This window comes from Streptomyces cucumeris, from assembly GCF_024295805.1.
GTDB lineage: Bacteria > Actinomycetota > Actinomycetes > Streptomycetales > Streptomycetaceae > Streptomyces > Streptomyces cucumeris.
This window is the reverse complement of record NZ_JANCLX010000017.1, coordinates 1-55,558: the sequence shown is the minus strand read 5'-3', so window position 1 is coordinate 55,558 and position 55,558 is coordinate 1. Positions and strand designations below refer to the sequence as shown.

At 68.9% G+C, this 55,558-nt stretch carries 62 protein-coding genes, 3 tRNA genes and 1 pseudogene (1 of these 66 cut by a window edge); 59 read left to right on the top strand and 7 right to left on the bottom strand.

The window, feature by feature from the left end:
• Positions 1–793, top strand: the 3' portion of a protein-coding gene (locus NMK44_RS42445; protein ID WP_254746326.1) for an RICIN domain-containing protein. Its footprint begins 899 nt before the window's first position; only the last 793 of its 1,692 coding nucleotides appear in the window; its start codon lies beyond the left edge, outside the window; its stop codon occupies positions 791–793.
• A gap of 95 nt (positions 794–888) precedes the next feature.
• Here NMK44_RS42445 and NMK44_RS23915 read toward each other — a convergent pair whose 3' ends face one another.
• Positions 889–1,266 carry a hypothetical protein gene (locus tag NMK44_RS23915; protein ID WP_254746324.1) on the bottom strand — a complete coding sequence of 126 codons (378 nt, stop codon included), beginning with the start codon at positions 1,264–1,266 and terminating at the stop codon, positions 889–891.
• A 188-nt stretch (positions 1,267–1,454) separates the two neighbouring features.
• Between NMK44_RS23915 and NMK44_RS23910 the strand changes: the two genes are divergently transcribed.
• A complete protein-coding gene (locus NMK44_RS23910) occupies positions 1,455–1,679 on the top strand; it encodes a hypothetical protein (protein ID WP_254746322.1) in 225 nt (74 codons plus the stop codon).
• A gap of 351 nt (positions 1,680–2,030) precedes the next feature.
• The gene (locus NMK44_RS23905; RefSeq protein ID WP_254746320.1) at positions 2,031–3,455 is read left to right on the top strand and encodes a GNAT family N-acetyltransferase; all 1,425 of its coding nucleotides are present in this window, start codon (positions 2,031–2,033) and stop codon (positions 3,453–3,455) included.
• Between the two features lie 55 nt (positions 3,456–3,510).
• On the opposite strand, the gene NMK44_RS23900 is transcribed toward NMK44_RS23905, so the two are convergent.
• Positions 3,511–4,788: an amidohydrolase family protein gene (locus NMK44_RS23900; protein ID WP_254746318.1), complete on the bottom strand. Its 1,278-nt coding sequence runs from the start codon at positions 4,786–4,788 to the stop codon at positions 3,511–3,513.
• A gap of 220 nt (positions 4,789–5,008) precedes the next feature.
• Here NMK44_RS23900 and NMK44_RS23895 point away from each other — a divergent pair, with 220 nt between their 5' ends.
• Together NMK44_RS23895 and NMK44_RS23890 are read left to right on the top strand one after the other, a co-directional pair.
• The gene (locus NMK44_RS23895) at positions 5,009–5,863 is read left to right on the top strand and encodes a DUF1206 domain-containing protein (protein ID WP_374215331.1); all 855 of its coding nucleotides are present in this window, start codon (positions 5,009–5,011) and stop codon (positions 5,861–5,863) included.
• Positions 5,864–6,271: 408 nt separating this feature from the next.
• Positions 6,272–6,736, top strand: coding sequence for a DUF3574 domain-containing protein (locus NMK44_RS23890; RefSeq protein ID WP_374215330.1), 465 nt, complete (start codon positions 6,272–6,274; stop codon positions 6,734–6,736).
• A gap of 17 nt (positions 6,737–6,753) precedes the next feature.
• Here the strand turns inward: NMK44_RS23890 and NMK44_RS23885 are convergent, their stop codons facing one another.
• Positions 6,754–7,419: an NAD(P)H-binding protein gene (locus NMK44_RS23885; RefSeq protein WP_254746314.1), complete on the bottom strand. Its 666-nt coding sequence runs from the start codon at positions 7,417–7,419 to the stop codon at positions 6,754–6,756.
• Between the two features lie 149 nt (positions 7,420–7,568).
• The gene (locus NMK44_RS23880) at positions 7,569–8,876 is read right to left on the bottom strand and encodes an amidohydrolase family protein (RefSeq protein ID WP_254746312.1); all 1,308 of its coding nucleotides are present in this window, start codon (positions 8,874–8,876) and stop codon (positions 7,569–7,571) included.
• Positions 8,877–9,091: 215 nt separating this feature from the next.
• Between NMK44_RS23880 and NMK44_RS23875 the strand changes: the two genes are divergently transcribed.
• The 6 genes from NMK44_RS23875 to NMK44_RS23850 all read left to right on the top strand — a co-directional run bounded on the left by NMK44_RS23875 (position 9,092) and on the right by NMK44_RS23850 (position 11,691).
• Positions 9,092–9,164: transfer RNA gene (locus NMK44_RS23875), tRNA-Thr, on the top strand.
• 56 nt (positions 9,165–9,220) lie between these two features.
• Positions 9,221–9,293: transfer RNA gene (locus NMK44_RS23870), tRNA-Met, on the top strand.
• An 84-nt stretch (positions 9,294–9,377) separates the two neighbouring features.
• Positions 9,378–9,542, top strand: a complete 165-nt coding sequence (gene rpmG / locus NMK44_RS23865) for a 50S ribosomal protein L33 (RefSeq protein ID WP_009715907.1) — start codon at positions 9,378–9,380, stop codon at positions 9,540–9,542.
• Positions 9,543–9,627: 85 nt separating this feature from the next.
• Positions 9,628–10,092 (top strand): MaoC family dehydratase N-terminal domain-containing protein, encoded by a 465-nt coding sequence (locus NMK44_RS23860; RefSeq protein ID WP_254746310.1) that lies wholly within the window; start codon positions 9,628–9,630, stop codon positions 10,090–10,092.
• Positions 10,089–10,523: a MaoC family dehydratase gene (locus tag NMK44_RS23855; protein WP_254746308.1), complete on the top strand. Its 435-nt coding sequence runs from the start codon at positions 10,089–10,091 to the stop codon at positions 10,521–10,523. Before NMK44_RS23860 ends, NMK44_RS23855 begins: the two co-directional genes overlap by 4 nt.
• A 112-nt stretch (positions 10,524–10,635) precedes the next feature.
• Positions 10,636–11,691: a UDP-N-acetylmuramate dehydrogenase gene (locus tag NMK44_RS23850; RefSeq protein WP_254746306.1), complete on the top strand. Its 1,056-nt coding sequence runs from the start codon at positions 10,636–10,638 to the stop codon at positions 11,689–11,691.
• A 221-nt stretch (positions 11,692–11,912) separates the two neighbouring features.
• Here the strand turns inward: NMK44_RS23850 and NMK44_RS23845 are convergent, their stop codons facing one another.
• Together NMK44_RS23845 and NMK44_RS23840 are read right to left on the bottom strand one after the other, a co-directional pair.
• A complete protein-coding gene (locus NMK44_RS23845; RefSeq protein ID WP_254746304.1) occupies positions 11,913–12,926 on the bottom strand; it encodes an adenosine deaminase in 1,014 nt (337 codons plus the stop codon).
• A gap of 202 nt (positions 12,927–13,128) precedes the next feature.
• Positions 13,129–14,367, bottom strand: coding sequence for a pyridoxal phosphate-dependent aminotransferase (locus NMK44_RS23840; protein ID WP_254746302.1), 1,239 nt, complete (start codon positions 14,365–14,367; stop codon positions 13,129–13,131).
• 262 nt (positions 14,368–14,629) lie between these two features.
• Here NMK44_RS23840 and NMK44_RS23835 point away from each other — a divergent pair.
• From NMK44_RS23835 to NMK44_RS23760, 16 genes are all read left to right on the top strand, one after another.
• A tRNA-Trp gene (locus NMK44_RS23835) sits at positions 14,630–14,702 on the top strand.
• Positions 14,703–14,812: 110 nt separating this feature from the next.
• Positions 14,813–15,103 (top strand): preprotein translocase subunit SecE, encoded by a 291-nt coding sequence (gene secE, locus NMK44_RS23830; RefSeq protein ID WP_254746300.1) that lies wholly within the window; start codon positions 14,813–14,815, stop codon positions 15,101–15,103.
• A 79-nt stretch (positions 15,104–15,182) separates the two neighbouring features.
• The gene (nusG, locus tag NMK44_RS23825; RefSeq protein ID WP_254746298.1) at positions 15,183–16,046 is read left to right on the top strand and encodes a transcription termination/antitermination protein NusG; all 864 of its coding nucleotides are present in this window, start codon (positions 15,183–15,185) and stop codon (positions 16,044–16,046) included.
• 177 nt (positions 16,047–16,223) lie between these two features.
• Positions 16,224–16,658: a 50S ribosomal protein L11 gene (gene rplK, locus NMK44_RS23820; RefSeq protein WP_009715899.1), complete on the top strand. Its 435-nt coding sequence runs from the start codon at positions 16,224–16,226 to the stop codon at positions 16,656–16,658.
• A gap of 78 nt (positions 16,659–16,736) precedes the next feature.
• On the top strand, positions 16,737–17,459 hold the full coding sequence (gene rplA / locus NMK44_RS23815) for a 50S ribosomal protein L1 (RefSeq protein ID WP_254746296.1): 723 nt from the start codon (positions 16,737–16,739) through the stop codon (positions 17,457–17,459).
• A gap of 133 nt (positions 17,460–17,592) precedes the next feature.
• Positions 17,593–18,483 carry an SCO4651 family lipoprotein gene (locus tag NMK44_RS23810; protein WP_489660297.1) on the top strand — a complete coding sequence of 297 codons (891 nt, stop codon included), beginning with the start codon at positions 17,593–17,595 and terminating at the stop codon, positions 18,481–18,483.
• 287 nt (positions 18,484–18,770) lie between these two features.
• A complete protein-coding gene (gene rplJ / locus NMK44_RS23805; protein WP_254746292.1) occupies positions 18,771–19,334 on the top strand; it encodes a 50S ribosomal protein L10 in 564 nt (187 codons plus the stop codon).
• 78 nt (positions 19,335–19,412) lie between these two features.
• On the top strand, positions 19,413–19,805 hold the full coding sequence (gene rplL / locus NMK44_RS23800) for a 50S ribosomal protein L7/L12 (protein ID WP_254746567.1): 393 nt from the start codon (positions 19,413–19,415) through the stop codon (positions 19,803–19,805).
• 582 nt (positions 19,806–20,387) lie between these two features.
• Positions 20,388–23,870: a DNA-directed RNA polymerase subunit beta gene (rpoB, locus tag NMK44_RS23795; protein WP_254746290.1), complete on the top strand. Its 3,483-nt coding sequence runs from the start codon at positions 20,388–20,390 to the stop codon at positions 23,868–23,870.
• A 98-nt stretch (positions 23,871–23,968) separates the two neighbouring features.
• Complete coding sequence (locus tag NMK44_RS23790; RefSeq protein WP_254746288.1) at positions 23,969–27,868, top strand: DNA-directed RNA polymerase subunit beta'; 3,900 nt, start codon at positions 23,969–23,971, stop codon at positions 27,866–27,868.
• 331 nt (positions 27,869–28,199) lie between these two features.
• On the top strand, positions 28,200–28,571 hold the full coding sequence (gene rpsL, locus NMK44_RS23785) for a 30S ribosomal protein S12 (RefSeq protein WP_014054153.1): 372 nt from the start codon (positions 28,200–28,202) through the stop codon (positions 28,569–28,571).
• Positions 28,572–28,573: 2 nt separating this feature from the next.
• On the top strand, positions 28,574–29,044 hold the full coding sequence (gene rpsG / locus NMK44_RS23780; RefSeq protein ID WP_014178748.1) for a 30S ribosomal protein S7: 471 nt from the start codon (positions 28,574–28,576) through the stop codon (positions 29,042–29,044).
• A 38-nt stretch (positions 29,045–29,082) separates the two neighbouring features.
• A complete protein-coding gene (fusA, locus tag NMK44_RS23775) occupies positions 29,083–31,203 on the top strand; it encodes an elongation factor G (protein ID WP_254746286.1) in 2,121 nt (706 codons plus the stop codon).
• A 229-nt stretch (positions 31,204–31,432) separates the two neighbouring features.
• Positions 31,433–32,626: an elongation factor Tu gene (gene tuf / locus NMK44_RS23770; RefSeq protein WP_201882607.1), complete on the top strand. Its 1,194-nt coding sequence runs from the start codon at positions 31,433–31,435 to the stop codon at positions 32,624–32,626.
• 136 nt (positions 32,627–32,762) lie between these two features.
• Positions 32,763–33,368 (top strand): hypothetical protein, encoded by a 606-nt coding sequence (locus NMK44_RS42105; protein WP_302888550.1) that lies wholly within the window; start codon positions 32,763–32,765, stop codon positions 33,366–33,368.
• On the top strand, positions 33,361–34,443 hold the full coding sequence (locus tag NMK44_RS23760) for an SRPBCC family protein (protein ID WP_254746284.1): 1,083 nt from the start codon (positions 33,361–33,363) through the stop codon (positions 34,441–34,443). The genes NMK44_RS42105 and NMK44_RS23760 overlap by 8 nt, the downstream gene beginning before the upstream one ends.
• A 76-nt stretch (positions 34,444–34,519) precedes the next feature.
• On the opposite strand, the gene NMK44_RS23755 is transcribed toward NMK44_RS23760, so the two are convergent.
• Positions 34,520–36,655: a PIG-L family deacetylase gene (locus NMK44_RS23755; RefSeq protein ID WP_254746282.1), complete on the bottom strand. Its 2,136-nt coding sequence runs from the start codon at positions 36,653–36,655 to the stop codon at positions 34,520–34,522.
• A 237-nt stretch (positions 36,656–36,892) separates the two neighbouring features.
• On the opposite strand from NMK44_RS23755, the gene NMK44_RS23750 reads away from it, so the two are divergent.
• The 32 genes and pseudogenes from NMK44_RS23750 to NMK44_RS23595 all read left to right on the top strand — a co-directional run.
• Entirely contained in the window at positions 36,893–37,312 is a 420-nt protein-coding gene (locus NMK44_RS23750) for a type VII secretion target (RefSeq protein WP_254746280.1), read from the top strand.
• Positions 37,309–39,600, top strand: coding sequence for a hypothetical protein (locus NMK44_RS23745; RefSeq protein WP_254746278.1), 2,292 nt, complete (start codon positions 37,309–37,311; stop codon positions 39,598–39,600). The genes NMK44_RS23750 and NMK44_RS23745 overlap by 4 nt, the downstream gene beginning before the upstream one ends.
• Before the next feature lie 49 nt (positions 39,601–39,649).
• Entirely contained in the window at positions 39,650–40,339 is a 690-nt protein-coding gene (locus NMK44_RS23740; protein WP_254746276.1) for a hypothetical protein, read from the top strand.
• Between the two features lie 409 nt (positions 40,340–40,748).
• Complete coding sequence (rpsJ, locus tag NMK44_RS23735; RefSeq protein ID WP_003948644.1) at positions 40,749–41,057, top strand: 30S ribosomal protein S10; 309 nt, start codon at positions 40,749–40,751, stop codon at positions 41,055–41,057.
• Between the two features lie 13 nt (positions 41,058–41,070).
• Positions 41,071–41,715 (top strand): 50S ribosomal protein L3, encoded by a 645-nt coding sequence (rplC, locus tag NMK44_RS23730; protein WP_254746274.1) that lies wholly within the window; start codon positions 41,071–41,073, stop codon positions 41,713–41,715.
• Positions 41,716–41,723: 8 nt separating this feature from the next.
• Positions 41,724–42,377: a 50S ribosomal protein L4 gene (rplD, locus tag NMK44_RS23725; RefSeq protein WP_254746273.1), complete on the top strand. Its 654-nt coding sequence runs from the start codon at positions 41,724–41,726 to the stop codon at positions 42,375–42,377.
• Positions 42,377–42,703 carry a 50S ribosomal protein L23 gene (gene rplW / locus NMK44_RS23720; protein ID WP_254746271.1) on the top strand — a complete coding sequence of 109 codons (327 nt, stop codon included), beginning with the start codon at positions 42,377–42,379 and terminating at the stop codon, positions 42,701–42,703. Before rplD ends, rplW begins: the two co-directional genes overlap by 1 nt.
• Before the next feature lie 47 nt (positions 42,704–42,750).
• Positions 42,751–43,587, top strand: coding sequence for a 50S ribosomal protein L2 (gene rplB / locus NMK44_RS23715; RefSeq protein ID WP_254746269.1), 837 nt, complete (start codon positions 42,751–42,753; stop codon positions 43,585–43,587).
• 12 nt (positions 43,588–43,599) lie between these two features.
• Positions 43,600–43,881 carry a 30S ribosomal protein S19 gene (gene rpsS, locus NMK44_RS23710; protein ID WP_009715878.1) on the top strand — a complete coding sequence of 94 codons (282 nt, stop codon included), beginning with the start codon at positions 43,600–43,602 and terminating at the stop codon, positions 43,879–43,881.
• A 43-nt stretch (positions 43,882–43,924) separates the two neighbouring features.
• On the top strand, positions 43,925–44,272 hold the full coding sequence (gene rplV / locus NMK44_RS23705; RefSeq protein ID WP_039938067.1) for a 50S ribosomal protein L22: 348 nt from the start codon (positions 43,925–43,927) through the stop codon (positions 44,270–44,272).
• Entirely contained in the window at positions 44,272–45,102 is an 831-nt protein-coding gene (gene rpsC / locus NMK44_RS23700) for a 30S ribosomal protein S3 (RefSeq protein ID WP_254746267.1), read from the top strand. Before rplV ends, rpsC begins: the two co-directional genes overlap by 1 nt.
• A gap of 5 nt (positions 45,103–45,107) precedes the next feature.
• Positions 45,108–45,527: a 50S ribosomal protein L16 gene (rplP, locus tag NMK44_RS23695; RefSeq protein ID WP_014178774.1), complete on the top strand. Its 420-nt coding sequence runs from the start codon at positions 45,108–45,110 to the stop codon at positions 45,525–45,527.
• Complete coding sequence (gene rpmC, locus NMK44_RS23690; RefSeq protein WP_009715874.1) at positions 45,527–45,751, top strand: 50S ribosomal protein L29; 225 nt, start codon at positions 45,527–45,529, stop codon at positions 45,749–45,751. The genes rplP and rpmC overlap by 1 nt, the downstream gene beginning before the upstream one ends.
• A complete protein-coding gene (rpsQ, locus tag NMK44_RS23685) occupies positions 45,751–46,038 on the top strand; it encodes a 30S ribosomal protein S17 (protein ID WP_254746265.1) in 288 nt (95 codons plus the stop codon). Before rpmC ends, rpsQ begins: the two co-directional genes overlap by 1 nt.
• A 100-nt stretch (positions 46,039–46,138) precedes the next feature.
• Complete coding sequence (gene rplN, locus NMK44_RS23680) at positions 46,139–46,507, top strand: 50S ribosomal protein L14 (RefSeq protein ID WP_003998823.1); 369 nt, start codon at positions 46,139–46,141, stop codon at positions 46,505–46,507.
• Between the two features lie 3 nt (positions 46,508–46,510).
• The gene (rplX, locus tag NMK44_RS23675) at positions 46,511–46,834 is read left to right on the top strand and encodes a 50S ribosomal protein L24 (protein ID WP_014054173.1); all 324 of its coding nucleotides are present in this window, start codon (positions 46,511–46,513) and stop codon (positions 46,832–46,834) included.
• Positions 46,834–47,394: a 50S ribosomal protein L5 gene (gene rplE / locus NMK44_RS23670; protein ID WP_254746263.1), complete on the top strand. Its 561-nt coding sequence runs from the start codon at positions 46,834–46,836 to the stop codon at positions 47,392–47,394. The genes rplX and rplE overlap by 1 nt, the downstream gene beginning before the upstream one ends.
• 3 nt (positions 47,395–47,397) lie before the next feature.
• Positions 47,398–47,583 carry a type Z 30S ribosomal protein S14 gene (locus NMK44_RS23665; RefSeq protein WP_003948630.1) on the top strand — a complete coding sequence of 62 codons (186 nt, stop codon included), beginning with the start codon at positions 47,398–47,400 and terminating at the stop codon, positions 47,581–47,583.
• Between the two features lie 210 nt (positions 47,584–47,793).
• The gene (gene rpsH / locus NMK44_RS23660; protein ID WP_254746261.1) at positions 47,794–48,192 is read left to right on the top strand and encodes a 30S ribosomal protein S8; all 399 of its coding nucleotides are present in this window, start codon (positions 47,794–47,796) and stop codon (positions 48,190–48,192) included.
• Positions 48,193–48,214: 22 nt separating this feature from the next.
• A complete protein-coding gene (gene rplF, locus NMK44_RS23655; RefSeq protein WP_254746259.1) occupies positions 48,215–48,754 on the top strand; it encodes a 50S ribosomal protein L6 in 540 nt (179 codons plus the stop codon).
• Positions 48,755–48,758: 4 nt separating this feature from the next.
• A complete protein-coding gene (gene rplR / locus NMK44_RS23650; protein WP_254746257.1) occupies positions 48,759–49,142 on the top strand; it encodes a 50S ribosomal protein L18 in 384 nt (127 codons plus the stop codon).
• 46 nt (positions 49,143–49,188) lie between these two features.
• A complete protein-coding gene (gene rpsE / locus NMK44_RS23645) occupies positions 49,189–49,794 on the top strand; it encodes a 30S ribosomal protein S5 (RefSeq protein ID WP_254746255.1) in 606 nt (201 codons plus the stop codon).
• A 2-nt stretch (positions 49,795–49,796) separates the two neighbouring features.
• Positions 49,797–49,979: a 50S ribosomal protein L30 gene (gene rpmD / locus NMK44_RS23640; protein ID WP_009715866.1), complete on the top strand. Its 183-nt coding sequence runs from the start codon at positions 49,797–49,799 to the stop codon at positions 49,977–49,979.
• A 1-nt stretch (position 49,980) separates the two neighbouring features.
• Positions 49,981–50,436 carry a 50S ribosomal protein L15 gene (gene rplO, locus NMK44_RS23635; protein ID WP_254746253.1) on the top strand — a complete coding sequence of 152 codons (456 nt, stop codon included), beginning with the start codon at positions 49,981–49,983 and terminating at the stop codon, positions 50,434–50,436.
• A 204-nt stretch (positions 50,437–50,640) separates the two neighbouring features.
• Positions 50,641–51,954 (top strand): preprotein translocase subunit SecY, encoded by a 1,314-nt coding sequence (gene secY, locus NMK44_RS23630; RefSeq protein WP_254746251.1) that lies wholly within the window; start codon positions 50,641–50,643, stop codon positions 51,952–51,954.
• Positions 51,954–52,610 (top strand): adenylate kinase, encoded by a 657-nt coding sequence (locus tag NMK44_RS23625; protein WP_254746249.1) that lies wholly within the window; start codon positions 51,954–51,956, stop codon positions 52,608–52,610. The genes secY and NMK44_RS23625 overlap by 1 nt, the downstream gene beginning before the upstream one ends.
• A gap of 87 nt (positions 52,611–52,697) precedes the next feature.
• Entirely contained in the window at positions 52,698–53,534 is an 837-nt protein-coding gene (map, locus tag NMK44_RS23620) for a type I methionyl aminopeptidase (RefSeq protein WP_254746247.1), read from the top strand.
• Positions 53,535–53,717: 183 nt separating this feature from the next.
• Entirely contained in the window at positions 53,718–53,939 is a 222-nt protein-coding gene (infA, locus tag NMK44_RS23615) for a translation initiation factor IF-1 (protein WP_003956442.1), read from the top strand.
• Positions 53,940–53,968: 29 nt separating this feature from the next.
• Positions 53,969–54,082, top strand: a complete 114-nt coding sequence (gene rpmJ / locus NMK44_RS23610) for a 50S ribosomal protein L36 (RefSeq protein ID WP_003956441.1) — start codon at positions 53,969–53,971, stop codon at positions 54,080–54,082.
• 185 nt (positions 54,083–54,267) lie between these two features.
• Positions 54,268–54,648, top strand: a complete 381-nt coding sequence (gene rpsM, locus NMK44_RS23605; protein ID WP_254746245.1) for a 30S ribosomal protein S13 — start codon at positions 54,268–54,270, stop codon at positions 54,646–54,648.
• Between the two features lie 66 nt (positions 54,649–54,714).
• Entirely contained in the window at positions 54,715–55,119 is a 405-nt protein-coding gene (rpsK, locus tag NMK44_RS23600; RefSeq protein ID WP_009715860.1) for a 30S ribosomal protein S11, read from the top strand.
• 127 nt (positions 55,120–55,246) lie between these two features.
• Positions 55,247–55,558, top strand: a pseudogene (locus tag NMK44_RS23595) (DNA-directed RNA polymerase subunit alpha); the annotation flags it as partial.

Below are 55,558 nucleotides of genomic sequence, written 5' to 3'. Positions count from 1 at the left end.
CGCCCGGGTGGTGCGATGGCCGCTGAACCCGTCGACCGCCCTTCCCCGCGCGGACAACGGCGACACCATCGGTTCGTCCACCGCGACCGGGGCCTTCCATGCACCCGTCCGCCAATTGCAGGGCGTCGCCACGGACGGCACGTACTACTACCTGTCCGCCCAGTGCCCCGATGGCTACATGGGCGACGCCGATCCCACGGACAGGCACTCCTACTCCTGTATCTACCAGGCGAAGCCCGGTGAGGTGCCGACCGTGCTGACCCGCTCGCCCAGCCTGACGCAGAACCTCTCGTACGCGCCGTCCTCCGGCCGGCTGTGGGGCATCAACGAGGACATCGGGAACAACGTCGTCTTCTCGCTCAAGCCAAGGGCCGCCGATCACAGCGTCTATCTGCGCAACTCCTACAGCGCCCTGTGCGCGGGCGGCGGCAACAAAACGGGGAACGGCGCTCCCGTCATCCAGTGGGGCTGCACCAACGCGCGTGATGAGCGCTGGGTGTTCGAGAAGACCGAGGACTCCGACGGAAAGACCGCGTACTTCCTGCGGAACGAATACTCGGGCAAATGCATGGGGGTCGGGTCCACGCTCGACAACAGCGCCAAGGTGATCCAGTACACCTGCAACGGCGCGGTCGACGAGAAGTGGTGGTACGACACCGGCGGTAAAACCCTGCGCAACGTCTACTCCGGGAAATGCCTCGCCCTCGGCGCCACCGCCACGAAGGGCACGCAATTGATCCAGTACACCTGCAACGGCGCATCCGATGAGAGCTGGCAGCAAGTGCCCCGCTGAAGCGCTCAGGGGCGGAGTTCCCCGGGTGGGGGAATTCCGCCCCCGACGGAGCCTTGCCTGCCCGTGAAGTCTTCCGCCACCTGATACGAAATGTCTCACTTGACGCACCTCTGCCGAGGGAGACCCATGGGCTGGAGACTCACACGCAGGACGGCGGTGTCGGCGGTGATCGCCGGGGCGATCGCCGTCGTCACCGCGGGGCTGCCGCCGGTCGGCGCCGGAACGCGGGCGGAGGCGGCCCCGTCCCTCGGGACCGTGGCCGCGCCCGCACCCCCGCCCGTGCCCGTGGCCGCGGCCACCGAGGGGCGGCACGGGACGGGCACCCCGCCACCGCCCCGGCTGCCGCGGAACTTCCGCGGAACCGGCAAGTGGATCGTCCGGGACCTGGGTATCACCGTGCCGTTCACCTGGGAGGGGAGGGACGGCGAGAGCCAGATGACCGCGGGAGGGCCGCAGTACCCGATCTGGTTCACCAACCTGATCTACCGCGACACCCTCTACACCCTCACCTACAAGTGGCCGGGCGTGACCGAGCATCCGTGCTCGCAGTTCCCCGGGTTCAACCTGGAGCGGCTGAACGAGGGGCTCGCGGGCGCGCGGTTCGTCGGCCGGGAGGTCCTCCAGGGGAACCCGGACCGGCGGGTGAACCACTGGCGGGTCGGTGTCGTCCGGCCGCAGCTCCCTCCGGGGGCGTACCCGCGGCTGCCGCTCGCCCTCGGGCGACATCTACGTCGACCAGCGCGACCGGGGGACGTTCTGGCAGGTGCTCCAGTTCGGCATCCAGAACCTCTACGACCCCGAGCTCGACGAGTGGGCCGTGATGGACACGTTCGAGCGCACGCCCGGTACGGTCACGCTTCCCCCGCGGTGTGCGACACCGGCGTGACCCCCTCGCCCGGTCCCCGGCCCCTCCACTCCGGGGCCGGAGACCGGGCGTGTTACTCTCCGGGAGGAGCAGTGACACCAGGTCGACTGCCGGAGCGGACATGGGAGGTGAGTTGATGACTGCCGTAGAGGCCACTGCCGTGTGCAGTGCCCGGACCATCCTCACGTCCCGGGCCCCGGTCTGACCTGACGTTCCCCCTGCCGCGAGCGCGGCTGGTCTTCGGCGCTTGGCGCATATCGGGGCCCCTTCCCAAGGGTCTCTACGTTGTCTCAACCTTTTTCGAACACACCTTCCTCCGGCCTGCCGCCACATGGCGCTGACGGCCTGAACGGTGCGAACGGTCCGGATCCGGTGACCACGGCGCTCTTCGCGCTGCACCAGGGCCTGCCCCGGCAGGGCCCCGGATCGGACGCCACCACCGCACGGCTGCTGCGTCTGGCCGGTCCGCTGCCCCCGCGGCCGCGGATCCTGGACCTGGGCTGCGGCCCCGGCCGCTCCGCGCTGGTGCTGGCCGCCGCGACCGGGGGCCATGTCACCGGCGTCGACCTCCACCAGCCCTTCCTCGACGAGCTGTTGGGCGCGGCCGCGCAGGAGGGACTGAGCCCCCGGATCGCGGCGCTCAACCACTCCATGGACGAACCGCCCTTCACCGACGGGAGCTTCGACCTCATCTGGGCCGAGGGCTCGGTCTACAACATCGGCTTCCGGACGGCGCTGCGCGCGTGGCGCCGCCTGCTCGCGCCCCGCGGCGTGCTGGTCGTCACCGAGGCCGAATGGGCCACGTCCCGTCCCGCCCCGCGGGTGCGCGCGTTCTGGGACGCCGCCTATCCGCTGCGGTCCCGGTCCGACAACGTTCGTACGGCGGAGGAGGCCGGGTACCGGGTCGGGGCCCACCATCCGCTGCCCGACGGCGACTGGTGGACCGAGTACTACACACCGCTGACCCGGCGTCTCGCCACCGCCGACCCGGACCGGCCAGGAATGGCGCAGGCCGTCGCCGCGGTGCGGGAGGAGATCGACCTGCGCCGGAACCACGGTGCGGACTACCGCTACGCGGGCTACGTCCTGCACCCGGTCACCCCCGACGCCGACCCCGACGCCGACCCCGACGCCGACCCGGCGCACCCGCCCGCTGCCCCGGGCCGTCTGACGGCCGATCCCTCGTCCACGGCCGCCGACCCCGGGAGTGGGGCCGACGACCCCGCGCGCCCCCGTACCGCACCGCTTCCCCCGGGCACCACCGAGCCCCCGTACGAACGGAACGCCATGACCGTCTGGACCACCCGCCCCGAGACGCCGGGCGACGCCGAAGCCATCCGCGCCGTCAACGTCGCGGCCTTCCCCACCGCCGGGGAGGCGGACCTCATCGAGGCCCTGCGCGCCGACTCCGGCGCGTGGATCGACGGACTGTCCGTCGTGGCCGAGCACGAGGACGGAACGCCGGCCGGGTACGCGCTGCTCACCCGCTGCCACGTCGGCGGCCGGCCCGCGCTCGCCCTGGCCCCGTGCGCGGTGCTCCCCGCCCACCAGGGCCGGGGTGCCGGATCCGCCGCCATCCGCGCCGCGCTGGAAGCCGCCCGGTCCATGGGGGAGAACCTCGTCGTCGTCCTCGGACACGCCGACTACTACCCCAGGTTCGGCTTCGCCCCGGCGTCCCGCCTCGGTATCCGGGCCTCCTTCGAGGTGCCGGACGAGGCGCTGATGGCCCTCGCGCTGGACCCGTCGCGCCCGGTGCCGTCGGGCGTGATCGAGTACCCGGCCGCCTTCGGCGTCTGACCCATCGGTGGGGTGTCCGCACCCGCGGGCACCCCACCCTCGCCGTCCGTGCCGGCTACCGGGTGCGCTCCCGGTCGAAGTCCAGCTCCAGCATCCGGATCGCGTTGCCCCGCAGGATCTTGTACGTCGTCTCCGCCGACAGCCCCGCCACATGTTCGGCCGCGATCCGCCGGGTGTGCGGCCAGGTCGAGTCGACGTGCGGATAGTCGGTCTCGAAGGTCGCGTTGTCCTCGCCGACCGTCTCCAGCGAGGCGACCCCGTGCTTGTCGCGGAAGAAGCAGCAGTAGATCTGCCGGTAGTAGTACGTGGACGGCGGCTCGGGGATCAGATCGCGTACGCCGCCCCAGGCCCGGTGCTCCTCCCAGACGTCGTCCGCGCGCTCCAGGGCGTAGGGGATCCATCCCATCTGGCCCTCGGCATAGGCGAGTTTGAGTCGGGGGAACTTCACCAGCACCCCGCTGAAGAGGAAGTCCATCATCGACGCCATGGCGTTGTTGAAGCTCAGCGACGCCTGGACGGCGGGCGGCGCGTCCGGGGAGGCCGCGGGCATCTGCGAGGACGAGCCGATGTGCATGCACACCACCGTTCCGGTGGCCTCGCACTCGGCGAAGAACGGGTCCCAGTAGCCGCTGTGGATGCTCGGCAGGCCCAGGTGGGTGGGGATCTCGCTGAAGGTCACCGCCCGCACCCCGCGCGCCGCGTTCCGCCGGATCTCCTGGACGGCCAGCTCCACGTCCCACAGCGGGATCAGACAGAGCGGGATCAGCCGTCCGCCGCTGTCGCCGCACCATTCCTCGACCATCCAGTCGTTGTAGGCGCGCACACAGGCGAGGCCGACCTCCTTGTCGTCGGCCTCGGCGAAGGTCTGGCCGCAGAAGCGGGGGAAGGTCGGGAAGCACAGGGACGCCTCGACGTGGTTCATGTCCATGTCGGCTAGCCGGGCCTTGGGGTCCCAGCAGCCGCGGCGCATCTGGTCGCGGGTGATGCCCTCAAGGGTCATCTCGTCCCGGGAGAAGCCGACGGCCGCGATGATGCGCTTGTACGGGAACAGGTCCCCCTCGTACTGCCACCAGTCGGTGGGCGGACCGTCCGGGTCGGTGGTGATCCGGTACTTGCCGCCGATGTACGCCAGCTCCCCGATACCGGCGGTGAGCGGCTTGGGGCCACGGTCCCGGTGCTGGGCCGGAAGCCAGCGCTCGAAGAGGTGCGCGGGCTCGATCACATGGTCGTCCACGCTGATGACCTTGGGCAGCCCGGCCCCGTCGTCCGTCCCGCCCGTACCGCCCGCCCCGTCTGCCGCACCCGTCGATCCACTCACCGCTGTGCCCGTCATCCCGCCAACTCCCCTTCTCCCGGGGGTCACATCGACCTCCGGGGGTCCGAACCCGACGCGCAGATCTGACGGCCCGTCAGTTATGCGCAGAGTAGGCGGCACCGCTCCAAGCAACAAGGGACGCGCTCCCCGGTGACCGGAGCCGCTCTCCGGATGCCTTGTTTTCGGCCGCGAACGCAGGGCACACGCAGTGCACACGTCAATCGGCCGGGAGGTAACGGTGAACGCATCGTCGATCGCACGGGGACTCGGCTCGGCAGCACGCGCAAAGCCCGACAGCCCGGGCGAGGCGGGCGACCGGGCCATCGAGGCGGCCGCCCGCTGCGGGCTGATCGCCCGCGGGGTCATCTACCTGCTGGTCGGGGTGCTCGCGGTGCGGATCGCCTTCGGCGACAGCGGCGGTGAACAGGCCGACCGGGGCGGAGCCCTGGAGGTACTGGCCGAGCAGCCCTTCGGCTCGTTCCTGGTCTGGGCGGTCGGCGTGGGGCTCGCCGGGATGGCGCTGTGGCGGCTGTCCGAGGCGGTCTTCGGTGCGGCGGGCGCGGACGGGCGCAAGGCGAAGAAGCGGCTGGCCTCCGCGGCCCGCGCGGTCTTCTACGGCGTCGTCGCCTACTCGGTGCTCTCCTTCGCGGCGGGGGAGAAGGGCAGCGGCTCCAGCGACAAGCAGTCCCAGGACGTCACCGCCCGCGCCCTCGACCTGCCGTACGGCCGGTGGCTGGTCGGACTGGCCGGGCTCGGGGTGGCCGTGGCCGGCGTCTGGATAGCCGTACGCGCCATCCGGCGCAGCTTCCGCAAGCATCTCCAGATGGCCGGTACGCCGAAGAGGGTGAAGCAGACGGTGTACGCGCTGGGCGTGTGCGGCGGGGCGTCGCGCGGTGTGGTCTTCGCGGTGGCGGGCGGCTTCGCGGTGACCGCCGCCCGGCGCTACGACCCGGACGAGGCCAAGGGGCTCGACGACACCCTGCGCACCTTCGCCGATACGGCGGCGGGCCCCTGGCTGCTCGTCGCGGTCGCGGTGGGCCTGGCCCTGTTCGGTGTCTTCTCCCTCGCGATGGCCCGCTGGCGCCGCGTCTGAACGATGCCGGTACCGGTGCCGGTACCCCGGCGGGCGTCGACGGCGGCGCGCGGACCCCACGCGGTGGGACCCGCGCGCCGCGCCGTGTCCGGCGGTGCGGCGTCGGTTGGGCGGGGCGGTGGCCTGGCCGGTCCGGTGCCGCGCCGCCCGGACGGCCGTGGCGAATGCCGGGGCATCCGCGCGGCGGAGTGCAGGGTGTTCCCGGCTGCCGGGGGCATTGTCAGCGGACGACGCGGCCGCCCTGGCGGTCGCGGACCGGTCCGCCGGGCCCGTGCCGCCGTTCGGCGCTCGTGATGCGGGGCCACCGGGCCGCCCCGGCCCTCCGGCTGAGCGGTGCATGAGCCGCGCTCGGCGCTCGGTCGACTCCGCCCGAGGCGGTCTTCCACCTGGCGGTCGGCGGCCGCGAGCATGCCGCGCATGAACCCGCGCACCAGGACCGCCGCCCTCGCCGCGGCGGTCGCGTTCGCCGCCGCCACACCCGTCGTCGCCCACGCCGCCCTCGACACCGGGCCGGGAACGGCCGTCTCCGCCCCGGCCAGGGGCGCGGCCTATGTCGAGACCCGGCTCTTCTTCGGGACCGGACGGCCCGACGGCGGGCCGCCCGTCACGGACAAGCAGTTCCTCGCCTTCGTGGACCGGTCCGTCACCCCGCGCTTCCCGGCCGGACTGACGATCCGGGACGGGCGCGGGCAGTGGCGGGACCGGCACGGGGTGATCGAGCGCGAGCGCTCCTACGAGGTGGTCCTGCTCTACCCGGTGTCCGAGGCACGCGCCCACGACCCGCAGATCGAACGCATCCGCACGGCCTACGAACGGACGTACGCCCAGGAGTCGGTGGCCCGCGCCGACACCCCGGCCCGCGTGGACTTCTGAACCGCCGGCGGGCCGGACTACGCCTGTCCGGCCACCGCCCGCACCGCCTCCGCCACCGGCTCCGAGCCGTTGATCAGATGCAGGGTGCGGCCCACCGTGCGCGGCTCGTCGAGGAGGGCGACCAGGACCGCGGCCACATCGTCACGGGTGATCGGTCCGCGCTCGGTGTGCTCGGCCAGTTCGACCTGGCCGGTGCCCGGGTCGTTCGTCAGCATGCCGGGGCGCAGCACGGTCCAGTCGAGGCCGTCGCGGGCCCGGACGTCGGCGTCCGCCGCGCCCTTCGCCCGCAGGTAGGTGGCGAAGACCGGGTCCGTGCCCTCCGGGATCTCACCCTCCGCGCCCATGGAGGAGACGACGAGGAACCGACGGACCCCCGCCGCCTCGGACGCATCCGCGAAGAGCACCGCCGCGGCGTGGTCGACGGTCTCCTTGCGGGCCGCGCCGCTGCCGGGACCCGCACCGGCCGCGAACACCGCCGCGTCCGCGCCTTCCAGATACTTCGCCACATCCTCCACGGAGGCCGACTCCAGGTCGCAGACGACCGGTTCGGCACCCGCCGCCAGCAGGTCACCGGCCTGTTCCGGCCGGTGGATGATGCCCGCCACCTCGTCGCCGCGCGCGGAGAGCAGCCGCTCCATCCGCAGCGCGATCTGTCCATGTCCACCAGCGATGACAATGCGCATGATCCCGACCGTACGCCCCGTGTCCCCGCCCCGCGCGCCCGGAACCCCCGCCGGGCCCCAAGCCGACGCCCGCACACCCCCCTTGGGCCCGCGGCCCGTGCCCCACGCCGTGCGCGGCGCGGGCGGTGGCGCCCGCCCCCGCGCCTTCCCTACGCCTGGTCGCCGTCCGGCTTCTGCGCCCGCGTCTGCCGCGGCAGGTCCAGCGCCACCGCGGCGGCGGAATCGCAGTACTCGCGCACCGCGCTGGTGCGCGCCACCACCCGGCCCTGGTGGACCACCACCCGGCTGTACGCGAGGGAGAGCACACTCGCCAGCCCCTCCCCGCGCACCGCGAGCAGTTCGGCCGGGAACCCCGCCTCCACCCGGACCTCGGGCAGGCCGAGCGCCGCCCTGGCCCGTCCGCACACCGCCTCGTACGCCTCCGGCGGGGTCAGCCCCTCGCGGGAGGCCAGCAGGAAGGCGGCCTCCAGGGGGTCACCGCGGCCCACCGGGTTGGCGGCGTCCCGGAGCGCGCCGCTGCCCGCCGCGACCCGTACGCCCGCCGCCCGCAGCAGCCGTACCGGTGCACAGCCGGGGGCCGCCGGGGTCGCGGGACCGGGTGGTCCTGAGGCACCCCGCGCACCCCGGTCCTCCAGTCCGCCGCAGTCGCCCTGCGGCAGGCAGACCACCGTGACACCGGCCGCGGCCAGCCGGTCCGCGAGCCGCGCGGCGACCTCGCCCGGCAGTCGGGCGAGCCCCGCGCACGGGCCGATGGTCACCCCCGGCCGCAGCCCTCCGGCCATGGCCGCGAACCGCGCGAGCCGCGCCGGGTCGTCACCGTCGGTGTGCAGATCGACCGCGCAGCCGTGGCGCGCGGCGAGGTCGAGCACGGCCTCCGCATGACCGGTGGGGTCGGGGTCGAGATCCGGACAACCGCCGATCACGCCCGCACCCATCTTCACCGCGTCCCGCAGCACCGCGAGCCCGTCCGCCCCGGCCGCTCCGGTCAGCACCCTCGGCACCGCCACCACACCGAGGTCGGTGAGGCCGCGCAGGGTGTGGCCCGCCTGGAGGACGGCCTCCAGCGCGCGCAACCCGTGCACCCCGCCGACCCGTACATGGGTGCGCAGCGCCGTCGCCCCGTGGCCGAGGTGCAGCAGGGCGGCCTCGGTGGTGCGCCGCCGGACGTCCTCGGGGGCGTACGGCACCGGGCCCGCGAGTTCGGCGGTCAGCGCGGTGTCGCAGTGGGCGTGCGGTTCGGCGGGGGCGGGCAGCAGCAGATAGCCGCCGAGGTCCAGCCGCGGACCGGGGGCGAGACTGCCCGCCGTGCCGACCGCCTCGATGCGCCCGCCGCTGAGCCGGACGTCCACCGTGCGGCCGTCGGCCAGCCGGGCACCGCCGAGCACCAGCGCGCCGCCGGACCCGGCCGCCGCGTCGTTGGGGGGCTGCTGGGGCTGCTGCGGCTGGCTGTCGGGCATCGCACTCCGCGGGGCGTGTGAGGGCGCAAAGAGGGCGCGTGACGGGCGCATGAGCAGCCAAGATCACTCGGCCTGGATCCGAGCCTAGGACGCGGTGGTGACGGCTTCGCGGAGGAGCCGAATAGTCGTACCGGTGTGGTGCCCGAGGACCCTGTGACCGTGCGCCGATACGGATTTCACCTTCGGCGGCCGAGCGTGTAATGTCTTCATCGCTCGCCCCAATAGCTCAGTCGGCAGAGCGTCTCCATGGTAAGGAGAAGGTCTACGGTTCGATTCCGTATTGGGGCTCTGATGCTTCAGGTTTCCCGTTCGACTTCGGTCGGACGGGGTATCTATCGCATCGAAGCGGTGTAGCTCAGTCGGTAGAGCAAGCGGCTCATAATCGCTGTGTCACCGGTTCAAGTCCGGTCACCGCTACTGACAGTAGCCGATTGTGAGGTCGGTCCTCCGATCGGCTACTCTTTTCTGCGTTAATCCATCCGTCCGTCAAGGAGCACTCACGTGGCTGCCACCGACGTCCGCCCGAAGATCACGCTGGCCTGCGTGGAGTGCAAGGAGCGGAACTACATCACCAAGAAGAACCGGCGCAACGACCCGGATCGTCTTGAGATCAAGAAGCACTGCCCGCGCTGCAACGCGCACACGGCGCACCGCGAGACGCGCTGAGCAATAGTCTTTACCGGCGAGGCCGCCCCCACATGCGGGGGGTGGCCTCGTTTCGTTGGTAACCAACCGCAGGAGGTGCGAGCCGATGGCGCTCGACCAGTCCTTCGTCGGACGGAGCTATCCGCCCACCGCCCCGTACGAGGTCGGCCGGGAGAAGATCCGGGAATTCGCCGAGGCCATCGGTGACACCAATCCGGTCTACACCGACCCCGAGGCCGCCCGGGCGCTCGGCCACCCCGATGTGATCGCGCCGCCCACCTTTGTGTTCGCGATCACCTTCAAGGCCGCGGGCGCCCAGGTCGTCGAGGACCCGGCGCTGGGGCTGGACTACAGCCGCGTCGTCCACGGCGACCAGCAGTTCGCGTACACCCGCCCGGTCCGGGCCGGTGACCGGCTGCGGGTCACCTCGACCATCGACTCGATCAAGTCACTCGCGGGCAACGATGTGCTGTCCGTGCGAGGTGAGGTCCATGACGAGGCGGGCGAGCACGTCGTGACCTCGTTCACGACGCTGGTGGCCCGTGCCGCCGAGGCGGAGGAGAGCCGATGACGGCCACGGTGCGTTACCAGGACGTGGAGGTCGGCACCGAGGTGCCGGTGCGTGAGTTCCGTGTGGACCGCGCCGGGCTGGTCCGCTACGCGGGAGCCTCCGGCGACTTCAACCCCATCCACTGGAACGAGAAGTTCGCCAAGGACGTCGGCCTGCCCGATGTCATCGCCCACGGCATGTTCACCATGGCCGAGGCGGCGCGCGTGGTGACCGACTGGACCGGCGACCCCGGCGCCCTCGTCGAGTACGGCGTGCGCTTCACCAAGCCCGTCGTGGTCCCCAACGACGACAAGGGCGCGGTCATCGAGATCGGCGCCAAGGTCGCCGCCAAGCTGGACGACGAGGCCCGTACGGTCCGCCTGGACATCACCGCGACCAGCGGTGGAAAGAAGGTGCTGGGCCGGGCCCGCGCCGTGGTCCGCCTCGCCTGAGCCGCCGCGCGCCCGCCCCGGCGGGCCACCGGGCCCTGGGCCTGCCCCCGGTCTCCGCACCGGGGGCGGCCGCCCCCGGGAGCCCGGCGGGCGCCCCCGTACTCTTGAGCGCGTGCAGGAACTCCATGACGCCCCCCTCGCCCCGCTGACCACGTTCCGCCTGGGCGGACCGGCGACCCGGCTGATCACGGCCACCACCGATGACGAGGTGATCGCCGCGGTCCGCGAGGCCGACGCGACCGGTACCCCGCTGCTGCTGATCGGCGGCGGCAGCAACCTGGTCATCTCCGACAAGGGCTTCGACGGCACCGCCCTGCGCATCGCCACCGGCGGCTTCTCGCTCGACGGCACCCGCCTGGAGCTGGCCGCGGGGGAGAACTGGTCGGACGCGGTCGCCCGCACCGTCGAGGCGGGACTGGCCGGAATCGAATGCCTCGCTGGGATCCCCGGCTCCGCCGGTGCCACCCCGATCCAGAACGTCGGGGCGTACGGCCAGGAGGTCTCCGCCACCATCACCGAGGTGGTCGCCTACGACCGGCGCGCCGACGAGGTGGTGACCCTCCCCAACGCCGAGTGCGCCTTCTCCTACCGCCACAGCCGCTTCAAGGCCGACCCCGACCGCCACGTCGTGCTGCGGGTCCGCTTCGAGCTGGAGGACGCGGACGGGCTGTCCGCGCCGGTCCGCTACGCGGAGACCGCGCGGGTGCTGGGCGTCGAGGTCGGGGACCGGGTCCCCGCCGCCATCGCCCGCGAGACCGTGCTCGGTCTGCGCGCGGGCAAGGGCATGGTGCTGGACACCGAGGACCACGACACCTGGTCGGCCGGGTCCTTCTTCACCAACCCGGTGCTGGACGAGGCCGCGTACGCCGCGTTCCTCGCCCGCGTCGCCGAGCGCCTCGGCCCGGACACCGCGCCCCCCGCCTTCCCGGCGGGCGACGGCCACGTCAAGACCTCGGCCGCCTGGCTGATCGACCGCGCGGGCTTCACCAAGGGCTACGGCTCCGGCCCGGCCCGTATCTCGACCAAGCACACGCTCGCCCTCACCAACCGCGGCGAGGCCACCACCGAGGACCTGCTGGCCCTCGCCCGCGAAGTGGTCACCGGCGTCGAATCGGCGTTCGGTATCCGCCTGATCAACGAGCCGGTCACGGTGGGCGTCACCCTCTGACCACACCCGGGCGCGGCCCGGGACACCGTCGTCCGCGACCGGACGGCCGGGCACGGACGGTGTGCGCCGTCCCCGCCGGCGCACGCGCGGCACACGCGTCCGAGGCCCCTGACCGGCGGCTGCCCCGCCCGCCGAGGATTGCCCGCGCCGCGGATGGCGGCGGGAGCCGCCGGTAGGCCGGTCCCGGCGTTGTGGCCCCCGTTCCACCGCCCCGCGGTGGATCAGTCGTCCAGCCAGGCGTCGATGCCCTTCAGCAGGCGGGCGCGCTCCGCTTCGGGGGCGGCGGAGCCGCGGATGGACTGGCGGGCCAGTTCGGCGAGTTCGGCGTCGGTGAAGCCGTGGCGCTCCCGGACCAGTTCGTACTGCGCGGCCAGGCGGGAGCCGAAGAGGAGCGGGTCGTCGGCGCCCAGCGCCATCGGCACGCCCGCGTCGAAGAGCGTCCGCAGCGGTACGTCCTCCGGCTTCTCGTAGACGCCCAGCGCCACGTTGGACGCCGGGCACACCTCGCAGGTCACCCCGCGCTCCGCCAGCCGGGCCAGCAGCCGCGGATCCTCCGCGGCGCGCACCCCGTGGCCCACCCGGCCCGCGCCGAGGTCGTCCAGACAGTCGCGGACGCTGCCCGGGCCCGAGAGCTCACCGCCGTGCGGGGCGGCGAGCAGCCCGCCCTCGCGGGCGATGGCGAAGGCACGGTCGAAGTCCCGGGCGAAACCGCGCCGCTCGTCGTTGGAGAGGCCGAAACCGACGACGCCGCGGTCGGCGTAGCGCACCGCGAGCCGGGCCAGTGTGCGGGCCTCCAGCGGGTGCTTGGTGCGGTTGGCGGCGACCAGCACCCGGATCCCGAGCCCGGTGTCCCGGGAGGCGCTCTCCACCGCGTCCAGGATGATCTCCAGCGCCGGGATCAGCCCGCCGAGCCGCGGGGCGTACGACGTGGGGTCGACCTGGATCTCCAGCCAGCCGGCCCCGTCCCGCACATCCTCCTCGGCCGCCTCGCGCACCAGCCGCTGGATGTCCTCCGGGGTCCGCAGACAGGACCGCGCGATGTCGTACAGCCGCTGGAAGCGGAACCAGCCGCGCTCATCGGTGGCGCGCAGCCTCGGCGGCTCGCCGCCGCTCAGCGCCTCGGGCAGGTGGACGCCGTACTTGTCGGCGAGTTCCAGCAGGGTGGAGGGGCGCATGGAGCCGGTGAAGTGGAGATGCAGATGCGCCTTGGGGAGCAGATGTACATCGCGTGCCATCTGGTGATCCTGCCGTACGGCGATGGCCATCGGTACCGCTTTCACCGAACGGGGGCTGTCCGAACTGAGGTGTTCCGGCCCCCTCCCGTCCCTGATGGGCCCGGCCGCGGCCGCTCCGTGCCCCCGCCCATGACGACGGCCCCCGTCCCGCCGCCGGGGGTGGCGGGACAGGGGCCGTCGGGGCCGGGCGCGGGGCCGGGAATCAGGCTCGCGCCTCGCCCAGCAGCTTCTGGATGCGCGAGATGCCCTCGACGAGGTCCTCATCGCCCAGGGCGTAGGAAAGCCGCAGGTAGCCCGGGGTGCCGAAGGCCTCACCCGGTACCACCGCGACCTCGACCTCCTCCAGGATCAGCGCGGCCAGCTCCACGGTGTTCTGCGGGCGCTTGCCGCGGATCTCCTTGCCGACCAGCCCCTTCACCGACGGGTAGGCGTAGAACGCGCCCTCCGGCTCCGGGCACTCCACGCCGTCGATCTCGTTCAGCATCCGCACGATGGTGCGGCGGCGCCGGTCGAACGCCTCGCGCATCGCGGCGACCGCGTCGAGGTCGGCCGAGACGGCGGTCAGCGCGGCGACCTGAGCGACATTGCTCACATTGGAGGTGGCGTGCGACTGGAGGTTGGTCGCGGCCTTCACCACGTCCTTGGGGCCGATGATCCACCCCACCCGCCAGCCGGTCATCGCGTATGTCTTGGCGACGCCGTTGACCACGATGCACTTGTCGCGCAGCTCGGGCACGACCACCGGCAGCGAGTGGAACTCCGCGTCGCCGTAGACCAGGTGCTCGTAGATCTCGTCGGTGAGCACCCACAGCCCGTGCTCGGCGGCCCAGCGGCCGATCTCCTCGATCTGCTCGCGGCTGTAGACCGCGCCGGTCGGGTTGGAGGGCGAGACGAAGAGCAGCACCTTGGTGTGCTCGGTCCGGGCGGCCTCCAGCTGCTCGACGGAGACGCGGTAGCCGGTCGTCTCGTCCGCGACGACCTCCACCGGGACACCGCCGGCCAGCCGGATCGACTCCGGGTAGGTGGTCCAGTACGGCGCGGGCACGATGACCTCGTCGCCCGGATCGAGGATCGCGGCGAACGCCTCGTAGATCGCCTGCTTGCCGCCGTTGGTCACCAGGACCTGCGCCGCCTCGACCTCGTAGCCGCTGTCGCGCAGCGTCTTCGCGGCGATCGCGGCCTTGAGCTCGGGCAGGCCGCCGGCCGGGGTGTAGCGGTGGTACTTGGGGTCGCGGCACGCCGCGGCGGCCGCCTCGACGATGTAGTCGGGCGTCGGGAAGTCCGGCTCGCCCGCGCCGAAGCCGATCACCGGGCGCCCGGCGGCCTTGAGGGCCTTCGCCTTGGCGTCCACGGCGAGCGTGGCGGACTCGGAGATGGAGCCGACGCGGGCTGACACCCGCCGGTCGGTCGGGGACTGTACTGGGGGAGTAGCAGCGGTCATACCTGCATCGTCGCAGACCCGCGTCCCGGGCGACACGGGGGTTGACGGGCCGTTCCGCACGGGGCCCGGTTCACGGCTTCCGGGGGTGCGTGGCGGTCCGCGGACGGGGCGCGCCACGCGACCCGGACACCCCCTGGACGGCTTCTCGTTCGACGACCGGGCGTCAAGCACGTACACTCAACCGTCGTTGGCCGCTCAACGGCCGTTCCGCCCCGCACACTCCGTGCATCCGGGCGGATGCGGTAGGTTGGGAGTGCCGCAAAGGGTCGTAGCTCAATTGGTAGAGCACTGGTCTCCAAAACCAGCGGTTGGGGGTTCAAGTCCCTCCGGCCCTGCTACACGCACTTTCCATCTAGGGTGCGTGCATGCGTACGCAAGGACAATGCACCGCTGTGCGGCCGGGCCGGACGCGGCACGGCCACGACCCGGATTCAGGTGAGGACGAGTGACGGAAGCCCTTGGCTCCACCGCGACGCCTGAGAGCGGTCGTCCCGAGGACGAGGTGGCGGCCAAGAAGGGCCGCCGTGGTGGCAAGCGCGGGAAGAAGGGGCCTTTCGGCCGCCTCGCGCTGTTCTACCGCCAGATCGTCGCCGAGCTGCGCAAGGTCGTTTGGCCCACCCGCGGTCAGCTGTCGACGTACACCACTGTGGTGATCGTCTTCGTTGTCATCATGATCGGCATCGTGACCGTGATTGACTATGGGTTCAACCACGCCATCAAGTACGTCTTCGGCTGATGACCCGCGGAAGGTGCCGCCGTTCCGGCGTCGCCTCTTCGCACGTTCCACCCCTTGAAGCCAGGAAGAAGCAGCCACCGTGTCTGACCCGAACCTGAACGACGCCGCCGAGCCCGTCGAGTCCCGTGAGGACGAGCTCGACATCGTCGAGGCGGCGGATTCCGACCAGGCTGAGGCAGCCGACGCAGCAGTCGGCGAGCCGGCCGAGCAGGCAGCGCTCCACGTCGAGGACGAGGCCGACGCCGAGGCCGCCGAGGCGGACGACGACGAGACCGGTGAGGACGAGACCGCCGAGGCCGCCGAGGGCGAGACCGAGGAAGAGGCGGTCGACCCGGTCGAGGCGCTGCGCGAGGAACTGCGCACCCTCCCCGGTGAGTGGTACGTGATCCACACCTACGCGGGCTACGAGAACCGCGTGAAGACCAACCTCGAGCAGCGTGCCGTCTCGCTGAACGTGGAGGACTACATCTTCCAGGCCGAGGTGCCGCAGGAAGAGGTCGTCCAGATCAAGAACGGCGACCGCCGCACCGTCCGCCAGAACAAGCTGCCCGGCTATGTGCTGGTGCGCATGGACCTGACGAACGAGTCGTGGGGCGTCGTCCGTAACACTCCCGGCGTCACCGGCTTCGTGGGCAACGCCTACGACCCGTACCCGCTGACCCTGGACGAGATCGTCAAGATGCTCGCCCCGGAGGCCGAGGAGAAGGCCGCCAAGGCCGCCGCCGAGGAAGGCGGTCTGCCGGCGCCCAGCCGCAAGGTCGAGGTCCAGGTGCTGGACTTCGAGGTGGGCGACTCGGTCACGGTCACCGACGGCCCGTTCGCGACCCTCCAGGCCACGATCAACGAGATCAACGCCGACTCGAAGAAGGTCAAGGGCCTGGTGGAGATCTTCGGCCGGGAGACCCCGGTCGAGCTGAGCTTCGACCAGATCCAGAAGAACTGACACCGGTTTCCCACCGGCGTCCACCCGCTTCCGAACAGGTCAGACCAGCCCTCGCGGCCGGTCTGACCTGCTCGGTTTTAAGGCGCGCAGCTATACCCGTTATCGTTGTGCGGTATGCCTCCATCCGGATGATCCGGTTCGGGGGCGAACTACCTCTCACTAAGACCCGGAGAGAGCATGCCTCCCAAGAAGAAGAAGGTCACGGGGCTGATCAAGCTCCAGATCCAGGCCGGTGCCGCGAACCCGGCTCCGCCGGTCGGCCCCGCGCTGGGTCAGCACGGCGTCAACATCATGGAGTTCTGCAAGGCCTACAACGCCGCGACCGAGTCGCAGCGCGGCATGGTCGTGCCGGTGGAGATCACGGTCTACGAGGACCGTTCCTTCACCTTCATCACCAAGACTCCGCCGGCCGCCAAGCTGATCCTGAAGGCTGCGGGTGTGGAGAAGGGCTCCGGCGAGCCGCACAAGACCAAGGTCGCCAAGATCACCCGCGACCAGGTCCGCGACATCGCCACCACCAAGATGCCCGACCTGAACGCCAACGACCTGGACGCCGCCGAGAAGATCATCGCCGGCACCGCCCGTTCCATGGGCATCACGGTCGAGGGCTGACACACCCCGTAGCACCACCGTGGCAGGACCAAGCGCTGGTCCGGACCACGACTCCGAACGCAGACATCAGGAGCAGCAGTGAGCAAGCGCAGCAAGACCCTCCGCGCTTCGGACGCCAAGATCGACCGGGAGCGCGTCTACGCCCCGCTCGAGGCCGTCCGTCTCGCCAAGGACACCTCCGGCAACACCAAGTTCGACGCGACCGTCGAGGTCGCCATGCGCCTGGGCGTCGACCCGCGCAAGGCCGACCAGATGGTCCGCGGCACCGTGAACCTGCCGCACGGCACCGGTAAGACCGCCCGGGTCCTGGTCTTCGCGACCGGTGACCGTGCCGCAGCCGCGGAGGCCGCCGGCGCCGACATCGTCGGCTCCGACGAGCTCATCGACGAGGTGTCCAAGGGGCGTCTGGACTTCGACGCCGTCGTCGCCACCCCGGACCTCATGGGCAAGGTCGGCCGCCTCGGCCGGGTGCTCGGTCCGCGTGGTCTGATGCCGAACCCGAAGACCGGCACCGTCACCCCGGACGTGGCCAAGGCCGTCACGGACATCAAGGGCGGCAAGATCGAGTTCCGCGTCGACAAGCACTCCAACCTGCACTTCATCATCGGCAAGGTGTCGTTCGATGAGACGAAGCTGGTGGAGAACTACGCCGCGGCGCTCGAGGAGATCAACCGTCTCAAGCCGTCCGCCGCGAAGGGCCGCTACATCAAGAAGGCGACCCTGACCACCACCATGGGCCCCGGCATCCCGCTGGACGCCAACCGCACCCGCAACCTGCTGGTCGAGGACGAGACCGTCTGATCCAGCGCGTCCCGTGCAACCGACGGGCCCCCGCACCACGTCACAGTGGTGCGGGGGCCCGTCGGCGTTCGGTGTCGGCCCCCTGAGTTAAAGTCTCTGCCAGTCATAAGAGTTGGTTAAAGAGGGGGACCCTGTGCGCGGTACTCATTTTGCTACGCGAGCCGTGATAGCGGCCGGGAGCGTCGTCCTGATGGTCGGGCTCACCGCGTGCGGGAGCGATAAGTCCGATAAGGGCGACAACGGCGGCAAGAAGTCCGGCGACACGGCGCAGGAGCAGGTCAACAGCCCGCTGGCGGCGCTGAAGAAGGCCTCGCAGCGCACCGACCAGCAGCACTCGGCCAAGGTCGAGGGCACCACCTCGATGGGCGGCGGCAACTCGTCCATGAAGGGTGAGATGGACTGGGCCGACGGTATGCGGGCCGATATGACCATCACGCAGAACGGCGGCGCCGCGGCCTCCTCGCCGCTGGCCGGAAAGCCGATGCCGGCCCGCTACACGCCCGACGCGATGTTCATGAACCTGGGCGACGAGTTCGCCGCCCAGGCGGGCGGCGGCAAGCACTGGGTCAAGTACGACTACGACGTGCTGGCCGAGAAGGCGGGCGCGTCCGGCGCCTTCCTGAAGGACCAGATGCAGAACACCGACCCGGCGCGCTCGGTGCAGCTCCTGATCGCCACCGGCAAGGTCAAGAGCGTCGGCACCGAGACCGTGAAGGGCACCAAGGCCACCCACTACTCGGGCACGGTCAAGGTCTCCGAGCTGGCCAAGATGCAGTCCAAGGACCTCAGCGAGTCCGACCTCGAGGCGCTCCAGAAGCAGCTCGAGCAGTCCGGTATGGAGACCGAGACCATCGATCTGTGGATCGACGGTGACGACCTGCTGGTGAAGAAGCGTGAGCAGGCCAAGAGCAACAACGGCCCCTACGACTCCACCGTCTACTACTCGGACTACGGCACCGAGGTCACGGTCGAGGAGCCGGCCTCCTCGGACACGGTGAACTTCGAGGACCTCAGCGGCCAGTAAGCCGCCGCCGAGCGGATTTGCCTGGCCGCGGCCCGTTCGCGTAATCTGCTGCAGAAGCCAAAGACCGCTGGTTGTCGCTGTGCCTCCGCAAGGGGACACGGTGGCTGAAGGATCCGCTAGCTGCGGACGACCTGCGCAGGTGACTGTGGTTGAGCTCCCGGACGGGCCCATCGGGTCCGCAAGGTCGAGTCACGCCCCGAGCGCCTGCGCCGGGGCGTTTTCGTGTTGTTCAGTCTCCTTCCTTCAGACCTTAGCGGTCCTCATCACCCGGAAGGAGGCCGAAGCTCATGGCGAGTCCTGACAAGGTCGATGCCGTCGACGAGATGCGGGAGAAGTTCCGCAGCTCCAACGGTGCCGTCGTGACCGCGTACACCGGTCTCACCGTTGCTCAGCTCAAGGAGCTGCGCCGTTCACTCGGTGAGAACGCTCAGTACCGTGTGGTGAAGAACACGCTGACCAAGATCGCGGCCAACGAGGTCGGGATCAACCAGCTCGACGACCTGTTCGTGGGTTCGTCGGCCGTCGCCTTTGTGACCGGGGACCCGGTCGAGGCGGCGAAGGGTCTCCGTGACTTCGCCAAGGAAAACCCCGCTCTCGTCATCAAGGGCGGCGTGCTCGACGGCAAGGCACTGTCTGCCGACGAGATCAAGAAGCTCGCGGACCTCGAGTCCCGCGAGGTGCTGCTCGCCAAGCTGGCGGGTGCGATGAAGGCCAAGCAGTCCCAGGCTGCGGCGCTCTTCCAGGCCCCGCTGTCGAAGTTCGTCCGCACCGCGGAGGCGCTCCGGCAGAAGCAGGCCGAACAGGGCGGTGCCGACACCCCGGCTCCCGCCGAGGCCGAGGCCGCCGAGTAATCAGGCCCCGGTCGCAGCGGGCCCGAAAGCCCGCCGACATGTACATCCGGCACCTGCCGACTTAGTGGAAGGACCGCCATCATGGCGAAGCTCAGCCAGGAAGAGCTGCTCGCGCAGTTCGAGACCCTGACCCTCATCGAGCTCTCCGAGTTCGTGAAGGCGTTCGAGGAGAAGTTCGACGTCACCGCCGCCGCCCCGGCCGCCGTCGTCGCCGCCGCCCCGGGTGCCCCGGGTGCGGGCGCCGAGGCCGCCGAGGAGAAGGACGAGTTCGACGTCATCCTCACCGGCGCCGGCGACAAGAAGATCCAGGTCATCAAGGTCGTGCGTGAGCTGACCTCGCTGGGTCTGAAGGAGGCCAAGGACCTCGTCGACGGCACCCCGAAGCCGGTCCTCGAGAAGGTCAACAAGGAAGCCGCGGAGAAGGCCGCCGAGTCCCTCAAGGGCGCCGGCGCCTCCGTCGAGGTCAAGTGACCTTTCGGCCCACCGCCGCGCGCCCCTGGCGCACGGCGGTGAGGCCGCGTTCCGTAAGGGCGATCACCCGTTCGGGTGGTCGCCCTTCGGCGTACCCGTGACGGCTACGTTGTCTTGTCGGTTGCGACAGGTATGGTGATCTTCGTTGCCCGTCGCCACGCCCTGTGACGATCTCGCCGGAGTGGGGGGCCTTGACGAACGGCACGCAGCGCGCAATTCTCAGGACGCGACGGCACAGCGATCCAAACTCCGAGGCATGGATCGTCGGCGAAGCGGGCAGTATCGATATGCGCTCCCGGCGGGTGGCCGTCGGCAAGGGCTGTGAAGACAACGAGGGGCGCGCCCCTCACCGGAGGGAGAGATTGGCACTGCCGGTCTCACAAACTCGGCGCTGGACATCAGTGTGCCAAGTGGCTACACTGACCCTTTGCGCTGCCTGTTAGCTGCTCCCTGCCCGTCACCAGGGGCATACTCACCTTCGAGCACAGCCGATGAAAACGCCCTGACCAGGGGTTTCATCCATGGGCTCTCGGTGGGACCGGTACGCGCGTAGTGAGTCCGAGCCCTCGGAAGGACCCCCTCTTGGCCGCCTCGCGCAACGCCTCGACTGCCAATACGAACAACGGCGCCAGCACCGCCCCGCTGCGCATCTCCTTTGCGAAGATCAAGGAGCCTCTCGAGGTTCCGAACCTCCTTGCACTGCAGACCGAGAGCTTCGATTGGCTGCTCGGCAATGCCGCCTGGAAGGCTCGCGTCGAGGCTGCGCTGGACAGCGGTCAGGACGTCCCCACCAAGTCCGGTCTGGAAGAGATCTTCGAGGAGATCTCCCCGATCGAGGACTTCTCCGGGTCGATGTCCCTGACTTTCCGTGATCACCGCTTCGAGCCGCCGAAGAACTCGATCGACGAGTGCAAGGAGCGCGACTTCACGTACGCCGCGCCGCTCTTCGTCACCGCTGAATTCACCAATAACGAGACCGGTGAGATCAAGTCCCAGACGGTCTTCATGGGCGACTTCCCGCTCATGACGCCGAAGGGCACCTTCTGCATCAACGGCACCGAGCGTGTCGTCGTCTCGCAGCTGGTCCGTTCTCCCGGTGTCTACTTCGACTCCTCCATCGACAAGACGTCCGACAAGGACATCTTCTCCGCCAAGATCATCCCGTCCCGGGGTGCCTGGCTGGAGATGGAGATCGACAAGCGCGACATGGTCGGTGTCCGTATCGACCGCAAGCGCAAGCAGTCCGTCACCGTCCTGCTCAAGGCGCTCGGCTGGACCACCGAGCAGATCCTCGAGGAGTTCGGCGAGTACGAGTCCATGCGCGCCACCCTGGAGAAGGACCACACCCAGGGCCAGGACGACGCGCTGCTGGACATCTACCGCAAGCTGCGTCCGGGCGAGCCGCCGACCCGTGAGGCCGCGCAGACGCTGCTGGAGAACCTCTACTTCAACCCCAAGCGCTACGACCTGGCCAAGGTCGGCCGCTACAAGGTCAACAAGAAGCTCGGCGCGGACGCCCCGCTCGACGCCGGTGTGCTGACCACCGATGACGTCATCGCGACCATCAAGTACCTGGTCAAGCTGCACGCGGGCGAGACCGAGACGGCCGGCGAGAGCGGCACCACGATCGTCGTCGAGACCGACGACATCGACCACTTCGGCAACCGTCGTCTGCGTAACGTCGGCGAGCTCATCCAGAACCAGGTCCGCACCGGTCTGGCCCGGATGGAGCGCGTCGTCCGCGAGCGCATGACCACCCAGGACGTCGAGGCGATCACGCCGCAGACCCTGATCAACATCCGGCCGGTCGTCGCCTCCATCAAGGAGTTCTTCGGCACCAGCCAGCTCTCGCAGTTCATGGACCAGACCAACCCGCTGTCGGGTCTGACCCACAAGCGCCGTCTGTCGGCGCTGGGCCCGGGTGGTCTGAGCCGTGAGCGGGCCGGCTTCGAGGTCCGTGACGTGCACCCCTCGCACTACGGCCGGATGTGCCCGATCGAGACGCCGGAAGGCCCGAACATCGGTCTGATCGGCTCGCTGGCCTCCTACGGCCGGGTCAACGCCTTCGGTTTCGTCGAGACCCCGTACCGCAAGGTCACCGACGGTGTCGTCACCGACAAGGTCGACTTCCTCACCGCGGACGAGGAAGACCGCTTCGTCATCGCCCAGGCCAACGCGCCGCTGACCGATGACAACACCTACGCCGAGGCCCGCGTCCTGGTCCGCCGCCGTGGCGGCGAGGTCGACTACGTGCCCGGCTCCGAGGTCGACTACATGGACGTCTCGCCGCGCCAGATGGTGTCGGTCGCGACCGCCATGATCCCCTTCCTCGAGCACGACGACGCCAACCGCGCGCTCATGGGATCGAACATGATGCGCCAGGCCGTGCCGCTGATCAAGGCGGAGTCCCCGCTGGTCGGCACCGGTATGGAGTACCGCTGCGCGGTCGACGCCGGCGATGTCATCAAGGCCGAGAAGGACGGTGTCGTCCAGGAGGTCTCCGCCGACTACGTCACGGTGGCCAACGACGACGGCACCTACACCACCTACCGGGTGGCCAAGTTCTCCCGCTCCAACCAGGGCACCTCCTTCAACCAGAAGGTGGTCGTGGACGAGGGCGCCCGTGTCATCGCCGGTCAGGTGCTGGCCGACGGCCCGTCCACCGAGGACGGCGAGATGGCGCTCGGCAAGAACCTGCTCGTGGCGTTCATGCCGTGGGAGGGCCACAACTACGAGGACGCGATCATCCTCAGCCAGCGTCTGGTGCAGGACGACGTCCTCTCCTCGATCCACATCGAGGAGCACGAGGTCGACGCCCGTGACACCAAGCTGGGCCCCGAGGAGATCACCCGGGACATCCCGAACGTCTCCGAGGAGGTCCTGGCCGACCTCGACGAGCGCGGCATCATCCGCATCGGCGCCGAGGTCGTGGCCGGGGACATCCTGGTCGGCAAGGTCACCCCGAAGGGTGAGACCGAGCTGACCCCGGAGGAGCGCCTGCTGCGCGCGATCTTCGGTGAGAAGGCCCGTGAGGTCCGTGACACCTCGCTGAAGGTGCCGCACGGCGAGATCGGCAAGGTCATCGGCGTCCGCGTCTTCGACCGCGAGGAGGGCGACGAGCTGCCCCCCGGCGTGAACCAGCTGGTCCGCGTCTACGTGGCGCAGAAGCGCAAGATCACCGACGGTGACAAGCTGGCCGGCCGTCACGGCAACAAGGGCGTCATCTCCAAGATCCTGCCGGTCGAGGACATGCCGTTCCTGGAGGACGGCACCCCGGTCGACATCATCCTCAACCCGCTGGGTGTCCCGTCCCGGATGAACCCGGGACAGGTCCTGGAGATCCACCTCGGCTGGCTGGCCTCCCGCGGCTGGAAGGTCGAGGGCTCCGAGGAGTGGATGCAGCGGCTGCAGGCGATCGGCGCGGACGAGGTCAAGCCCGGCACCAACGTCGCGACCCCGGTCTTCGACGGTGCCCGTGAGGACGAGATCGCCGGTCTCTTCGACTCGACGATCCCGAACCGCGACGGCGACCGCCTGGTCCAGTCGTCCGGTAAGGCCCGGCTCTTCGACGGCCGCTCCGGCGAGCCGTTCCCGGACCCGATCTCCGTCGGCTACATGTACATCCTCAAGCTGCACCACCTGGTGGACGACAAGCTGCACGCCCGTTCCACCGGTCCGTACTCGATGATCACCCAGCAGCCGCTGGGCGGTAAGGCTCAGTTCGGTGGCCAGCGCTTCGGTGAGATGGAGGTGTGGGCGCTCGAGGCATACGGCGCCGCGTACGCCCTCCAGGAGCTGCTGACCATCAAGTCCGACGACGTCACCGGCCGAGTGAAGGTCTACGAGGCCATCGTCAAGGGCGAGAACATCCCCGAGCCCGGCATCCCCGAGTCCTTCAAGGTGCTCATCAAGGAGATGCAGTCCCTGTGCCTCAACGTGGAGGTGCTGTCCTCGGACGGTATGTCCATCGAGATGCGCGACACCGACGAGGACGTCTTCCGCGCTGCGGAGGAGCTCGGTATCGACCTGTCCCGGCGCGAGCCGAGCAGCGTCGAAGAGGTCTGACGGGTCTGGCCGGGGCGGCTGTCCCACCTCCGCCCCGGCCTCTCCCCGGACCCCCAGTCAGACCGAAGACACGACCCTGAAAGAGGGATTGACGACAAGTGCTCGACGTCAACTTCTTCGACGAGCTGCGGATCGGCCTCGCCACCGCTGACGACATCCGTCAGTGGTCCCACGGTGAGGTCAAGAAGCCGGAGACCATCAACTACCGCACCCTGAAGCCCGAAAAGGACGGACTCTTCTGCGAGAAGATCTTCGGTCCGACCCGGGACTGGGAGTGCTACTGCGGCAAGTACAAGCGCGTCCGCTTCAAGGGCATCATCTGTGAGCGCTGTGGCGTCGAGGTCACCCGCGCCAAGGTGCGCCGTGAGCGGATGGGCCACATCGAGCTGGCCGCTCCCGTCACCCACATCTGGTACTTCAAGGGCGTGCCCAGCCGTCTGGGCTACCTGCTCGACCTCGCCCCGAAGGACCTCGAGAAGGTCATCTACTTCGCCGCCTACATGATCACGTGGGTGGACGAGGAGCGCCGTACGCGCGACCTGCCCTCGCTGGAGGCCCATGTCTCCGTCGAGCGTCAGCAGGTCGAGCAGCGCCGCGACGCCGACCTGGAGGCCCGCGCCAAGAAGCTCGAGGCGGACCTCGCCGAGCTGGAGGCCGAGGGCGCCAAGGCCGATGTGCGCCGCAAGGTGCGCGAGGGCGCCGAGCGTGAGATGAAGCAGCTGCGCGACCGCGCGCAGCGCGAGATCGACCGTCTCGACGAGGTGTGGAACCGCTTCAAGAACCTCAAGGTCCAGGACCTCGAGGGCGACGAGCTGCTCTACCGTGAGCTGCGTGACCGCTTCGGCACGTACTTCATGGGCGGCATGGGCGCCGCTGCCCTGCAGAAGCGCCTGGAGTCCTTCGACCTCGACGAGGAGGCCGAGAAGCTCCGCGAGATCATCCGGACCGGTAAGGGCCAGAAGAAGACCCGTGCGCTCAAGCGCCTGAAGGTCGTCTCCGCCTTCCTGCAGACCCGCAACAGCCCCAACGGCATGGTGCTGGACTGCATCCCGGTGATCCCGCCGGACCTGCGTCCGATGGTGCAGCTCGACGGTGGCCGCTTCGCGACCTCCGACCTGAACGACCTGTACCGCCGTGTGATCAACCGGAACAACCGCCTCAAGCGTCTGCTGGACCTCGGTGCCCCCGAGATCATCGTGAACAACGAGAAGCGGATGCTCCAGGAGGCCGTCGACGCGCTGTTCGACAACGGCCGCCGCGGTCGCCCGGTCACCGGTCCCGGTAACCGTCCGCTGAAGTCCCTCAGCGACATGCTGAAGGGCAAGCAGGGCCGGTTCCGTCAGAACCTGCTCGGTAAGCGAGTCGACTACTCGGCCCGTTCGGTCATCGTCGTCGGCCCGCAGCTCAAGCTGCACCAGTGCGGTCTGCCCAAGGCCATGGCGCTGGAGCTCTTCAAGCCGTTCGTGATGAAGCGCCTGGTGGACCTGAACCACGCGCAGAACATCAAGTCGGCCAAGCGCATGGTCGAGCGCGGCCGCACGGTCGTGTACGACGTGCTCGAAGAGGTCATCGCCGAGCACCCGGTGCTGCTGAACCGTGCGCCGACCCTGCACCGCCTCGGTATCCAGGCGTTCGAGCCGCAGCTGGTCGAGGGCAAGGCCATTCAGATCCACCCGCTCGTCTGCACCGCGTTCAACGCGGACTTCGACGGTGACCAGATGGCCGTGCACCTGCCGCTGTCCGCGGAGGCGCAGGCCGAGGCCCGCATCCTGATGCTGTCCTCGAACAACATCCTCAAGCCGGCCGACGGCCGTCCGGTGACCATGCCCACCCAGGACATGGTGCTGGGCCTGTTCTTCCTCACCACCGACGAGGAGGAGCGCAAGGTCATCGGCGAGGGCCGGTCCTTCGGCTCCAGCGCCGAGGCGACCATGGCGTTCGACGCCCGGGAGCTCTCGCTCCAGGCGAAGATCGACATCCGCTTCCCGATCGGTACCGTGCCGCCCCGCGGCTGGACCCCGCCGGTCGCGGAAGAGGGCGAGCCCATCTGGCAGCAGGGCGACAGCTTCCGGCTGCGCACCACCCTGGGCCGTGCGCTCTTCAACGAGCTGCTGCCCGAGGACTACCCGTTCGTCGACTACTCGGTGGGCAAGAAGCAGCTCTCCGAGATCGTCAACGACCTCGCCGAGCGCTACCCCAAGGTCATCGTCGCGGCGACGCTGGACAACCTGAAGGCGGCCGGTTTCCACTGGGCCACCCGCTCCGGTGTCACCGTCGCCATCTCCGACATCGTCGTGCCCGAGGCCAAGAAGGCCATCATCACGGGCTACGAGGCGCAGGACGAGAAGGTCCAGAAGCAGTACGAGCGCGGTCTGATCACCAAGGACGAGCGCACCCAGGAGCTCATCGCGATCTGGACCAAGGCGACCAATGAGGTCTCCGAGGCGATGAACGCGAACTTCCCGAAGACCAACCCGATCTTCATGATGGTCGACTCGGGCGCGCGCGGAAACATGATGCAGATGCGTCAGATCGCCGGTATGCGTGGTCTGGTGTCCAACGCGAAGAACGAGACCATCCCGCGGCCCATCAAGGCGTCGTTCCGTGAGGGTCTCTCCGTGCTGGAGTACTTCATCTCCACCCACGGTGCCCGTAAGGGTCTCGCGGACACCGCGCTGCGTACCGCCGACTCGGGATACCTGACCCGTCGTCTGGTGGACGTCTCGCAGGACGTGATCATCCGCGAGGAGGACTGCGGCACCGACCGTGGCCTCAAGCTGGGGATCGCCTCCCGCGGCGCCGACGGTGTGCTGCGCAAGGCCGAGGACGTCGAGACCAGCGTGTACGCGCGCTGCCTCGCCGAGGACATCGTCGTGGAGGGCAAGGTCCTGGCCCCGGCCGGTACCGACCTCGGCGACGTGCTCATCGACGAGCTGGTCCGCCACGGCGTGGAGACGGTCAAGACCCGCTCGGTGCTCACCTGCGAGTCCGCCGTCGGCACCTGCGCCATGTGCTACGGCCGCTCGCTGGCGACCGGCAAGCTGGTGGACATCGGTGAGGCGGTCGGCATCATCGCCGCCCAGTCCATCGGTGAGCCCGGCACCCAGCTCACGATGCGTACCTTCCACACCGGTGGTGTGGCCGGTGACGACATCACCCAGGGTCTGCCGCGTGTCGTCGAGCTCTTCGAGGCCCGTACGCCCAAGGGTGTCGCCCCGATCTCGGAGGCGGCCGGCCGCGTCCGGATCGAGGAGACCGAGAAGACCAAGAAGCTCGTCGTCACCCCGGACGACGGCTCCGACGAGACCGCCTTCGGTGTCTCCAAGCGAGCCCGTCTGCTGGTGGGCGAGGGCGACCGGGTCGACGTCGGCCAGCCGCTGACCGTCGGTGCGGTCAACCCGCACGACGTGCTGCGCATCCTCGGCCAGCGCGCCGTCCAGGTGCACCTGGTGGGCGAGGTCCAGAAGGTCTACAACTCGCAGGGTGTGTCGATCCACGACAAGCACATCGAGATCATCATCCGGCAGATGCTGCGCCGTGTGACGATCATCGAGTCCGGCGACGCGGAGCTGCTGCCGGGCGAGCTGGTGGAGCGGTCGCGCTTCGAGGGCGAGAACCGTCGTGTGGTCCAGGAAGGCGGCCACCCGGCCTCCGGCCGTCCGCAGCTGATGGGTATCACCAAGGCCTCGCTGGCGACCGAGTCCTGGCTGTCGGCGGCGTCCTTCCAGGAGACGACCCGGGTGCTCACCGACGCGGCGATCAACGCCAAGTCGGACTCCCTGATCGGCCTCAAGGAGAACGTGATCATCGGTAAGCTCATCCCGGCCGGTACGGGTCTGTCCCGCTACCGCAACATCCGGGTGGAGCCGACCGAGGAGGCGAAGGCCGCGATGTACTCGGCCGTCGGTTACGACGACATCGACTACTCGCCCTTCGGCACGGGCTCCGGCCAGGCGGTTCCGCTGGAGGACTACGACTACGGTCCGTACAACCAGTAGGACCGGCCGGACGGCTGGTCATGCTCACAGGGCGGTCACCCCATGGCGGGGGTGGCCGCCCTGCGGCTATGCTCCGGGTTGGTGTGTCCAGCGCGTGTGCATTTGTTTTGACCGGAGCCGATGCGGTAGGTACGCTCTGACCTTGTGCCTGGGGTGTCCCTGGGCTCCTGTGCGCGCTTCTAGACCGCTCGGGAGCCCGAGGTGTCGACACCAACAATTCGCACTCTCCTGACATTCGCAGGGGTCTGCGGTGCGCGACACACCCGACCGCGTGGGTCGGAGAAATCCCAGGTTAGCTTTACCGAGACGGCACACAGAAACCGGAGAAACGGTGCCTACGATCCAGCAGCTGGTCCGCAAGGGCCGCCAGGACAAGGTCGAGAAGAACAAGACCCCCGCCCTCGCGGGGTCGCCGCAGCGACGTGGTACATGCACCCGCGTGTTCACCACGACGCCGAAGAAGCCGAACTCGGCGCTCCGCAAGGTCGCGCGTGTCCGGCTGAGCAGTGGGATCGAGGTCACCGCCTACGTCCCGGGTGAGGGGCACAACCTGCAGGAGCACTCCATCGTGCTCGTGCGTGGCGGTCGTGTGAAGGACCTGCCGGGTGTTCGTTACAAGATCATCCGCGGCTCCCTCGACACGCAGGGCGTCAAGAACCGCAAGCAGGCTCGCAGCCGCTACGGCGCCAAGAAGGAGAAGTAAGAATGCCTCGTAAGGGTCCCGCCCCGAAGCGCCCGGTCATCATCGACCCGGTTTACAACTCTCCTCTGGTGACGTCCCTCATCAACAAGGTGCTGCTGAACGGCAAGCGCTCCACCGCCGAGCGCATCGTGTACGGCGCCATGGAGGGCCTGCGCGAGAAGTCCGGCAACGACCCGGTCATCACGCTCAAGCGCGCGCTGGAGAACGTGAAGCCGACCCTCGAGGTCCGCTCCCGCCGTGTCGGTGGCGCCACCTACCAGGTTCCGGTCGAGGTCCGCCCCGGCCGTTCCTCCACCCTCGCGCTGCGCTGGCTCGTGGGCTACTCGCGCGCTCGTCGTGAGAAGACCATGACCGAGCGGCTGATGAACGAGCTGCTGGACGCCAGCAATGGTCTGGGCGCCTCTGTGAAGCGCCGCGAGGACACCCACAAGATGGCCGAGTCCAACAAGGCCTTCGCGCACTACCGCTGGTAGTCGCTACCCCATCGAGAACCGAGAGAAGACTGAGCCATATGGCCACCACTTCACTTGACCTGGCCAAGGTCCGCAACATTGGGATCATGGCCCACATCGACGCGGGCAAGACGACCACCACCGAGCGGATCCTGTTCTACACCGGTGTGAGCTACAAGATCGGTGAAGTCCACGATGGCGCTGCCACCATGGACTGGATGGAGCAGGAGCAGGAGCGCGGCATCACCATCACGTCGGCCGCGACGACCTGTCACTGGCCGCTTGAGAACGTCGATCACACCATCAACATCATCGACACCCCGGGCCACGTCGACTTCACGGTCGAGGTGGAGCGCTCGCTGCGCGTCCTCGACGGTGCCGTCACGGTGTTCGACGGTGTCGCCGGTGTGGAGCCGCAGTCCGAGACGGTGTGGCGTCAGGCGGACCGCTACGGCGTTCCGCGTATCTGCTTCGTGAACAAGCTGGACCGCACCGGTGCCGAGTTCCACCGCTGCGTCGACATGATCACGGACCGCCTGGGCGCGGTGCCGCTGGTCATGCAGCTGCCGATCGGCACCGAGGCCGACTTCAAGGGTGTCGTCGACCTCGTCACCATGAAGGCGCTGGTCTGGTCCGCCGAGGCGACCAAGGGCGAGATGTACGACACCGTCGACATCCCGGACACCCACACCGAGGCCGCCGACGAGTGGCGCGGCAAGCTCCTCGAGGGCGTCGCCGAGCACGACGAAGAGATGATGGAGCTGTACCTGGAGGGCCAGGAGCCCACCGTGGAGCAGCTCTACGCGGCGATCCGCCGTATCACCATCGCTTCCGGCAAGGGCGGCGGCACCACCGTCACCCCCGTGTTCTGCGGCACCGCGTTCAAGAACAAGGGTGTGCAGCCCCTGCTCGACGCCGTGGTCCGGTACCTCCCGTCGCCGATCGACATCGAGGCGATCGAGGGTCACTCCGTCAAGGACCCCGACGAGGTGATCAAGCGTCGTCCGTCCGAGGAGGAGCCCCTCTCGGCGCTGGCGTTCAAGATCGCGAGCGACCCGCACCTGGGCAAGCTCACCTTCATCCGTGTGTACTCCGGCCGCATGGACGCCGGCACCCAGGTGCTGAACTCCGTGAAGGGCAAGAAGGAGCGCATCGGCAAGATCTACCGGATGCACGCGAACAAGCGTGAGGAGATCGAGTCGGTGGGTGCCGGTGACATCGTCGCCGTCATGGGTCTGAAGCAGACCACCACCGGTGAGACCCTCTCCGACGCGTCGAACCCGGTGATCCTGGAGTCCATGGACTTCCCGGCCCCGGTCATCGAGGTGGCCATCGAGCCGAAGTCCAAGGGTGACCAGGAGAAGCTGGCCGTCGCCATTCAGCGTCTTGCCGAGGAGGACCCGTCCTTCCGCGTCAAGACCGATGAGGAGACCGGCCAGACGATCATCTCCGGTATGGGCGAGCTGCACCTGGACGTGCTGGTCGACCGTATGCGCCGCGAGTTCAAGGTCGAGGCCAACGTCGGCAAGCCGCAGGTGGCCTACCGCGAGACCCTCCGCAAGGCGGTCGAGCGGTACGACTACACCCACAAGAAGCAGACGGGTGGGTCCGGCCAGTTCGCGAAGGTGCAGATCGCGCTTGCGCCGCTCGAGGGCGATGGCTACGAGTTCGAGAACAAGGTCACCGGTGGCCGTATCCCGCGGGAGTACATCCCGTCCGTGGACGCGGGCTGCCAGGAGGCGATGGAGTTCGGCGTGCTCGCCGGCTACCCGCTGACCGGTGTCAAGGTGACCCTCCTCGACGGTGGCTACCACGAGGTCGACTCGTCCGAGATGGCCTTCAAGATCGCCGGTTCGATGGCCTTCAAGGAGGCCGCCCGCAAGGCCAGCCCGGCCCTGCTCGAGCCGATGATGAAGGTCGAGGTCACCACGCCCGAGGACTACATGGGCGATGTGATCGGCGACATCAACTCCCGCCGTGGACAGATCCAGTCCATGGAGGACCGGAGTGGTGCCAAGCTGGTCACCGGCCTGGTCCCGCTGTCGGAGATGTTCGGCTACGTGGGAGACCTGCGCAGCAAGACCTCTGGCCGCGCCAGCTACTCCATGCAGTTCGACTCCTACGCCGAGGTTCCGAAGAACGTCGCCGAGGAGATCATCGCGAAGGCCAAGGGCGAGTAAGTCGGGTTCATCCCGAATCCTCACCCTTTAGGCTGGAGCAAAAGGCATCGGGGAACTCCGCCATAGATCGTCCTTACCGGGCGGTCCATGGCGGGGGCCCCGGCCGCCGGCCCCCCATACGAATACGGCGAAGGGCATCCCCCTCGGGGTCCTGGCCGGTTCGGTAAGACCACCTGAACCCATCCGCAAAGTGTGGATGCGTACAGAACCACTCCACAGGAGGACCCCAGTGGCGAAGGCGAAGTTCGAGCGGACTAAGCCGCACGTCAACATCGGCACCATCGGTCACATCGACCACGGTAAGACGACCCTTACCGCGGCGATCACCAAGGTGCTGCACGACGCGTACCCGGACCTGAACGAGGCCTCGGCCTTCGACCAGATCGACAAGGCTCCTGAGGAGCGCCAGCGCGGTATCACCATCTCCATCGCGCACGTCGAGTACCAGACCGAGTCGCGTCACTACGCGCACGTTGACTGCCCCGGTCACGCGGACTACATCAAGAACATGATCACCGGTGCGGCGCAGATGGACGGCGCCATCCTCGTGGTCGCCGCCACCGACGGCCCGATGCCGCAGACCAAGGAGCACGTGCTCCTGGCCCGCCAGGTCGGCGTGCCGTACATCGTTGTCGCCCTGAACAAGGCCGACATGGTGGACGACGAGGAGATCCTGGAGCTCGTCGAGCTCGAGGTCCGTGAGCTGCTCTCCGAGTACGAGTTCCCGGGCGACGACGTTCCGGTCGTCAAGGTCTCGGCGCTCAAGGCGCTCGAGGGCGACGCCGAGTGGGGCAAGTCCGTCCTCGACCTGATGAAGGCCGTCGACGAGTCGATCCCGCAGCCCGAGCGTGACGTCGACAAGCCGTTCCTGATGCCGATCGAGGACGTCTTCACCATCACCGGTCGCGGTACGGTCGTCACCGGCCGTATCGAGCGTGGTGTCCTCAAGGTCAACGAGACCGTCGACATCATCGGCATCAAGACCGAGAAGACCACCACCACGGTCACCGGCATCGAGATGTTCCGCAAGCTGCTCGACGAGGGCCAGGCCGGTGAGAACGTCGGTCTGCTCCTCCGTGGCATCAAGCGCGAGGACGTCGAGCGCGGCCAGGTCATCATCAAGCCGGGCTCGGTCACCCCGCACACCGAGTTCGAGGCCCAGGCGTACATCCTGTCCAAGGACGAGGGTGGCCGTCACACGCCGTTCTTCAACAACTACCGTCCGCAGTTCTACTTCCGTACCACGGACGTGACGGGCGTTGTGACCCTCCCCGAGGGCACCGAGATGGTCATGCCGGGCGACAACACCGAGATGTCGGTCCAGCTGATCCAGCCGGTCGCCATGGAGGAGGGCCTGAAGTTCGCCATCCGTGAGGGTGGCCGGACCGTCGGCGCCGGTCAGGTCACCAAGATCAACAAGTGACCTGACGCTCCCCGGAGCATTCGGAGCCCCATTCGCCGCTGGTCGGCGAGTGGGGCTCCGTCGTATGTGGGGCTCGGCCTTATGTGGGTACCCGGCAGCCACATCGAAGCTGAGTTCGACCCTCGGGAGCGAACAGATGACGAGCAATGGCAAGATCGCTATAGCGGTTGCGGGGGGCTATCTCCTCGGACGCACCAAGAAGGCGAAGCTGGCCTTCGGGCTCGGGATGATGCTGGCCGGAAAGAAGCTCTCCCTTGATCCACAACAGTTGGCCAAGGCCCTCGCCGACTCCCCGCTGCTCAGCGGGTTGAACGCACAGGCGCGCAAGGAGCTGGTCGACGCCGCGCGGACGGCCGCGACCAAGGCCGTGACCAACCGGGCCAACAACCTCGCCGACTCCCTCCACGACCGGACGCTGAGCCTGCGCGGGGAGACCACCGGGACGTCCGAGGACGAGGACGCCGGTGAGGACGCCGAGGACGAGCCCGAGGACGACGGGGAGGAGGAGACCGGGGAGGAACGGGCTCCGAGGGCGCGCCGCCCGGCCTCCGCAGGGAAGGCTGCGAAGAAGGCTCCCGGCACGTCCGCCAAGCCCGCCAAGTCCGCCAAGAAGGCCGCGGCCGAGGCCCCGGCCAGGAAGACCGCCTCCACATCGGCGTCGAAGGCTCCCGCCCGGACCCGGAAGACCGCTGCCTCCTCCGCCGCCAAGGCGAAGAAGACCGCGGGAGGCCGCCGTGGCTGACACGCTGGGCAAGCTGAAGGAAGAGATCACCAAGAACCCGGCCACCGACCGGCTGAAGGACGAGCTCCAGGGCTATCTGAAGGCACGGGCCACCCGGGCGCTCTCCGGGCTGGCCGCAGGCGGAGTGGGCGGCGGTCTGGGCAAGGGCGCCCAGGCGCTGGCGGAGGGGAAGTCCCCGGGCCAGGCCGTGCTGAAGGCGGGGACCGCGCAGCTCAAGGACTCCCTCAAGGAGAAGATCTCCGGACTGTTCGGCAAGGGCCGCGGCAAGAGCGGCGGCGGCAAGTCCAAGAGCGTGACGATCGTGGAGGACATCGACGTCGGGGTGCCGGTCCGCGAGGCGTACGACCAGTGGACCCAGTTCCAGGAGTTCAGCACTTTCGCCAAGGGTGTCGTCAGCGTCGAGCAGACCGATGAGCTGAACAGCAACTGGAAGGTCAAGGTCGCCAAGTCCACCCGTAGCTGGCGGGCGAACGTCACCGAGCAGGTGCCGGACGAGCGGATCACCTGGACCACCGAGGGCTCCAAGGGCACCGTCAAGGGTGTGGTCACCTTCCACCCGATCGGTGACAACCTCACCAAGGTGCTGCTGGTCCTGGAGTACTTCCCCAAGGGGCTCTTCGAGAAGACCGGCAACATCTGGCGCGCCCAGGGCCGTCGGGCCCGGCTCGACCTGAAGCTCTACCGCAAGTTCATCATGATGCGCGGCGAGGCCACCGACGGCTGGCGCGGCGAGATCCGGGACGGCGAGGTGGTCATGGACCACGAGACCGCGATGGAGGAGGAAGAGCGCGCGGAGGCCGGGGGAGAGGCCGATGAGCCGGAGGACGGGGCCGACGACGAACTCCACGACGAGGCGGACGACGCGTACGAGGACGAGGACGACGACGCCTACGAGGACGAGGACGAGCCGGAGGAGGAGCCCGAGGACGGGTACGAGGAGGAGCTCGAACCCGGCGAGGAGTACGACGACGAGGAGTACGAGGCCGACGAGGAGCCCTGGGACGAGGAGGGCGAGGAGTACGACGAGGCCGAGGCCGAGGAGGAGGCCGGGGAGCGGGAGCCCGCCCGCCGCTGATCACACACCGCTCCCCGGGGCGCCGCCGCCGCGCGGGCCCCGGGGAGCGGTGTGTGCGGGACTTTGCGGACACGCCCTACGCCCGGGACGTGGGGCGCGGACGCCAGATCCACGGGGTGGCGTCCGGCGCCATCCCGACCACGGCCACCCCCTTGCGCCCCTGCGACAGCAGTGACGGGGTTCCCACCGGGACCAGCCGCCCGGGCGCCCGCAGCGGCCGGACACGCCGCCCCGTGCCGTACTGGATCCGCACCTCGCCGTCGAGGCCACGGCCGAGCAGTACCGTCGTCCGGGCCTTGCGGTGGCCGTGCCGTGCGGTCACGGTGTGGGCGGCGACCGGTCCGTAGCCCTCGAAATGCGGCACGGTGCGCCCGGCCCCGCCGTCGAGCGGGTGCACCCCGGGCACGGAGGCCGCCGGGGTGCGGTAGACCAGCGAGAGCGAGCCGTCCGCGGCCACCGCGACACCCGGCTGGTTGCCCGGACGCGGCAGTCCGGTCGGCGGCATCAGGGTCACCGGCCCGTGGGTGTGCTGCTGGCCCCAGTGGTGCACGGTGTCCCGGCCCGCGGCCACGACGTGGACGCGCCCCTCGCCGTCCAGGGCGGCGCTGAGCCCGTCCTGGATCTCACCGCCGCCGAGCCGCTGCCAGGGACTCCAGTGGCCCCTCGCGTCCCGTACCCGGGTGGCCAGGCCCTTGTCCGAGGTCCGTACGAACAGGTGGATCCGCCCGTCCGGGGCGGCGACCGCCACCGGGCAGCCGGTGCGGCGGGCCCGCTCGGGGTCGGAGTCGGGGGAGCCGAGCGCGGTCCAGGGGCGGAACGGCCCGTCGGGGCGGCGCTGCTCCAGCACCACGATCTCCCGCAGCCCGGTCGCGCCCTGGCCGCCGAGTGATGCGAACCGCAGCGCGATGAGGAGCTGCTTCCCCGCGGTGTCGCGCACCGCGCACAGCGCCGGGGCCAGCGGACCGCCGCCGAGCCCCTTCGGCGCGCCGAACCGTCCGCTGCCGGCCGAGGTCTCGCGCCAGCGCACCGCCTGGGTGCCCAGGACGCCGTAGGCCACGAGCCGGCCCTCGCCGTCGGTGGTGGGGGCGGGCAGGGCGTTCGGGTAGCGGTGGTGGGTGGAGCGGATCCAGCCCTTGCGGTTCTTCATCGGGCGCCGGCCGCCCTGGCCGTAGTCGCCGCACCCCGCCGTGTTGCCGCACTCCCACTCCGGGGAGCCGCCGTAGGACTTGATCGCCCGGGCCTTGCCGGCCAGGACGGCGGGCGGCAGATTGTGCGGCCAGCGCTGGTTGTAGTACCCGCGGAACGCGGTGGTCACGAAGCGCGGGGCGTGCCGGTCGCGGCGGGTGGCGTCGGCGACCCACTGGGTGATCGCCTTCCAGGTGAACAGGGCCACCGGGGTGTGGTCACGGTGGTCGGAGCAGCCGGGCTGGTCGTTGTCCCGGGGGTTCAGCGCGTCGTGCACCTGGAAGTCGGGGTCCGGGTCGAGGGTGTGGATCAGGGTGGGCCGGTAGCGGTGCATGATCTCGGCGAGCACGTCGACCAGCGTCTGGTGGACGTAGGAGCTGGAGTGCGCCACGGGTGAGCCGGTGGCCAGCAGGGTGCGCATCACGGTGCCCGGGGTGTCCCACAGGGACGGGATCCGCACCCCGCCCTCCGAGAGCATCGCGATGTTGAGGAAGATCAGCCGGACGCTGCGGCCGCCGTGGGTGAGGACATTGGTCTCCGCGGTGGCACCGCCGGGCAGCCGCAGCACCGAGCGCTTCCAGTCGGCGAACGGGTCGAGCCCCAGCATCCGCGCGTACGCCTGGCGCAGCCCCTGGTGGCGGGCAGCGGAGTAGTCGGCCTTGTCCGGCGCCGGGACCGGCCGTCCGGCCACGTAGTTGATACCGCGCGCCTCGCCCGCCGTGACGTAGACGCAGACCACGGGCACCCCGGCGGTCAGCACCTGCTCGGCGTCCGGGTTCATGAAGTACAGGTCGTCATCGGGATGGGCCATGACCTGGAGCAGCAGGGCGTTCTTGTCGCCCGACGCCGAGGTGAACGGCTCGGCGGCGCCCGGCTTGCTCGGGTGCGGCTCGGCGGGTCCGGCGGACGCCGAGCCGTTCTGGCCGACGCATCCGGCGGCGCCCGCGGCGGTGGCGGCGGTCAGGGCCGCCAGCGCGGCCAGCGTCCGCCTGCGCGTGGTGCCGGACGAAATCCTTCGACTGTTCAATTCGGTGACCCTGTCACTTGGGCAGCGCGTGATCTCCGGCTGCTCTCACGTAAGAGGGGACGGTGGGGGATCGCCCGGGGTTGACCTTGAAGCGGGCGGTCTTGGTCACAGCTCGGACAACACCCGCGCCCGGGCGTTCAGTTGGCGCCCCGGCCGCCGTCATCTCACGTTCGCTTTGGCTCATTACGTTCGTGGCGCCTCATACGGGGGGCTCGTCATCGGCACACAGGGGGAGAGATGACGTTCGAGGAGGAGTGGGCGCAGCTCAAGGCGGCCGCCCAGGCACCGGCGGCGGCCACCGGGACACGGCTGGACTCGGCCGGTGGCGGCAGCGGGCCGGGAGGCCCGCAGAAGCTTCATGTCACGGCGTCCGTGCTGCGCGGACGGGCAGGCAGGGCCGAGACGGTACGGGGGCAGTTCCTCACCGCCGACGACGAGGTCATGACCGAGACCGGCCAGGTCAGCGGGAGCCTGACGGGCTTCGCCACCGACAAGGCCATCGACACCTTCCTGGAGCGCTGGAAGGACCAGATGGCCTTTGTGAAGGGGCAGTTCAGCGGTACCGCGTCCGCTCTGCGCACCGCCGCCGACGCCTTCACCCACGAGGACACGGAGCAGGCCCTGGGCTACCGCACGGACCGCGGGGCGCATCCATGACCGAGCAGCTCGGCTACACCGACGTCAAGAACGCGAACCTCACCCCGCTCCGCGAGGCGGTCACCAAGTGGAGCCAGGCGCCGGGGAAGTTCCAGCAGGTCGACACCAACTTCGGCACGGACGTCACCAAGGGTCTCGTCCACTCCGACTGGCACGGCGAGGCGGCCGACGCGGCCTGGCGCACCCTGCGCGGGGTGCGGCACCAGATCCTGGCGGCGGCCGAGGAGGCCCGCCGGGTGCACACCGTCATGAAGCAGGGGCTGGAGAAGTTCACCTCGGCCAAGGCCACCCTGGACGCCATCGAGAAGGAACTCGAGGGCCATGAGTATCTGAAGCTCAACCAGCACGACGGCTCGGTCTACCTCGATCTCCCCGCCGGCGAGGAGAAGAACCGGGCGGCGATGACCAAGTCCTACCAGGACACGTTCGAGGGCTACCGGGAACGCACCCGCAAGGCCCTGGAGCTGGCCGGGGAGGCGGACAGCGCCCTGGTCCAGGCCCTGACCGCGGACGTCAACGGTGAGCGGCGCGGCTTCAACGACCACGCCTACACCAGCCTGGACCAGGCCCGCGAGGCGACCGCGAGGGACCTGAGGAAGGCCATCGAGCTGGCCGGGACCGGGAACGGCCGGCTGTCCTCCGACCAGCTCGCCCAGCTCTCGGTACTGATGGCGCGGCACAGCCGGGACCCCGAGTTCGCCGAGCGGTTCACCACCGGGCTGAAGGCGGAGGGCACCCTCAAGCTCTGGTACAACGCGACGCACCCGTACAACCCGCTGCACCCCGACACCGACATCGACGACAAGGCGTGGTGGAAGTCGGCCAAGAGCCTCCAGGAGAGCCTGGGGACGACCCTGGCCACCGCCTCCCACTCGGACAGCCCCGCCATGGCGGCGTGGAAGGACGAGATGATCCGCCTGGGCCCGTCGCGGCTGGAGGACTCCGGCGGCCGTACCCACCCTTACGGCTTCCAGATCATGAGCAACCTGATGCGCACCGGGACGTACGACAAGGGCTTCCTGAACGCGTACGGCGACAAGCTGGTGGCCTGGGACCGGAAGCACAACACCCGTGACGGCTACGCCTACTGGTCCAACTCCGGCGAGGTCGACACCCTCACCCTGCACGGCCGCCGCGGCGACAGCGGCCAGGACGCGATGACCGGATTCCTGGAGGGGCTAGGCCACAACCCGGAGGCGTCCACCGAGTTCTTCGGAAAGCCCCGGGACGGCGGGGTCGACCCTCGTTTCGAGTACCTCACCCAGGACCGCAACTGGATCTTCGACGGCCATGTCCGGGGCGGCTCCCGCGACCTCCCGGGCCATGAGGCCCTCGGCCACGCCCTGACCGCGGCGACGACCGGCTACTCCTGGGACGCGGCGGAGGTCACGGGCCGGGACCCGGAGATCTTCCGGCACGGCGGCGACCGGCGCACCGCGGCGACGGCGGATGTGATGGAGCAGGTCGTCGCGGTCTACGGCGGCGAGAACGGCCCCCGGCTGCTGCACGACCAGCCGGCGATGGCGGAGAGCCTGGGACGTATGGGCGGGGCGTACGTGGACGACGTCAACTTCCACATGTCCGGAGTGGGCGAGCACGGCAAGAACGGCGATGCCTTCCCGCCCGCGTACCGGGGCCGGGCCGACTTCGGCCGCGACGGCGCGCTCAACTTCCTCAGCGTTCTGGGCCAGCACGAGACCTCGCACGGGCTCATGAACCAGGCCGAGCACCTCTACTCGATCAGCCGGCTCGCGGCGGACCCCCCGGCGGACAGCGCCGAGAACTACGCCATGGGCCGCCGGGCGCTGCTCACCGAGGCCGAGGTGCGCGGTGTCCTCGACCAGTCCCGCGCGGCGCAGATCGAGGCGACCTACGCCCATGACAGCGCCGAGGCGCAGAAGGCGTTCCAGAACTCGTCGAACTGGACGAGGGTCGGGTTCAACGCCGGTACGCCCGTGGTGAGCCAGGGCATCGTCAGCCTGGTGGGCAAGGCGGGACCGTGGGGGCTGGTGGTGCCCGTCGCCGTCAGCGCGGGCCAGGAGTTCGCGAAGGTCTTCCACAACGACGCGATCTTCGGTGGACCGGATCTGCCCAGCGCTCCGCAGGATGCGTCGGAGTTCTACCGGCGCGGGGAGAACCAGTTCGGTGAGGTGGCGGCGCAGTACTTCAAGGGGCACGGGAACGAACTGGACGCCGAGGGGAATCTCGCCGATGACCTCAAGGAGAAGTACCACGGAACCGGGGCGGGGGAGGCCGCTCATCTGGGCCGCAAGCCCTATCCGGGCTGACCGCGGGTTCCGGCGCCGCCGGACGGCGCTGCTCGCGCTCGCCCTGGCCATGGCCCTGGCCACGGCCTCCTGCGCGGACGGGACGGAGGAGCCGGAGGCCGAGGGCGTTCCCACCACCACGCTGTGCGGATCCTCCCTCGACGCGGACGCCCGGAGGGCTCTGGACCGGCTGAGCGGGAAGTCGGCCCTGCGGGAGCGGAAAGGGGTGCCCTTCGACCGGGCCGTCCCGCGTCTGCGCCGCCGGGCGGACGTGCCGACGACCCGCACCGAGCTGTGCCGGGTGCACCGTCCGGCGGACGATGCGGCCGACGCCCTGTTCACCGTCGAGTTCGTGCACGTCGACGCGCTGATGGACTGGCCGGACCGGCTGCCCGCGGACGGTGAGTCCTATCACGTGGGCATGTACGGCTCATCGAGCGGGCGCGGGGCGGAGATCGTCTTCCCCTGCACCGAGGGGCTGCACCGGAACGGCCCGCCGTTCCTGATGGGCGCCCTGTCGCTGCCGGGCTTCCACCGCCCGGAGGGGGCCGCGGGCCGCTCGGACCTGCCCGCGGCCGAGCAGGGCCGCGCCGCGATGACCATCCTCCGCTCGGTGGCCCGGGCCCTGGCCGCGAAGCTGGGCTGCGCCGCGGAGGCCGGGATTCCGGTGGACGGTGCGAAGCCGCAGCCGCCGACCGCGTACCGTGAGCCCTCGCACCCCCTGAAGGACTGGCGCTGGTGGTGGCGGCACCGGGCGTGACAGGGGCGCGGGGCGCCGGGTTTGGGCGCTCCCGCGCAGGGGGTATGCTCTCCGGCTCCTGATTGGCGTCCGAAGCAGCCGTTATGGCACACTAGCCAGGTTGCTCGGTTGAGTGCCGATGCTGCGCGCCTCCCGCCGGGAGGACTGGAAGCGAGTCCCGCAGTACTCGTCGTCCCTGCTCAGGGGCGGAAGTACGGGAATCTTCCGGGAAGTGTCAGCGGGGCCCCAGCCAGGCGCCCGGTGGGTGACTTTCTCCCCCAGCAAACCCCTTCACCAGGGATCTCTTCTGTGGAGATCTACGAGAAGGGGCGCGACACGCCCGACCGCGTGGGTCGGAAGTGGGAGGGGCGGAAGCCGCGTACTCGACCGGGTCCCAGAGCGTTACGAGAGACAGGACTACGAAGTAGCCATGGCGGGACAGAAGATCCGCATCCGGCTCAAGGCCTACGACCACGAGGTCATCGACTCCTCGGCGAAGAAGATCGTCGAGACGGTGACCCGCACTGGTGCGTCGGTCGCGGGCCCGGTGCCGCTGCCCACAGAGAAGAACGTGTACTGCGTCATCAAGTCGCCGCACAAGTACAAGGACTCGCGCGAGCACTTCGAGATGCGTACGCACAAGCGCCTCATCGACATCCTCGACCCCACGCCGAAGACCGTCGACTCGCTCATGCGTCTCGACCTGCCGGCGGGCGTCGACATCGAGATCAAGCTCTGAGGTGACGCGCGAGATGGCTAAGCAGATCAAGGGCGTCCTGGGCGAGAAGCTCGGCATGACGCAGGTGTGGGACGAGAACAACCGTGTCGTCCCGGTCACCGTCGTCAAGGCCGGTCCCTGCGTCGTGACCCAGGTCCGTACCGACGACGCCGACGGCTACGACGCCGTCCAGATCGCCTTCGGCGAGATCGACCCGCGCAAGGTGAACAAGCCCCTCAAGGGCCACTTCGCCAAGGCCGACGTCACCCCGCGCCGCCACCTGGTGGAGCTGCGTACCGCTGACGCCAGCGAGTACACGCTCGGCCAGGAGGTCACCGCCGAGGTGTTCGAGTCCGGTGTGAAGGTCGATGTGACCGGCACCAGCAAGGGCAAGGGCACCGCCGGTGTCATGAAGCGCCACGGCTTCGCCGGCCTCGGCGCCGGCCACGGCACCCAGCGCAAGCACCGCTCGCCGGGCTCCATCGGTGGCTGCGCCACCCCGGGCCGCGTGTTCAAGGGCCTGCGCATGGCCGGCCGCATGGGCAACGAGCGGGTCACCACCCAGAACCTGACCGTCCACGCCGTTGACGCGGAGAAGGGTCTGCTCCTGATCAAGGGAGCGGTTCCTGGTCCGAACGGCGGCCTCGTCCTGGTCCGTACCGCGGCCAAGGGGGCCTGAGGTAACCGATGAGCACCATTGACATCCTTTCGCCGGCTGGCGACAAGGCCGGGACCGTCGAGCTCCCCGCGGAGATCTTCGACGCGCAGGTCAGCATCCCGCTGATCCACCAGGTCGTCGTCGCACAGCTGGCCGCTGCCCGACAGGGCACGCACAAGACCAAGACCCGCGGCGAGGTCCGTGGCGGTGGCAAGAAGCCGTACCGCCAGAAGGGCACCGGCCGCGCCCGCCAGGGTTCGACCCGCGCGCCGCAGTTCGCCGGCGGTGGCGTCGTGCACGGTCCCGTGCCGCGCGACTACAGCCAGCGCACCCCGAAGAAGATGAAGGCCGCCGCCCTGCGCGGTGCCCTCTCCGACCGGGCGCGCCACAGCCGCATCCACGTGGTGTCCGGCGTGGTCGACGGCGACGTCTCCACGAAGGCCGCGAAGGTCCTGCTGGGCAAGATCAGCGAGCGCAAGAACGTGCTCCTGGTCGCCGAGCGGAGCGACGAGACCGCGTGGCTGTCCGCCCGCAACCTGCCCCAGGTGCACCTCCTGGAGCCGGGCCAGCTGAACACGTACGACGTGCTCGTCTCCGACGACGTGGTCTTCACCAAGGCCGCCTTCGAGTCCTTCGTGGCTGGTCCCAAGGCCGCTGAGAAGACCGAAGGGAGCGCCGCCTGATGAGTGAGGCGACCGCTGTCACCAGCAAGACCTTCACGGACCCCCGCGACGTTCTCGTCAAGCCGGTGGTCTCGGAGAAGAGCTACGCGCTGCTCGACGAGAACAAGTACACGTTCATCGTCGCGCCCGGCGCCAACAAGACCCAGATCAAGCAGGCCGTCGAGACGGTCTTCTCGGTCAAGGTCACCGGGGTCAACACGATCAACCGGCAGGGTAAGCGCAAGCGGACCAAGACCGGCTACGGCAAGCGCAAGGACACCAAGCGCGCCATCGTGACCCTCGCCGAGGGCGACCGCATCGACATCTTCGGCGGCCCGGTCTCCTAACGGAGATCGGAACGTCCAGAAGTCCGGAATATTCCGAGGACTGAGAAATGGGTATCCGCAAGTACAAGCCGACGACCCCGGGCCGTCGTGGCTCCAGCGTCGCCGACTTCGTCGAGATCACGCGGTCCACGCCGGAGAAGTCGCTGGTCCGCCCGCTGCACAGCAAGGGTGGTCGTAACAACGCCGGCCGCATCACGGTCCGCCACCAGGGTGGCGGTCACAAGCGTGCGTACCGCGTGATCGACTTCCGCCGTCACGACAAGGACGGCGTCCCGGCGAAGGTCGCGCACATCGAGTACGACCCCAACCGCACCGCGCGCATCGCGCTGCTGCACTACGCCGACGGCGAGAAGCGCTACATCATCGCGCCGCGCGGCCTGTCGCAGGGCGACCGGATCGAGAACGGCCCCGGTGCCGACATCAAGCCCGGTAACAACCTGGCGCTGCGCAACATCCCGGTTGGTACCACGATCCACGCCATCGAGCTGCGGCCCGGCGGCGGCGCGAAGTTCGCCCGCTCCGCGGGTGCCTCCGTGCAGCTGCTGGCGAAGGAGGGCTCCATGGCCCACCTTCGTATGCCGTCCGGTGAGATCCGCCTGGTCGACGTCCGCTGCCGCGCCACTGTGGGCGAGGTCGGCAACGCCGAGCAGTCGAACATCAACTGGGGCAAGGCCGGCCGCATGCGCTGGAAGGGCGTCCGCCCGACCGTTCGTGGTGTGGTCATGAACCCTGTCGACCACCCGCACGGTGGTGGTGAGGGCAAGACCTCCGGTGGTCGCCACCCGGTCTCGCCGTGGGGTCAGAAGGAGGGCCGTACGCGCTCGCCGAAGAAGGCCAGCAACAAGTACATCGTCCGCCGCCGCAAGACGAACAAGAAGCGCTAGGAGCGGGTTTAGATGCCGCGCAGTCTCAAGAAGGGGCCCTTCGTCGACGACCACCTGATCAAGAAGGTGGATGTCCAGAACGAAGCCGGCACCAAGAACGTCATCAAGACCTGGTCCCGCCGCTCGATGATCGTCCCGGCCATGCTCGGCCACACGATCGCGGTGCACGACGGCCGTAAGCACGTCCCGGTGTTCGTCTCCGAGTCGATGGTCGGCCACAAGCTCGGCGAGTTCGCGCCGACCCGCACCTTCCGCGGCCACGAGAAGGACGACCGCAAGTCGCGTCGTCGCTGATCGGCGGAGTGCGAAGACTATGACTGACACCGAAGGGACAACCATGGAAGCCAGGGCCCAGGCGCGGTACATCCGCGTCACGCCCATGAAGGCCCGCCGCGTGGTGGACCTCATCCGTGGCATGGGCGCCACGGAGGCCCAGGCGGTCCTGCGCTTTGCCCCGCAGGCCGCGAGCGTGCCCGTCGGCAAGGTGCTGGACAGCGCCATTGCCAACGCTGCACACAACTACGACCACACCGACGCCGACAGCCTCGTCATCTCCGAGGCCTATGTCGACGAGGGCCCGACCCTGAAGCGGTTCCGTCCGCGCGCCCAGGGCCGCGCCTACCGGATCCGCAAGCGGACCAGCCACATCACCGTGGTCGTCAGCAGCAAGGAAGGAACCCGGTAATGGGCCAGAAGGTTAACCCGCACGGGTTCCGGCTCGGCATCACCACGGACTTCAAGTCCCGCTGGTACGCCGACAAGCTGTACAAGGACTACGTCAAGGAAGACGTCGCCATCCGCCGGATGATGACGAAGGGCATGGAGCGCGCCGGTATCTCCAAGGTGGAGATCGAGCGCACCCGTGACCGCGTCCGCGTCGACATCCACACCGCCCGGCCGGGCATCGTCATCGGCCGCCGCGGCGCGGAGGCCGACCGTATCCGCGGCGAGCTGGAGAAGCTCACCGGCAAGCAGGTGCAGCTGAACATCCTCGAGGTCAAGAACCCCGAGACCGATGCTCAGCTGGTCGCGCAGGCCGTCGCCGAGCAGCTCTCCTCCCGCGTCTCCTTCCGTCGTGCCATGCGTAAGAGCATGCAGTCCACGATGAAGGCCGGTGCCAAGGGCATCAAGATCCAGTGTGGTGGCCGTCTCGGCGGTGCCGAGATGTCGCGTTCGGAGTTCTACCGCGAGGGCCGTGTGCCCCTGCACACGCTCCGCGCCAACGTCGACTACGGCTTCTTCGAGGCCAAGACCACCTTCGGCCGCATCGGCGTCAAGGTGTGGATCTACAAGGGCGATGTGAAGAACATCGCCGAGGTCCGCGCCGAGAACGCCGCCGCCCGTGCGGGCAACCGCCCGTCGCGTGGTGGCAGCGACCGCCCGCAGCGCCGTGGTGGCGAGCGCGGTGGCCGCGGCCGTAAGCCGCAGCAGCAGCAGAGCGCCCCCGCCGCCGAGGCCCCCAAGGCCGAGGCTGCCGCCGCTCCGGCTGCTGAGAGCACCGGAACGGAGGCCTGACCGACATGCTGATCCCTCGCAGGGTCAAGCACCGCAAGCAGCACCACCCCAAGCGGTCCGGTATGGCCAAGGGCGGTACGGAGCTGGCGTTCGGCGAGTACGGCATCCAGGCCGTCACCCCGGCGTACGTCACCAACCGTCAGATCGAGGCCGCTCGTATCGCGATGACCCGCCACATCAAGCGTGGCGGCAAGGTCTGGATCAACATCTACCCGGACCGTCCGCTGACGAAGAAGCCTGCTGAGACCCGCATGGGTTCCGGTAAGGGTTCGCCGGAGTGGTGGATCGCGAACGTCAAGCCCGGTCGGGTGATGTTCGAGCTGTCCTACCCGAACGAGAAGACTGCGCGTGAGGCGCTCACCCGCGCTGCTCACAAGCTCCCGATGAAGTGCCGGATCGTGCGGCGCGAGGCAGGTGAGTCGTGATGGCGGCCGGTACCAAGGCGTCCGAGCTGCGTGAGCTGAACAACGAGGACCTCGTTGGCAAGCTGCGTGAGGCCAAGGAAGAGCTGTTCAACCTCCGCTTCCAGGCGGCGACCGGACAGCTTGAGAACCACGGCCGGCTGAAGGCCGTCCGCAAGGACATCGCCCGGATCTACACCCTGATGCGGGAGCGCGAGCTCGGCATCGAGACGGTGGAGAGCGCCTGATGAGCGAGACGAATGTGACTGAGAACGCAACGCAGAAGCGCGGATTCCGCAAGACCCGTGAGGGTCTGGTCGTCAGCGACAAGATGGACAAGACCGTCGTCGTCGCCGTCGAGGACCGCGTCAAGCACGCGCTGTACGGCAAGGTCATCCGCCGTACCAACAAGCTCAAGGCCCACGACGAGCAGAACGCCGCGGGTGTCGGCGACCGCGTCCTCCTCATGGAGACCCGGCCGCTGTCCGCGACCAAGCGCTGGCGCGTCGTCGAGATCCTCGAGAAGGCCAAGTAATTCCTGAAGGCAACAGCCTTCTGGACAGTTCCGCCAGGCTCGGCAGGGGCTCGGTACATCGAGCCCCTGCCGGGAACCGGCAGACGATCAGGAGATAGACGTGATCCAGCAGGAGTCGCGACTGCGCGTCGCCGACAACACGGGCGCGAAGGAAATCCTTTGCATCCGTGTTCTCGGTGGCTCCGGTCGCCGCTACGCGGGCATCGGTGACGTCATCGTCGCCACCGTCAAGGACGCGATCCCCGGTGGCAACGTGAAGAAGGGTGACGTCGTCAAGGCGGTCATCGTGCGCACCGTCAAGGAGCGCCGCCGCCCGGACGGTTCGTACATCCGCTTCGACGAGAACGCGGCCGTCATCCTCAAGAACGATGGCGACCCCCGCGGCACCCGTATCTTCGGCCCCGTGGGCCGTGAGCTGCGCGAGAAGAAGTTCATGAAGATCATCTCGCTCGCGCCGGAGGTGCTGTAACCGATGAAGATCAAGAAGGGCGACCTGGTCCAGGTCATCACCGGTAAGGACAAGGGCAAGCAGGGCAAGGTCATCGCGGCCTTCCCCCGTGAGGACCGCGTCCTGGTCGAGGGTGTCAACCGGGTCAAGAAGCACACCAAGGCCGGACAGACCGCTCGTGGGTCGAAGACCGGCGGCATCGTGACGACCGAGGCCCCGATCCACGTGAGCAATGTGCAGCTCGTGGTGGAGAAGGACGGCAACAAGGTCGTCACCCGCGTCGGGTACCGCTTCGACGACGAGGGCAACAAGATCCGCGTTGCCAAGCGGACCGGTGAGGACATCTGATGACTGCCACCACCAGTGCACCGCGTCTCAAGACGCGCTACCGCGAAGAGATCCAGGGCAAGCTGCGTGAGCAGTTCTCCTACGAGAACGTCATGCAGATCCCGGGTCTGACCAAGGTCGTGGTCAACATGGGTGTGGGCGACGCCGCCCGCGACTCCAAGCTGATCGAGGGCGCCATCCGCGACCTCACCACGATCACCGGCCAGAAGCCGGCCGTGACCAAGGCCCGTAAGTCCATCGCGCAGTTCAAGCTGCGTGAGGGCCAGCCGATCGGTGCCCACGTCACCCTCCGTGGTGACCGCATGTGGGAGTTCCTGGACCGCCTGGTGTCGCTCGCGCTGCCGCGCATCCGCGACTTCCGTGGTCTGTCGCCGAAGCAGTTCGACGGCCGGGGCAACTACACCTTCGGTCTCACGGAGCAGGTCATGTTCCACGAGATCGACCAGGACAAGATCGACCGCGTCCGGGGTATGGACATCACCGTGGTCACCACGGCGACCAACGACGAAGAGGGCCGGGCCCTGCTGCGTCACCTCGGCTTCCCGTTCAAGGAGGCGTGAGCCGTGGCGAAGAAGGCTCTTATTGCCAAGGCCGCCCGCAAGCCCAAGTTCGGCGTGCGTGGTTACACGCGCTGCCAGCGCTGCGGTCGTCCGCACTCCGTCTACCGCAAGTTCGGCCTGTGCCGTGTGTGCCTTCGTGAGATGGCTCACCGCGGCGAGCTGCCGGGCGTGACCAAGAGCTCCTGGTAATCAGCCCATACGGGCTGGTACCGGGCTCTCGGTAAGCAAATGGATGGCGGGCCCCGCTCTTCTTCTCCCGTAGAGTGGAAGGGTTGGGCGCCCGCCGCCCAGAATCGTCTTACTACGCCGTAGGTCCCCGCGCCGCACCCGTGCCCACCGTGAGTGGGTGAGAGGGATGGCGCAGATAGGAAACCCCGGCGAGAGAGGCCGAAGGCCATCATGACCATGACCGATCCGATCGCAGACATGCTGACGCGTCTGCGAAACGCGAACTCGGCGTACCACGACTCCGTCGTGATGCCCCACAGCAAGATCAAGTCGCACATCGCGGAGATCCTCCAGCAGGAGGGCTACATCACCGGCTGGAAGGTCGAGGACGCCGAGGTCGGCAAGAGCCTCACCCTCGAGCTGAAGTTCGGCCCGAACCGTGAGCGCTCGATCGCCGGCATCAAGCGGATTTCGAAGCCGGGCCTGCGGGTCTACGCAAAGTCCACCAACCTGCCGAAGGTGCTCGGCGGCCTGGGCGTGGCGATCATCTCCACGTCGCACGGGCTCCTCACCGACAAGCAGGCCGGCAAGAAGGGCGTGGGTGGGGAAGTCCTCGCCTACGTCTGGTAACAGGGAACGGAGGAACAGGTCAATGTCGCGCATTGGCAAGCTGCCCATCCAGGTTCCCGCTGGTGTGGACGTCACCATCGATGGCCGCACGGTCGCCGTGAAGGGTCCCAAGGGCTCTCTCTCGCACACCGTCGCCGCGCCGATCGAGGTCGCCAAGGGTGAGGACAACAACCTCGTTGTCACCCGCCCGAACGACGAGCGTCAGAACAAGGCCCTGCACGGCCTGTCCCGCACGCTGGTGGCGAACATGATCACCGGCGTGACCCAGGGATACAGCAAGGCGCTCGAGATCAGCGGTGTCGGCTACCGAGTCCAGGCGAAGGGCTCCAACCTGGAGTTCGCGCTGGGCTACAGCCACCCGATCCTGGTCGAGGCCCCGGAGGGCATCACCTTCAAGGTGGAGTCCCCCACCAAGCTCAGCGTCGAGGGCATCGACAAGCAGAAGGTCGGCGAGGTCGCCGCGAACATCCGCAAGCTGCGCCGCCCGGACCCGTACAAGGCCAAGGGCGTCAAGTACGCGGGCGAGGTCATCCGCCGCAAGGTCGGAAAGGCTGGTAAGTAAAGCCATGGCATACGGTGTGAAGATCGCCAAGGGCAACGCCCGCAAGGCCGCCGCCGTCAAGCGCCGCCACATCCGCGTCCGCAAGCGGATCTCCGGTACGCCGGAGCGTCCCCGCCTGGTCGTGACGCGGTCCAACCGTCACATGGTGGCTCAGGTCATCGACGACATCGCCGGCCACACGCTGGCCTCCGCGTCGACCCTGGACACCTCCATCCGTGGCGGCGAGGGCGACAAGAGCGCACAGGCACAGCAGGTCGGCGCCTTGGTTGCCGAGCGGGCGAAGGCCGCCGGCGTCGAGGCCGTGGTGTTCGACCGCGGTGGCAACCAGTACGCCGGGCGGATCGCCGCTCTGGCGGACGCCGCCCGCGAGGCCGGGCTGAAGTTCTGAGCCCCGGTTCCGGAGCTAGCGGACGTAAACGAGAGAGGTAAATCCAATGGCTGGACCCCAGCGCCGCGGTGGCGGCGCCGGTGGCGGCGAGCGGCGGGACCGGAAGGACCGGCGGGACGGCGGCGCAGCTGCCGAGAAGACCGCTTACGTCGAGCGCGTTGTCGCGATCAACCGCGTCGCCAAGGTTGTGAAGGGTGGTCGTCGCTTCAGCTTCACCGCGCTGGTCGTGGTGGGCGACGGTGACGGCACCGTGGGTGTCGGTTACGGGAAGGCCAAGGAGGTGCCGGCCGCCATCGCCAAGGGTGTGGAGGAGGCCAAGAAGCACTTCTTCAAGGTCCCCCGGATCCAGGGCACCATCCCGCACCCCATTCAGGGCGAGAAGGCCGCGGGCGTCGTGCTGCTCAAGCCGGCGTCCCCCGGTACCGGTGTGATCGCCGGTGGCCCGGTGCGCGCCGTGCTGGAGTGCGCGGGCATCCACGACGTGCTCAGCAAGTCGCTCGGTTCGTCGAACCCGATCAACATCGTGCACGCCACGGTGACGGCCCTCCAGGGACTTCAGCGTCCCGAGGAGATCGCCGCCCGTCGTGGTCTGCCGCTCGAGGACGTCGCCCCCGCCGCTCTGCTGCGGGCGCGTGCTGGGGTGGGTGCGTGAGCATGGCCCGCCTGAAGATCACGCAGACGAAGTCCTACATCGGCAGCAAGCAGAACCACCGCGACACCCTGCGTTCGCTCGGGCTGAAGAAGCTCGGCGACGTGGTTGTCAAGGAGGACCGCCCCGAGTTCCGCGGCATGGCGACCACCGTGCGGCACCTCGTGACGGTCGAGGAGGTCGACTGACATGGCGGAGAACAACCCGCTGAAGGTCCACAACCTCCGGCCCGCCCCGGGCGCCAAGACCGCCAAGACCCGTGTCGGTCGTGGTGAGGCGTCCAAGGGTAAGACCGCTGGTCGTGGCACCAAGGGCACCAAGGCCCGCTACCAGGTTCCGGAGCGCTTCGAGGGTGGGCAGATGCCCCTCCACATGCGCCTCCCGAAGCTCAAGGGCTTCAAGAACCCGTTCCGCACCGAGTACCAGGTCGTGAACCTGGACAAGCTGGCCGCGCTCTACCCGCAGGGTGGCGAGGTCACGGTGGCCGATCTGGTCGCCAAGGGTGCGGTTCGCAAGAACCAGCTCGTCAAGGTGCTGGGCACCGGTGAGCTCTCCGTGGCACTCCAGGTGACGGTCGACGCCGTCTCCGGTTCCGCCAAGGAGAAGATCGCCGCTGCCGGTGGCACTGTCACCGAGCTCGTCTGAGCACGGTGCACAACTGGCCGGGGATGCCCCAGTTCTGGGGCATCCCCGGTTGGTCGTTCCAAGGGGAGCCAGGTCGCCGGTAAGGTGGCGTGCGTTGTTACCGTCCGCGCGGTACGTCTTCGTGCGGGTCCTGGCTGATAAGTATTCGTCGATCCTCAAGACCGTCACCTCTCGCGCATGCACGCGGGGGGCGCAGGAGGCACCGTGCTCACCGCGTTCGCCCGAGCGTTCAAGACGCCCGACCTGCGCAAGAAGCTGCTGTTCACGCTGGGCATCATCGTGCTGTTCCGGCTCGGGCAACATGTCCCGCTGCCGGGCATCGAATACAAGAACGTCCAGACGTGTATGGACCTGGCCAAGGGCCAGCAGGGTCTCTTCGGCCTGGTCAACATGCTCAGCGGCGGCGCGCTGCTTCAGATCACCATCTTCGCGCTCGGGATCATGCCGTACATCACGGCGAGCATCATCCTGCAGCTGCTGACCGTGGTGATCCCGCGTCTCGAGGCCCTCAAGAAGGAGGGTCAGTCCGGTCAGGCGAAGATCACGCAGTACACCCGGTACCTGACCGTGGCCCTCGCCGTCCTCCAGGGCACCGGACTGGTGGCCACCGCCCGCAGCGGCCAGCTCTTCCAGAGCTGCCCGGTCGGCAACCAGATCGTCCGGGACGACACGATCTTCACCACGGCCGTGATGGTCATCACCATGACCGCCGGTACCGCGCTGATCATGTGGCTCGGTGAGCTGATCACCGACCGCGGCATCGGTAACGGTATGTCGATCCTGATGTTCATCTCGATCGCCGCGGCCTTCCCCGGCTCCATGTGGGCCATCAAGCAGCAGGGCAAGATCCTCGGCGGCTGGCTGGAGTTCAGCCTCGTCATCGCCTGTGGTCTGGCCATGGTCGGCCTGGTGGTCTTCGTCGAGCAGGCCCAGCGCCGGATCCCGGTGCAGTACGCCAAGCGCATGATCGGCCGTCGCTCGTACGGCGGTACGTCCACCTACATCCCGGTGAAGGTCAACCAGGCGGGCGTGGTCCCCGTGATCTTCGCCTCATCGCTGCTCTACATCCCGGCGCTTATCGTTCAGTTCAGCAATTCCAAAGCGGGCTGGGCGACCTGGATCTCGCAGAACTTCGTCAAGGGCAACCACCCCGCTTACATCGCCACGTACTTCCTGCTGATCGTCTTCTTCGCCTTCTTCTACGTCGCCATCAGCTTCAACCCCGAAGAAGTTGCCGACAACATGAAGAAGTATGGTGGGTTCATCCCGGGTATTCGGGCTGGTCGTCCCACTGCGGAGTACCTGAGCTACGTGCTGAATCGCATCACGTGGCCCGGTGCGCTCTACCTGGGGTTGATCGCCCTCGTGCCCACGGTGGCACTCGTGACGCTCGACGCAAATCAGAACTTCCCGTTCGGCGGCACGAGCATCCTGATCATCGTGGGTGTCGGCCTGGAGACCGTGAAGCAGATCGAGAGCCAGCTTCAGCAGCGACACTACGAAGGGTTCCTCCGCTGATGCGAATCGTCCTCGTCGGGCCCCCTGGAGCCGGCAAGGGTACGCAGGCTGCGTACCTCGCCGAGAACCTGTCGATCCCGCACATCTCCACGGGCGACCTCTTCCGCGCCAACATCAGCCAGGGCACACCGCTCGGCAAGCAGGCGCAGGAGTACATGCGGGCCGGGCAGCTGGTCCCCGACGAGGTCACCATCGGCATGGCCGAGGACCGGATGAACCAGGCGGACGCCGCGGGCGGCTTCCTGCTCGACGGTTTCCCCCGGAACCTGGCCCAGGCCGAGGCCCTGGACGGCTTCCTGCGTGAGCACGACCTCTCGGTGGACGCGGTGCTGGACCTGGAGGTCCCCGAGGACGAGGTGGTCAAGCGCATCGCCGGCCGCCGGACCTGCCGCAACGACAGCGCGCACACCTTCCATGTGGAGTACAAGAAGCCCCAGGCCGAGGGCGTCTGCGACGAGTGCGGCGGTGAGCTGTACCAGCGCGAGGACGACAGCGAGGAGACGGTCCGCAAGCGGTTGGAGGTCTACCACCGCGAGACGGAGCCGATCATCGACTACTACAAGTCCAAGGGCCTGGTCGTGACGATCTCGGCGCTCGGCAAGGTCAACGAGGTCACCCAGCGGGCCATGGACGCCCTGGCCGCCAAGGCGGCCTGAGCAAGCGGTGCCGGTCACGGCCGCGACGCCCCCAGGGCGTCGCGGCCGTACTGTTGCAGAGACGACGGAAACGCGGAAGGCAGGACGATGGTGGAGATCAAGACCCCCGAGCAGATCGCGAAGATGCGTGAGGCGGGGCTGGTCGTCGCCGCCATCCACCGGGCGACGCGGGAGGCCGCCGTCCCCGGTGCCTCCACCAAGGACCTCGACGACGTCGCCCGCAAGGTGATCGCCGACCACGGCGCCAAGTCGAACTTCCTGGGCTACGGCGGGTTCCCCGCCACCATCTGCACCTCGGTGAACGACATCGTGGTGCATGGCATCCCGGACCGCGAGACCGTGCTCAAGGACGGTGATCTGCTCTCCATCGACGCGGGCGCGATCATCGACGGCTGGCACGGCGACGCCGCCCTCACCGTCTTCGTCGGCGAGGGCCACGCCCCGGAGCTGCATGAGCTCAGCCGGGTCACCGAGGAGTCGATGTGGGCCGGGATCGCCGCGGTCGCCAAGGGCAACCGGCTGATCGACATCTCCAAGGCGATCGAGGGCTACATCCGGCGCCAGCCGCGTCCCGCCTCCGGTAAGTACGGGATCATCGAGGACTACGGCGGCCACGGCATCGGCAGCCAGATGCACATGGACCCGCATCTGCTGAACTACGTCTCCCGTAAGCGCGGCAAGGGACCGAAGCTGGTGCCCGGCTTCTGTATCGCGATCGAGCCCATGGTGAGCCTGGGCACCGCGAAGACGCATGTGCTGGCCGACGACTGGACCGTCAAGACCGACGACGGCACCTGGTCCAGCCACTGGGAGCACTCGGTCGCGCTGACCGAGGAGGGTCCGCTGGTGCTGACCGCCGTGGACGGCGGCAAGGCCAAGCTGGCCACGCTGGGCGTCGAGACCGCCCCGGACCCGCTGGCCTAGGGCCCCAACGCTCCCGCGCGCCCCTCCCCGTGGGCGTGAACCCCGGCATAAAGATCTCAGGATCCGGGCATGCTGCCCCGGATTCGTGTTTCGGGATGCGCTGACGTAGACTGACACGTCGGCTCACGCATGCCCTCCCGCATGTCGCGAGCCGATCAAGGTAGCCGATCCCGAAAGCAGGACATGGCCAAGAAGCAAGGCGCCATCGAAATCGAGGGCACCGTGATCGAGTCTCTGCCGAACGCGATGTTCAAGGTGGAGCTCCAGAACGGTCACAAGGTCCTCGCGCACATCAGCGGCAAGATGCGCATGCACTACATCCGCATCCTGCCCGATGACCGGGTCGTGGTGGAGCTCTCTCCGTACGACCTGACGCGCGGACGGATCGTCTACCGCTACAAGTAGATCTCACGACCCGGAGAACCTCACATCCCATGAAGGTCAAGCCGAGCGTCAAGAAGATCTGCGACAAGTGCAAGGTGATCCGCCGCCACGGCCGGGTCATGGTCATCTGCGACAACCTGCGCCACAAGCAGCGCCAGGGCTGACGCACGCCGGCCGCAGACCTGCATTTCTCGCAGCAATCTTCGCGCGACGTATAACCGTACGTACATACGCAGTCACCCGTTCCCTTTTCTAGGGGGCGACACCCCCGGTCGGAGGCCGGGGACCCGGCCGGCAGGCCGGGAGCGGTGCTGCGGAAGACCTCCGACAACCATCTGGAGCCAGATTCATGGCACGCCTCGCAGGCGTTGACCTCCCGCGCGAAAAGCGCGTCGAGGTCGCCCTCACCTACGTCTTCGGCATCGGTCGTACCCTTGCCCAGCAGACGCTCGCCAACACCGGTGTGAACCCGGACACCCGCGTTCGCGACCTGGCCGAAGAGGACCTGGTCAAGCTCCGCGAGTACGTGGACAACAACTTCAAGACCGAGGGTGACCTCCGTCGCGAGATCCAGGCCGACATCCGCCGCAAGGTCGAGATCGGCTGCTACCAGGGCCTGCGTCACCGCCGCGGCCTGCCGGTCCACGGTCAGCGCACCAGCACCAACGCCCGCACCCGCAAGGGCCCGCGTCGCGCGATCGCCGGTAAGAAGAAGCCGGGCAAGAAGTAGTCCTCACCGGACGCTGCCAAGCGGTCCGAGCTGTAGGACCGACCACCTCCACGGGAGAATTCAGGAATGCCTCCGAAGAGCAGGACGGCCGGCGCCAAGAAGGTGCGCCGCAAGGAAAAGAAGAACGTCGCCCACGGGCACGCTCACATCAAGAGCACGTTCAACAACACGATCGTCTCGATCACCGACCCCACCGGGAACGTGATCTCCTGGGCCTCGGCCGGCCACGTCGGCTTCAAGGGCTCGCGCAAGTCCACTCCGTTCGCCGCGCAGATGGCCGCCGAGTCGGCCGCCCGCCGCGCCCAGGAGCACGGCATGCGCAAGGTCGATGTGTTCGTCAAGGGTCCCGGCTCCGGCCGTGAGACCGCGATCCGCTCGCTCCAGGCCACCGGCCTGGAGGTGGGTTCGATCCAGGACGTCACTCCGACCCCGCACAACGGCTGCCGTCCGCCGAAGCGCCGGCGCGTCTGAGTGTGTACGCCCGCTGACGTAGTCGGGCGGGCGAAACGGGCGGTACGTCGCCGTAAGGCACGTACCGCCCGTACCATTGAAGGGTTCGGCGTCAAATAGCGGGCGCCGGAGACTGGAGGCAAAACCCATGCTGATCGCTCAGCGTCCCTCGTTGACCGAAGAGGTCGTCGACGAGTTCCGCTCCCGGTTCGTGATCGAGCCGCTGGAGCCGGGCTTCGGCTACACCCTCGGAAACTCCCTGCGTCGTACGCTCCTCTCCTCGATCCCCGGTGCGGCGGTCACGTCCATCCGGATCGACGGGGTCCTGCACGAGTTCACCACCGTGCCGGGCGTCAAGGAGGACGTCACCGACCTCATCCTCAACATCAAGCAGCTCGTCGTCTCCTCGGAGCACGACGAGCCGGTTGTGATGTACCTGCGCAAGCAGGGCCCCGGCCTG

Excerpts from the sequence above, each read along its gene's own strand:
- rpsC (WP_254746267.1), top strand. The coding sequence starts at position 44,272 with ATGGGCCAGAAGGTTAACCCGCACGGGTTCCGGCTCGGCATCACCACG.
- NMK44_RS42105 (WP_302888550.1), top strand. The coding sequence starts at position 32,763 with ATGACGAGCAATGGCAAGATCGCTATAGCGGTTGCGGGGGGCTATCTC.
- rpsE (WP_254746255.1), top strand. The coding sequence starts at position 49,189 with ATGGCTGGACCCCAGCGCCGCGGTGGCGGCGCCGGTGGCGGCGAGCGG.
- rplP (WP_014178774.1), top strand. The coding sequence starts at position 45,108 with ATGCTGATCCCTCGCAGGGTCAAGCACCGCAAGCAGCACCACCCCAAG.
- rplE (WP_254746263.1), top strand. The coding sequence starts at position 46,834 with ATGACTGCCACCACCAGTGCACCGCGTCTCAAGACGCGCTACCGCGAA.
- infA (WP_003956442.1), top strand. The coding sequence starts at position 53,718 with ATGGCCAAGAAGCAAGGCGCCATCGAAATCGAGGGCACCGTGATCGAG.
- fusA (WP_254746286.1), top strand. The coding sequence starts at position 29,083 with ATGGCCACCACTTCACTTGACCTGGCCAAGGTCCGCAACATTGGGATC.
- NMK44_RS23890 (WP_374215330.1), top strand. The coding sequence starts at position 6,272 with ATGCCGCGCATGAACCCGCGCACCAGGACCGCCGCCCTCGCCGCGGCG.
- NMK44_RS23745 (WP_254746278.1), top strand. The coding sequence starts at position 37,309 with ATGACCGAGCAGCTCGGCTACACCGACGTCAAGAACGCGAACCTCACC.
- NMK44_RS23860 (WP_254746310.1), top strand. The coding sequence starts at position 9,628 with ATGGCGCTCGACCAGTCCTTCGTCGGACGGAGCTATCCGCCCACCGCC.
- rplK (WP_009715899.1), top strand. The coding sequence starts at position 16,224 with ATGCCTCCCAAGAAGAAGAAGGTCACGGGGCTGATCAAGCTCCAGATC.
- rplX (WP_014054173.1), top strand. The coding sequence starts at position 46,511 with ATGAAGATCAAGAAGGGCGACCTGGTCCAGGTCATCACCGGTAAGGAC.
- NMK44_RS23900 (WP_254746318.1), bottom strand. The coding sequence starts at position 4,788 with ATGACGGGCACAGCGGTGAGTGGATCGACGGGTGCGGCAGACGGGGCG.
- rplJ (WP_254746292.1), top strand. The coding sequence starts at position 18,771 with ATGGCGAGTCCTGACAAGGTCGATGCCGTCGACGAGATGCGGGAGAAG.
- rpsJ (WP_003948644.1), top strand. The coding sequence starts at position 40,749 with ATGGCGGGACAGAAGATCCGCATCCGGCTCAAGGCCTACGACCACGAG.
- rpmD (WP_009715866.1), top strand. The coding sequence starts at position 49,797 with ATGGCCCGCCTGAAGATCACGCAGACGAAGTCCTACATCGGCAGCAAG.
- rplR (WP_254746257.1), top strand. The coding sequence starts at position 48,759 with ATGGCATACGGTGTGAAGATCGCCAAGGGCAACGCCCGCAAGGCCGCC.
- rpsM (WP_254746245.1), top strand. The coding sequence starts at position 54,268 with ATGGCACGCCTCGCAGGCGTTGACCTCCCGCGCGAAAAGCGCGTCGAG.
- rpsG (WP_014178748.1), top strand. The coding sequence starts at position 28,574 with ATGCCTCGTAAGGGTCCCGCCCCGAAGCGCCCGGTCATCATCGACCCG.
- NMK44_RS23880 (WP_254746312.1), bottom strand. The coding sequence starts at position 8,876 with ATGCCCGACAGCCAGCCGCAGCAGCCCCAGCAGCCCCCCAACGACGCG.
- NMK44_RS23885 (WP_254746314.1), bottom strand. The coding sequence starts at position 7,419 with ATGCGCATTGTCATCGCTGGTGGACATGGACAGATCGCGCTGCGGATG.
- rpsQ (WP_254746265.1), top strand. The coding sequence starts at position 45,751 with ATGAGCGAGACGAATGTGACTGAGAACGCAACGCAGAAGCGCGGATTC.
- rplF (WP_254746259.1), top strand. The coding sequence starts at position 48,215 with ATGTCGCGCATTGGCAAGCTGCCCATCCAGGTTCCCGCTGGTGTGGAC.
- rpsS (WP_009715878.1), top strand. The coding sequence starts at position 43,600 with ATGCCGCGCAGTCTCAAGAAGGGGCCCTTCGTCGACGACCACCTGATC.
- map (WP_254746247.1), top strand. The coding sequence starts at position 52,698 with ATGGTGGAGATCAAGACCCCCGAGCAGATCGCGAAGATGCGTGAGGCG.
- NMK44_RS23840 (WP_254746302.1), bottom strand. The coding sequence starts at position 14,367 with ATGACCGCTGCTACTCCCCCAGTACAGTCCCCGACCGACCGGCGGGTG.
- rplD (WP_254746273.1), top strand. The coding sequence starts at position 41,724 with ATGAGCACCATTGACATCCTTTCGCCGGCTGGCGACAAGGCCGGGACC.
- rplV (WP_039938067.1), top strand. The coding sequence starts at position 43,925 with ATGGAAGCCAGGGCCCAGGCGCGGTACATCCGCGTCACGCCCATGAAG.
- rplO (WP_254746253.1), top strand. The coding sequence starts at position 49,981 with ATGGCGGAGAACAACCCGCTGAAGGTCCACAACCTCCGGCCCGCCCCG.
- rpmJ (WP_003956441.1), top strand. The coding sequence starts at position 53,969 with ATGAAGGTCAAGCCGAGCGTCAAGAAGATCTGCGACAAGTGCAAGGTG.
- rplC (WP_254746274.1), top strand. The coding sequence starts at position 41,071 with ATGGCTAAGCAGATCAAGGGCGTCCTGGGCGAGAAGCTCGGCATGACG.
- NMK44_RS23855 (WP_254746308.1), top strand. The coding sequence starts at position 10,089 with ATGACGGCCACGGTGCGTTACCAGGACGTGGAGGTCGGCACCGAGGTG.
- rplW (WP_254746271.1), top strand. The coding sequence starts at position 42,377 with ATGAGTGAGGCGACCGCTGTCACCAGCAAGACCTTCACGGACCCCCGC.
- rpmC (WP_009715874.1), top strand. The coding sequence starts at position 45,527 with ATGGCGGCCGGTACCAAGGCGTCCGAGCTGCGTGAGCTGAACAACGAG.
- NMK44_RS23750 (WP_254746280.1), top strand. The coding sequence starts at position 36,893 with ATGACGTTCGAGGAGGAGTGGGCGCAGCTCAAGGCGGCCGCCCAGGCA.
- NMK44_RS23845 (WP_254746304.1), bottom strand. The coding sequence starts at position 12,926 with ATGGCACGCGATGTACATCTGCTCCCCAAGGCGCATCTGCATCTCCAC.
- rpsK (WP_009715860.1), top strand. The coding sequence starts at position 54,715 with ATGCCTCCGAAGAGCAGGACGGCCGGCGCCAAGAAGGTGCGCCGCAAG.
- rpsH (WP_254746261.1), top strand. The coding sequence starts at position 47,794 with ATGACCATGACCGATCCGATCGCAGACATGCTGACGCGTCTGCGAAAC.
- NMK44_RS23740 (WP_254746276.1), top strand. The coding sequence starts at position 39,650 with ATGGCCCTGGCCACGGCCTCCTGCGCGGACGGGACGGAGGAGCCGGAG.
- rplB (WP_254746269.1), top strand. The coding sequence starts at position 42,751 with ATGGGTATCCGCAAGTACAAGCCGACGACCCCGGGCCGTCGTGGCTCC.
- NMK44_RS23625 (WP_254746249.1), top strand. The coding sequence starts at position 51,954 with ATGCGAATCGTCCTCGTCGGGCCCCCTGGAGCCGGCAAGGGTACGCAG.